At 52.7% G+C, this 57421-nt stretch carries 53 protein-coding genes and 2 pseudogenes (1 of these 55 running past the window's edge); 28 read left to right on the top strand and 27 right to left on the bottom strand.

What is annotated here, in order from left to right; all coding sequences use genetic code 11:
- The first annotated feature begins 283 nt into the window (after window positions 1–283).
- From SC127_RS01650 to SC127_RS01635, 4 genes are all read left to right on the top strand, one after another.
- Window positions 284–2227 carry a PTS mannitol transporter subunit IICBA gene (locus SC127_RS01650; RefSeq protein ID WP_332624933.1) on the top strand — a complete coding sequence of 648 codons (1944 nt, stop codon included), beginning with the start codon at window positions 284–286 and terminating at the stop codon, window positions 2225–2227.
- A gap of 116 nt (window positions 2228–2343) precedes the next feature.
- On the top strand, window positions 2344–3492 hold the full coding sequence (mtlD, locus tag SC127_RS01645) for a mannitol-1-phosphate 5-dehydrogenase (protein ID WP_332624932.1): 1149 nt from the start codon (window positions 2344–2346) through the stop codon (window positions 3490–3492).
- Between the two features lie 64 nt (window positions 3493–3556).
- Window positions 3557–4102: a mannitol operon repressor MtlR gene (gene mtlR / locus SC127_RS01640; RefSeq protein WP_215848364.1), complete on the top strand. Its 546-nt coding sequence runs from the start codon at window positions 3557–3559 to the stop codon at window positions 4100–4102.
- 102 nt (window positions 4103–4204) lie between these two features.
- Window positions 4205–4567 (top strand): YibL family ribosome-associated protein, encoded by a 363-nt coding sequence (locus SC127_RS01635; RefSeq protein WP_243079758.1) that lies wholly within the window; start codon window positions 4205–4207, stop codon window positions 4565–4567.
- Between the two features lie 7 nt (window positions 4568–4574).
- Here SC127_RS01635 and SC127_RS01630 read toward each other — a convergent pair whose 3' ends face one another.
- The 4 genes from SC127_RS01630 to SC127_RS01615 form a co-directional block, all read right to left on the bottom strand.
- The gene (locus tag SC127_RS01630) at window positions 4575–5537 is read right to left on the bottom strand and encodes a VirK/YbjX family protein (protein WP_332624931.1); all 963 of its coding nucleotides are present in this window, start codon (window positions 5535–5537) and stop codon (window positions 4575–4577) included.
- A gap of 236 nt (window positions 5538–5773) precedes the next feature.
- Window positions 5774–7609, bottom strand: coding sequence for a methyl-accepting chemotaxis protein (locus tag SC127_RS01625; protein WP_332624930.1), 1836 nt, complete (start codon window positions 7607–7609; stop codon window positions 5774–5776).
- Window positions 7610–7885: 276 nt separating this feature from the next.
- A complete protein-coding gene (sodA, locus tag SC127_RS01620) occupies window positions 7886–8503 on the bottom strand; it encodes a superoxide dismutase [Mn] (RefSeq protein WP_243079760.1) in 618 nt (205 codons plus the stop codon).
- A 158-nt stretch (window positions 8504–8661) separates the two neighbouring features.
- The gene (locus SC127_RS01615; RefSeq protein ID WP_243079761.1) at window positions 8662–9687 is read right to left on the bottom strand and encodes a LacI family DNA-binding transcriptional regulator; all 1026 of its coding nucleotides are present in this window, start codon (window positions 9685–9687) and stop codon (window positions 8662–8664) included.
- A gap of 295 nt (window positions 9688–9982) precedes the next feature.
- Here SC127_RS01615 and SC127_RS01610 point away from each other — a divergent pair, with 295 nt between their 5' ends.
- The 4 genes from SC127_RS01610 to alsE all read left to right on the top strand — a co-directional run bounded on the left by SC127_RS01610 (window position 9983) and on the right by alsE (window position 12845).
- Complete coding sequence (locus tag SC127_RS01610; protein ID WP_332624929.1) at window positions 9983–10423, top strand: PTS sugar transporter subunit IIA; 441 nt, start codon at window positions 9983–9985, stop codon at window positions 10421–10423.
- 19 nt (window positions 10424–10442) lie between these two features.
- Entirely contained in the window at window positions 10443–10709 is a 267-nt protein-coding gene (locus SC127_RS01605; protein ID WP_243079763.1) for a PTS sugar transporter subunit IIB, read from the top strand.
- A gap of 152 nt (window positions 10710–10861) precedes the next feature.
- The gene (locus tag SC127_RS01600) at window positions 10862–12124 is read left to right on the top strand and encodes a PTS ascorbate transporter subunit IIC (RefSeq protein WP_215848041.1); all 1263 of its coding nucleotides are present in this window, start codon (window positions 10862–10864) and stop codon (window positions 12122–12124) included.
- A 43-nt stretch (window positions 12125–12167) separates the two neighbouring features.
- Window positions 12168–12845 (top strand): D-allulose 6-phosphate 3-epimerase, encoded by a 678-nt coding sequence (gene alsE, locus SC127_RS01595; RefSeq protein ID WP_243079764.1) that lies wholly within the window; start codon window positions 12168–12170, stop codon window positions 12843–12845.
- 43 nt (window positions 12846–12888) lie between these two features.
- Here alsE and SC127_RS01590 read toward each other — a convergent pair whose 3' ends face one another.
- Window positions 12889–14229 (bottom strand): aspartate aminotransferase family protein, encoded by a 1341-nt coding sequence (locus tag SC127_RS01590; protein ID WP_332624928.1) that lies wholly within the window; start codon window positions 14227–14229, stop codon window positions 12889–12891.
- Window positions 14230–14406: 177 nt separating this feature from the next.
- On the opposite strand from SC127_RS01590, the gene SC127_RS01585 reads away from it, so the two are divergent.
- Entirely contained in the window at window positions 14407–15183 is a 777-nt protein-coding gene (locus tag SC127_RS01585) for a DeoR/GlpR family DNA-binding transcription regulator (RefSeq protein ID WP_243079766.1), read from the top strand.
- Here SC127_RS01585 and fdhD read toward each other — a convergent pair.
- On the bottom strand, window positions 15180–15977 hold the full coding sequence (gene fdhD, locus SC127_RS01580) for a formate dehydrogenase accessory sulfurtransferase FdhD (RefSeq protein WP_243079767.1): 798 nt from the start codon (window positions 15975–15977) through the stop codon (window positions 15180–15182). The genes SC127_RS01585 and fdhD overlap by 4 nt on opposite strands.
- A gap of 235 nt (window positions 15978–16212) precedes the next feature.
- On the opposite strand from fdhD, the pseudogene SC127_RS01575 reads away from it, so the two are divergent.
- The 4 genes and pseudogenes from SC127_RS01575 to SC127_RS01560 form a co-directional block, all read left to right on the top strand.
- Window positions 16213–16674 (top strand): annotated as a pseudogene (locus SC127_RS01575) (formate dehydrogenase subunit gamma); the annotation flags it as partial.
- Window positions 16674–17600 (top strand): formate dehydrogenase accessory protein FdhE, encoded by a 927-nt coding sequence (gene fdhE, locus SC127_RS01570; protein ID WP_332624927.1) that lies wholly within the window; start codon window positions 16674–16676, stop codon window positions 17598–17600. The pseudogene SC127_RS01575 and the gene fdhE, both read left to right, overlap by 1 nt.
- A gap of 48 nt (window positions 17601–17648) precedes the next feature.
- Window positions 17649–18260: a glutathione S-transferase gene (locus tag SC127_RS01565; RefSeq protein WP_243079769.1), complete on the top strand. Its 612-nt coding sequence runs from the start codon at window positions 17649–17651 to the stop codon at window positions 18258–18260.
- 134 nt (window positions 18261–18394) lie between these two features.
- Window positions 18395–18593: pseudogene (locus SC127_RS01560) on the top strand (ribbon-helix-helix domain-containing protein).
- 33 nt (window positions 18594–18626) lie between these two features.
- On the opposite strand, the gene glyS reads toward SC127_RS01560, so the two are convergent.
- Together glyS and glyQ are read right to left on the bottom strand one after the other, a co-directional pair.
- The gene (gene glyS / locus SC127_RS01555; RefSeq protein ID WP_243079770.1) at window positions 18627–20696 is read right to left on the bottom strand and encodes a glycine--tRNA ligase subunit beta; all 2070 of its coding nucleotides are present in this window, start codon (window positions 20694–20696) and stop codon (window positions 18627–18629) included.
- Window positions 20697–20705: 9 nt separating this feature from the next.
- Entirely contained in the window at window positions 20706–21617 is a 912-nt protein-coding gene (gene glyQ, locus SC127_RS01550) for a glycine--tRNA ligase subunit alpha (RefSeq protein ID WP_215848047.1), read from the bottom strand.
- A 369-nt stretch (window positions 21618–21986) separates the two neighbouring features.
- On the opposite strand from glyQ, the gene SC127_RS01545 reads away from it, so the two are divergent.
- Window positions 21987–22982 carry an acyltransferase gene (locus tag SC127_RS01545; RefSeq protein ID WP_243079779.1) on the top strand — a complete coding sequence of 332 codons (996 nt, stop codon included), beginning with the start codon at window positions 21987–21989 and terminating at the stop codon, window positions 22980–22982.
- Here the strand turns inward: SC127_RS01545 and SC127_RS01540 are convergent.
- Both SC127_RS01540 and yieH read right to left on the bottom strand, forming a co-directional pair.
- Window positions 22967–23899 carry a GlxA family transcriptional regulator gene (locus tag SC127_RS01540; RefSeq protein WP_332624926.1) on the bottom strand — a complete coding sequence of 311 codons (933 nt, stop codon included), beginning with the start codon at window positions 23897–23899 and terminating at the stop codon, window positions 22967–22969. The two genes, SC127_RS01545 and SC127_RS01540, sit on opposite strands and share 16 nt — an antisense overlap.
- Before the next feature lie 22 nt (window positions 23900–23921).
- Window positions 23922–24581, bottom strand: coding sequence for a 6-phosphogluconate phosphatase (gene yieH, locus SC127_RS01535; protein WP_332624925.1), 660 nt, complete (start codon window positions 24579–24581; stop codon window positions 23922–23924).
- Between the two features lie 130 nt (window positions 24582–24711).
- Between yieH and SC127_RS01530 the strand changes: the two genes are divergently transcribed.
- Window positions 24712–26025 (top strand): NCS2 family permease, encoded by a 1314-nt coding sequence (locus SC127_RS01530; RefSeq protein ID WP_215848057.1) that lies wholly within the window; start codon window positions 24712–24714, stop codon window positions 26023–26025.
- A gap of 50 nt (window positions 26026–26075) precedes the next feature.
- Here the strand turns inward: SC127_RS01530 and SC127_RS01525 are convergent, their stop codons facing one another.
- The 7 genes from SC127_RS01525 to rpmH form a co-directional block, all read right to left on the bottom strand.
- Window positions 26076–26825, bottom strand: coding sequence for a 4'-phosphopantetheinyl transferase family protein (locus tag SC127_RS01525; protein WP_243079782.1), 750 nt, complete (start codon window positions 26823–26825; stop codon window positions 26076–26078).
- Window positions 26826–27114: 289 nt separating this feature from the next.
- A complete protein-coding gene (locus tag SC127_RS01520; protein ID WP_332624924.1) occupies window positions 27115–27705 on the bottom strand; it encodes a malonic semialdehyde reductase in 591 nt (196 codons plus the stop codon).
- Between the two features lie 417 nt (window positions 27706–28122).
- Complete coding sequence (gene mnmE / locus SC127_RS01515) at window positions 28123–29487, bottom strand: tRNA uridine-5-carboxymethylaminomethyl(34) synthesis GTPase MnmE (protein ID WP_215848060.1); 1365 nt, start codon at window positions 29485–29487, stop codon at window positions 28123–28125.
- A gap of 92 nt (window positions 29488–29579) precedes the next feature.
- On the bottom strand, window positions 29580–31226 hold the full coding sequence (gene yidC, locus SC127_RS01510; RefSeq protein ID WP_215848061.1) for a membrane protein insertase YidC: 1647 nt from the start codon (window positions 31224–31226) through the stop codon (window positions 29580–29582).
- 2 nt (window positions 31227–31228) lie between these two features.
- Window positions 31229–31486 (bottom strand): membrane protein insertion efficiency factor YidD, encoded by a 258-nt coding sequence (gene yidD / locus SC127_RS01505; protein WP_215848062.1) that lies wholly within the window; start codon window positions 31484–31486, stop codon window positions 31229–31231.
- Window positions 31450–31809, bottom strand: a complete 360-nt coding sequence (gene rnpA / locus SC127_RS01500; protein ID WP_215848063.1) for a ribonuclease P protein component — start codon at window positions 31807–31809, stop codon at window positions 31450–31452. Before rnpA ends, yidD begins: the two co-directional genes overlap by 37 nt.
- A gap of 14 nt (window positions 31810–31823) precedes the next feature.
- On the bottom strand, window positions 31824–31964 hold the full coding sequence (gene rpmH, locus SC127_RS01495; protein ID WP_003023858.1) for a 50S ribosomal protein L34: 141 nt from the start codon (window positions 31962–31964) through the stop codon (window positions 31824–31826).
- A 598-nt stretch (window positions 31965–32562) separates the two neighbouring features.
- Here rpmH and dnaA point away from each other — a divergent pair.
- From dnaA to SC127_RS01440, 11 genes are all read left to right on the top strand, one after another.
- Window positions 32563–33966, top strand: coding sequence for a chromosomal replication initiator protein DnaA (dnaA, locus tag SC127_RS01490; protein WP_215848064.1), 1404 nt, complete (start codon window positions 32563–32565; stop codon window positions 33964–33966).
- Window positions 33967–33970: 4 nt separating this feature from the next.
- Entirely contained in the window at window positions 33971–35071 is a 1101-nt protein-coding gene (gene dnaN, locus SC127_RS01485; protein WP_243079784.1) for a DNA polymerase III subunit beta, read from the top strand.
- Window positions 35072–35244: 173 nt separating this feature from the next.
- Entirely contained in the window at window positions 35245–36330 is a 1086-nt protein-coding gene (recF, locus tag SC127_RS01480; protein ID WP_243079785.1) for a DNA replication/repair protein RecF, read from the top strand.
- 17 nt (window positions 36331–36347) lie between these two features.
- Window positions 36348–38756: a DNA topoisomerase (ATP-hydrolyzing) subunit B gene (gene gyrB / locus SC127_RS01475; protein WP_215848066.1), complete on the top strand. Its 2409-nt coding sequence runs from the start codon at window positions 36348–36350 to the stop codon at window positions 38754–38756.
- 268 nt (window positions 38757–39024) lie between these two features.
- Window positions 39025–39831, top strand: coding sequence for a sugar-phosphatase (gene yidA / locus SC127_RS01470; protein WP_215848067.1), 807 nt, complete (start codon window positions 39025–39027; stop codon window positions 39829–39831).
- A 152-nt stretch (window positions 39832–39983) separates the two neighbouring features.
- Window positions 39984–40682: a FadR/GntR family transcriptional regulator gene (locus tag SC127_RS01465; RefSeq protein WP_243079787.1), complete on the top strand. Its 699-nt coding sequence runs from the start codon at window positions 39984–39986 to the stop codon at window positions 40680–40682.
- Complete coding sequence (locus SC127_RS01460) at window positions 40679–41554, top strand: 2-dehydro-3-deoxygalactonokinase (protein WP_332624923.1); 876 nt, start codon at window positions 40679–40681, stop codon at window positions 41552–41554. Before SC127_RS01465 ends, SC127_RS01460 begins: the two co-directional genes overlap by 4 nt.
- Complete coding sequence (locus SC127_RS01455) at window positions 41538–42155, top strand: 2-dehydro-3-deoxy-6-phosphogalactonate aldolase (protein ID WP_332624922.1); 618 nt, start codon at window positions 41538–41540, stop codon at window positions 42153–42155. Before SC127_RS01460 ends, SC127_RS01455 begins: the two co-directional genes overlap by 17 nt.
- On the top strand, window positions 42152–43300 hold the full coding sequence (dgoD, locus tag SC127_RS01450; RefSeq protein WP_215848071.1) for a galactonate dehydratase: 1149 nt from the start codon (window positions 42152–42154) through the stop codon (window positions 43298–43300). Before SC127_RS01455 ends, dgoD begins: the two co-directional genes overlap by 4 nt.
- Window positions 43301–43396: 96 nt before the next feature.
- Complete coding sequence (locus tag SC127_RS01445) at window positions 43397–44719, top strand: MFS transporter (protein ID WP_243079790.1); 1323 nt, start codon at window positions 43397–43399, stop codon at window positions 44717–44719.
- A 46-nt stretch (window positions 44720–44765) separates the two neighbouring features.
- Window positions 44766–46016, top strand: a complete 1251-nt coding sequence (locus tag SC127_RS01440) for a DUF3748 domain-containing protein (protein WP_332624921.1) — start codon at window positions 44766–44768, stop codon at window positions 46014–46016.
- Here the strand turns inward: SC127_RS01440 and SC127_RS01435 are convergent.
- Complete coding sequence (locus tag SC127_RS01435; RefSeq protein WP_215848073.1) at window positions 45997–46359, bottom strand: YceK/YidQ family lipoprotein; 363 nt, start codon at window positions 46357–46359, stop codon at window positions 45997–45999. The two genes, SC127_RS01440 and SC127_RS01435, sit on opposite strands and share 20 nt — an antisense overlap.
- A gap of 286 nt (window positions 46360–46645) precedes the next feature.
- On the opposite strand from SC127_RS01435, the gene ibpA reads away from it, so the two are divergent.
- Complete coding sequence (gene ibpA, locus SC127_RS01430; protein ID WP_215848074.1) at window positions 46646–47062, top strand: small heat shock chaperone IbpA; 417 nt, start codon at window positions 46646–46648, stop codon at window positions 47060–47062.
- An 88-nt stretch (window positions 47063–47150) separates the two neighbouring features.
- Here the strand turns inward: ibpA and SC127_RS01425 are convergent, their stop codons facing one another.
- From SC127_RS01425 to SC127_RS01400, 6 genes are read right to left on the bottom strand one after another with little or no spacing between them, the layout of a single operon-like run.
- The gene (locus SC127_RS01425) at window positions 47151–48062 is read right to left on the bottom strand and encodes an EamA family transporter (RefSeq protein WP_332624920.1); all 912 of its coding nucleotides are present in this window, start codon (window positions 48060–48062) and stop codon (window positions 47151–47153) included.
- 21 nt (window positions 48063–48083) lie between these two features.
- Window positions 48084–48584 (bottom strand): YbaK/EbsC family protein, encoded by a 501-nt coding sequence (locus SC127_RS01420; protein WP_243079793.1) that lies wholly within the window; start codon window positions 48582–48584, stop codon window positions 48084–48086.
- A 29-nt stretch (window positions 48585–48613) separates the two neighbouring features.
- Window positions 48614–49414 carry a 2OG-Fe(II)-dependent halogenase WelO5 family protein gene (locus SC127_RS01415; RefSeq protein WP_332624919.1) on the bottom strand — a complete coding sequence of 267 codons (801 nt, stop codon included), beginning with the start codon at window positions 49412–49414 and terminating at the stop codon, window positions 48614–48616.
- A gap of 5 nt (window positions 49415–49419) precedes the next feature.
- A complete protein-coding gene (locus SC127_RS01410; protein WP_215848078.1) occupies window positions 49420–50127 on the bottom strand; it encodes a class II glutamine amidotransferase in 708 nt (235 codons plus the stop codon).
- Entirely contained in the window at window positions 50115–51389 is a 1275-nt protein-coding gene (locus SC127_RS01405) for an ATP-grasp domain-containing protein (protein ID WP_243079795.1), read from the bottom strand. The genes SC127_RS01410 and SC127_RS01405 overlap by 13 nt, the downstream gene beginning before the upstream one ends.
- Window positions 51390–51407: 18 nt before the next feature.
- A complete protein-coding gene (locus SC127_RS01400) occupies window positions 51408–52874 on the bottom strand; it encodes a hypothetical protein (RefSeq protein WP_332624918.1) in 1467 nt (488 codons plus the stop codon).
- Between the two features lie 239 nt (window positions 52875–53113).
- Between SC127_RS01400 and SC127_RS01395 the strand changes: the two genes are divergently transcribed.
- Window positions 53114–54565 carry an aminotransferase-like domain-containing protein gene (locus SC127_RS01395; RefSeq protein WP_243079797.1) on the top strand — a complete coding sequence of 484 codons (1452 nt, stop codon included), beginning with the start codon at window positions 53114–53116 and terminating at the stop codon, window positions 54563–54565.
- On the opposite strand, the gene SC127_RS01390 is transcribed toward SC127_RS01395, so the two are convergent.
- The 3 genes from SC127_RS01390 to SC127_RS01380 form a co-directional block, all read right to left on the bottom strand.
- Window positions 54562–55809, bottom strand: coding sequence for a valine--pyruvate transaminase (locus tag SC127_RS01390; protein WP_243079798.1), 1248 nt, complete (start codon window positions 55807–55809; stop codon window positions 54562–54564). The genes SC127_RS01395 and SC127_RS01390 overlap by 4 nt on opposite strands.
- A gap of 81 nt (window positions 55810–55890) precedes the next feature.
- A complete protein-coding gene (ghrB, locus tag SC127_RS01385; protein WP_243079799.1) occupies window positions 55891–56865 on the bottom strand; it encodes a glyoxylate/hydroxypyruvate reductase GhrB in 975 nt (324 codons plus the stop codon).
- Window positions 56866–56937: 72 nt separating this feature from the next.
- Window positions 56938–57421: the final stretch of an MFS transporter gene (locus SC127_RS01380; protein ID WP_243079800.1), read on the bottom strand. The gene runs 797 nt beyond the window's last position; 484 of the gene's 1281 nt are visible here — the last part of the coding sequence; its start codon lies beyond the right edge, outside the window; it ends in the stop codon at window positions 56938–56940.

The following is a 57421-nucleotide window of genomic DNA, read 5'->3' as shown; positions in this document are numbered from 1 at the left end:
ACCCAAAAGGTGACACAACTCACATAACGACCCTGTTTCCGTTCAAATAATCGCCATCGTACTTTTCTTACAGCACTTTTTTGTGATCGCCATCACTTAAATCACCCCTGACGCCACCGTAATTGCGTGATATGAATCACACTTTTCCCCTGTGCTACGCAGCGTCATATTCGCGTGATAGAGTCCGCGTGCATACAGTAATACCAACGGCTCCCCGCCGTGGTCACTTAACAAAAACAAACGCGCTCTCCTATTGCAGCGCGTCTCAATAAGGGGTGGGTTTATGTCCTCATCGGTGAAGGTCAAAGTACAAAGCTTTGGTCGCTTTCTGAGTAATATGGTGATGCCAAACATCGGGGCGTTTATCGCCTGGGGCATCATCACCGCGCTGTTTATACCAACAGGTTGGATTCCAAACGAAACGTTGGCCAAGCTGGTTGGCCCAATGATCACCTATCTGCTGCCACTGTTGATCGGTTTTACCGGTGGACGCTTGGTTGGCGGCGATCGCGGCGGTGTGGTCGGTGCAATTACCACCATGGGCGTGATTGTTGGTGCGGATATGCCGATGTTCCTCGGCTCAATGATTGCCGGTCCACTGGGCGGCTGGGCGATCAAATCATTCGACCGCGCCATTGACGGTAAGATCAAAAGCGGCTTTGAAATGCTGGTTAACAACTTCTCTGCCGGTATCATCGGTATGTTGTTGGCGCTGCTGGCGTTTATGGCTATTGGTCCGTTGGTTGAAGGTCTGTCGCATATTCTCGCCGCTGGCGTGAATCTGATGGTGCAGAATAACCTGCTACCGCTGACCTCCATCTTTGTTGAACCGGCGAAAATCCTGTTCCTCAATAACGCGATTAACCACGGTATTTTCTCGCCGCTGGGTATCCAACAAGCCAGTGAAGCCGGTAAGTCTATTTTCTTCCTGATTGAAGCGAACCCAGGCCCAGGAATGGGTGTGCTTATGGCTTACATGTTCTTTGGTCGTGGCAGTGCTAAACAGTCTGCGGGCGGTGCGGCAATCATCCACTTCTTCGGTGGTATCCACGAAATTTACTTCCCGTATGTGTTGATGGCGCCGCGCCTGCTGTTAGCGGTCATCCTCGGCGGTATGACTGGCGTGTTCACGCTGACTCTGCTGAATGGCGGTTTGGTTTCTCCCGCCTCACCCGGTTCTATCCTGGCGGTGTTAGCCATGACGCCAAAAGGAGCCTACTTCGCTAACATCGCTGCGATCGTTGCTGCCTTTGCTGTTTCCTTCGTGGTATCGGCCATTCTGCTGAAAACCAGCAAAGTGAAAGAAGACGACGACATTGAAGCGGCAACCCAGCGCATGCAGGACATGAAAGCGCAGTCTAAAGGCCAGGGCGCTGCGGGTGCAGCCGGAGCGGCTGTCGCGAGCGATGCCATGAGCGTTGACCTGAACCATGTACGTAAAATCATTGTCGCTTGTGATGCGGGAATGGGTTCAAGCGCCATGGGCGCAGGTGTACTGCGTAAGAAAGTGCAGGACGCTGGCCTGAGCAGTGTGTCGGTAACGAATACCGCGATCAACGCCCTGCCGGGCGATGTGGATCTGGTGATTACTCACCGCGATCTAACTGAACGTGCCATTCGTCAGGCGCCGCATGCGCAGCATATCTCGCTGAATAACTTCCTCGACAGCGCGCTGTACGCCACGCTGACTGAGCGATTGGTTGCAGCTAATCGCAGCGAAACCCATCGCGGTACTGTGCAAAAAACGTTGGCTGATAGCTACGATGAAGGCAATGCGCATCTGTTCAAACTGGGCGCAGACAACGTGTTCCTTGGCAAAAGCGCGACCAACAAAGAGCAGGCCATTCGCTTTGCGGGTGAACAGCTGGTAAAAGGCGGTTATGTTGAGCCTGAATATGTTGAAGCGATGCTGGAGCGTGAGAAACTGACGCCAACCTATCTGGGTGAATCTATTGCGGTGCCGCACGGTACCGTGGAAGCCAAAGATCGCGTACTGAAAACCGGTGTAGTGTTCTGCCAATATCCGGCGGGTGTGCTGTTTGGTGAAGAGCCAGAAGATATTGCGCGTTTAGTCATCGGTATTGCAGCCCGCAATAACGAGCACATCCAGGTGATTACCAGCCTGACCAATGCGCTGGACGACGAAACGGTGATCGAGAAGCTGGCCAACACGACCAGCGTCCAGGAAGTGTTGGATCTGCTTTCCGGCAGCACGGCAACCGTATAGTTAGCGCACAGTTCAGAACAGCGTTCTGACAGATTATTTTCCCTGGGGTGGGTAAGCCCGCCCCGAATTCCGGGGTGGACATGCTCGCCCCATCGTCTTTTAAATGGGTCAACATTATGAAAGCGTTACATTTTGGAGCAGGAAACATTGGCCGTGGTTTCATTGGCAAACTGTTAGCTGATGCAGGCATCGACTTGGTGTTTGCAGATGTGAATCAGGCGGTGCTGGATGCACTAAACGCGCGTCATGAGTATCCCGTTCATGTTGTAGGCGAGCAGGCTAAAGTCGAAATCGTCAAGGGCGTAAGCGCGGTCAACAGCACCAGTGATGAGATCATTACGCTGATTTCAGAGGTTGATATCGTTACCACGGCGGTTGGCCCACAGATTCTGGAGCGTATCGCCGGCAGCGTAGCGAAAGGCCTGGCCAAGCGCAGCGACAACGGTAATTCCCGTCCATTAAACATTATCGCCTGTGAAAACATGGTGCGCGGCACCAGCCAGCTGAAACAGCATGTGCTCAAGGCGCTGCCAGAGCAATATCATGCATGGCTGGAGCAGCATGTCGGCTTCGTGGATTCTGCGGTAGACCGCATCGTGCCGCCTTCAGAAGCGGGCAGCAACGATCCCCTGGAAGTCACCGTTGAAACCTTCAGCGAGTGGATTGTTGATAAAACCCAGTTCAAAGGCGATCTGCCTACTATTCCCGGTATGGAACTGACCGACAACTTGATGGCATTTGTCGAGCGCAAACTCTTTACCCTGAATACCGGACATGCGATTACCGCCTATCTCGGCCAGTTAGCCGGCCACCAAACTATTCGCGATGCCATTCTGGATGAAAAAATTCGCGCCGTGGTGAAAGGTGCGATGGAAGAGAGCGGTGCGGTGCTGATCAAGCGTTACGGTTTTGAAGCCGACAAACATGCCGCTTATATCCAGAAAATTCTTGGACGTTTCGAAAATCCTTATCTGAAAGATGATGTTGAACGCGTAGGTCGCCAACCGCTGCGTAAACTAAGCGCAGGCGATCGTTTGATCAAGCCCACACTGGGCACGCTGGAATATCAACTGCCGCACACCAATCTGGTTCAGGGCATTGCTGCTGCCATGCACTATCGCAGCGAGCAAGATCCGCAGGCGCAAGAATTAACCGCGCTGTTGCAGGAGAAAGGTCCGCAAACCACGCTGGCAGAGATTTCAGGCCTTGAGGCCGACAGCGAAGTGGTGGCTTCGGTGGTGAGCGCCTATAACGCTATGGCATGATGCACGCGTGTTAGCGAAGCAAGTCGGGCGCAGTTCGCCTGCGCCCAACAGCAGTATTGAACCCATGCAGGCAATAATGGAAGAGAAGCAAGCTTTTGAAAACCGGGTGCTTGAGCGCCTGAACGCCGGTCGCTCGGTGAGAAGCTTTCTGATCGCCGCTGTCGAGCTGTTGGCCGAAGCGGTTAATCTGCTGGTATTACAGGTATTTCGTAAAGACGACTACGCCGTAAAATACGCAGTTGAACCGTTGCTGCTCGGCAATGGTCCGCTGGGTGAGTTGCCGGTGCGGCTCAAGTTGATTTACGGCCTCGGCGTGATCAATCGCCATGAGTATGAAGATTGTGAACTGCTGATCGCCTTACGTGAAGAGCTGAATCACGACATGGGTGATTATCGCTTCACTGACGATGAGATTCTCGGCCCTTTTGGCGAGCTGCATTGCGTAACGGCGTGGCCGCCCGTACCGGCCTTTCATCCCGATGACGCGGAGCTTCGCGCCATGCAGCAGCAGCGCTATTTACAGATGGTGCGTTCCACCATGGTGCTGTCGCTCACCGAGCTGATTTCCCGCATCAGCCTGAAGCAGGCGTTTAAAAAGCCCAACGGCTAAACCTCAACAGGCGCATTGCCGCCTGTTATCACCCTAACCTCACCGAGAATATGCGCCGAATTTGGTGTATCCTTTGCCTGTTTTCCTCAACGAGTTGTGGTCATGAAAGAGCTAGAAAAGAACGAAATCAAACGCCTCAGCGATCAGCTGGACGCCCTGAACCGTAAAGAGCCGCTGCTGCTGGAATCGGGTGATATAGAGAAGCTGGGTGCGCTGTTAAAAGAGAAAGAAACCCTGGTTATTGAGATCGAGCGTCTGCGTAACCAGCGCGTCGAGAAGCTGAGTGTGGAAGCACAGAAGCTGCAAAAGCTGCCGTTCAGCCGCGAAATTACCAAGAAAGAGCAGGCGAACTTAGGCGCGCTGAAGAAAAGCGCGCGCGGCCTGGTTGTGGTGCATCCAATGACCGCGCTGGGACGTGAAATGGACCTGAAAGTCATGACAGGTTTCGCTAAAAACGCGTTCTGAGTTTGGATCAGGCTGCGGCCTGATCGACTTTGCGCTGTCCGGCGGCGGCATAAACCTGCTCCGCCAGACCATCTAACAGTTCGTAGCGACGGCGATATTCGGCACGTTTCTTACTGGCAATATCTTCTAAAGATTTACGCGGCAAGTTTAACGGCAGCGTGAACAAGCCATCTGCGCGCGCCTCGCCATTGAGTGATAACCAAAACTCACTGTAGCTGGCAAAAAAATGGCCACTTTTGCTGTGACGGTAACGCATACTGCTAAAGACATGCGTATTTTCTCCGACAGCGGCTATTTTATTCGCCTCACATTGTTCTGCAAAAATAAACACCGCCTCCATTAATAAACGTTTAGGAAATACGCCGTGTGCCGCTTTAGTCGCCTCACGAATAACCTCATTACTGATATTTTTTCGTGGGCCTTGCAACCCGCCAATTAATAATGTTCGCTGTTGATTTTCATTAATAATTGAAAACGAGAGCGAGGCAATCACCTGCTGTTGATAGCGCAGCACTAGCGTGACTTCACCTTCACGATCGTAATAACCTGGGCTACAAGTCATTAAAAACGTCTCGCCAGTTTTGCCCAAAAACGTCGCGATAACATTATCTCCGGCACTTTGCAGCAGCTGACGCAATGGCATATTTTTCAGCTGTTCAATAAACTGATAATGATCAAGGATAGCCTGCGCACGCGCCGCCACGCTGAATCCCGCCCGCAAATAAGGACGATGCAGCTTAGCGGGCAACAGGCCTTGCAGGTTCATCATCTGATCGATCTGTGGCAAATGTGAAAGCTGATGTAAATAACGTAACGTTGTTATCGGTGAAATTAACGACCTTAAGGCAAATTTAAAACGGAAGCGTTTACTCAGCCACAGTTTATTTGGAATATATTTCCCACTGATTAACGGAAAAAACAGCGAAGCGGACGAACTTTTATTCGCCTCATGCGTGGTAATAATAGACATGGTAGCGTCACACCTTTAAATGGCAATGTCGCTAAGAGTACGGCCAGAATTATCAACGGCGAGTTAATGCCAGGCGAAGTTAATAAGGGAGAAGTAAGATTCTCCCTTTTGTTTACGTTTAGTTTATAAAATTAGAATTGTTCCCAACCTTCATCAGCGGCGACGTGCGTAGGCAAAGCGGGTGCTCGCTTTAATATCGGGGTAGCGATCTTGCGCGGTGCGGATACCGGTTCTGGCTACTCTGTTAGGCGAAAAACAGAAACTGCACGCGCCAATGCCGCAGCCTGATCTTCCAGCGAACTGGCCGCAGCCGCCGATTGCTCGACTAAAGCGGCGTTCTGCTGCGTGGTGTTGTCCATTTCCACTACCGCTTGCGAAACCTGACTGATTCCCCGGCTCTGTTCATCAGAGGCAGACGCGATTTCACCCATGATGTCACGCACGTGACTTACCGACGTCACGATGGTTTGCATGGTGCTACCGGTGCTCTCTACCAGTTTCTCACCGCTATTAACCCGTTCAACCGACTCGGCGATTAACGCTTCAATCTCTTTTGCCGCCTGGGCTGAACGCTGGGCGAGATTACGGACTTCGCTGGCCACCACGGCAAATCCACGACCTTGCTCGCCTGCGCGTGCAGCTTCAACCGCTGCGTTTAACGCTAAAATATTGGTCTGGAAAGCGATGCCATTGATAACGCTGGTGATATCAGCAATGCGTTTCGAACTTTGGGTAATTTGCTGCATGGTTTCGACAACCGCCGCCACCTGACGCCCACCGGTTTGCGCCGTGTCTGACGCTTCTGCCGCTAATTTGCTGGCCTGATGAGCATTATCAGCATTTTGTTTCACCGTTGAGCTCAGCTGTTCCATGCTGGCAGCGGTTTGTTCCACAGCCGCGGCCTGCTCTTCGGTACGCGAAGAGAGATCAATATTGCCCGCGCTGATTTCCGTTGCAGCGTGAGACACCTCCAATACACCCGAGCGAATCTCACCGATCATGGTGCGCAAACTGTCTCCCATCGCACCTACGGCGGCGAGCAGCAATCCTAACTCATCACGTCGATCGGTGGTGAGATGCTGGGTTAAATCGCCTTCGGCAATGCGCTGGGTTGCCTGCAACGTGTCGCGCAGCGGCCGGGTAATTTGACGGGAGATCCAAAAAGCGATGATACAGCCGATCAGCAAAGCAATTAACGCCACCAATACCATCATATTGATGCCTTTTTTAACGCTGCTGGAGGCGATGTCCACTTCACGCTTCACCAGTTGCTCGACTAAATCGTTCATCTTCTTCGCCTGCTGCGACATGTCCGCTGCGGCTTTTTGCTGCTGAGCAGAAGCAGGAACATAGGAGAGAACGCTTTTTTTATAGCGAATGAGCTGACTTTTCAGCGGCTGCAGCGCCTGCTCCTGCTGCGGTGTGACCAGGCTGGCAAACGTGTCCAGCATCACGGCGGCGTTATCGGCTGCAGTGGAAAGCCTCGCAGCGCTGTTTTCATTTGGGTCGGCCGCAACACCGCGCACCGTATAGTGGACATCGAGCAACGCGTGATCGAGCTTGCTCATCTGCAACTGCAACATCAAGTCAGCGCCCAGGCTCAATTCCTGCTTTATGTCCTGAAAAGCGGCTTCGCTTTTCGACAAATTCCAACTCTCTCTGATCGATTGGCGTGCATTAACAGCCGCAACGAACTGCTGCTGTGATTGCTGATACGCCTTGACCAGGCCAGGAAACGTGTCGAGCCAGGCACGCATCTCCGCGTTCCAGTACAAGGTGTTTTCCATTTCATTGAAAGACGCCAGGCCTTGTTGCAGGTACTTCTGGCTTTGCGCGATATTTTCTTCAGCGTAATCAGCCTGATAATGGCGCTGCGCAGCCAATGCCTGGTTAACAGCTGCGCTAATCTCCAGACTGTAATTGATCTTCGCATTCCGGTCCTGAATGTCGCGAAACTGGTCGATGCCAGCCACTGCAATGACTGCGGCTAAAATCAAAACCAATCCAAAGCCAACGCCTAGCTTCTTCCCTACTCGTAAATTCTCGATACGTCGTCTGAATGCCTTAATCATGATGATCTGAAGTCCCGTTGCTCAATTGCATGATGAGGATGGTGTTGGCAGTTCCGCACAAAAATTTACTGAGGCGGATAATAGTTACTGCTGAAATCTTCTATCGGTTGGGACGGGACAAGACTTTAATTGGCGCAGCGGGATTGGATGGGCATTTTGTCGGCGTAAAATGCAATGCACAGAGGTTATGGCAGGCTTTAGCCCGATAAAGAACATAAAAAAACCGATGGAATTTCTTCCACCGGTTCATCATGGCGAATTTAACCTAAGGTTAAATTACTTCGCTGAAGCGAAGCGTGCTGCTGCTTCGTCCCAGTTAACCACGTTCCAGAATGCTTTGATGTAATCAGGACGTTTGTTCTGATACTTCAGGTAGTACGCATGTTCCCACACGTCCAGACCGATGATTGGGAAACCAGACACGCCGGCAACCGCTTCGCCCATCAGTGGGTTATCCTGGTTTGCGGTTGAAACCACAGCCAGTTTATCACCCTTCTTAACCAGCCACGCCCAGCCAGAACCGAAACGGGTCGCTGCCGCTTTCTCGAATTCTTCCTGGAATTTTTCAAAGCTACCGAAATCTTTTTCGATGGCGGCTTTCAGGTCGCCCTGCAGCGTGGTGCCGATTTTCAGGCCTTTCCAGAACAGGCTGTGGTTAGCGTGGCCACCTGCGTTGTTACGCAGTGGACCTTTTTTGTCTGCTGGCAGCTGATCCAGTTTAGTGATCAGCTCATCCACCGGCAGATCGGCAAATTCAGTGCCTTCCAGCGCCGCGTTGGCGTTGTTGACATAAGTCTGGTGATGTTTGGTGTGATGGATTTCCATCGTCTGCTTGTCGAAATGCGGTTCCAGTGCGTCGTATGCGTAAGGCAGGGATGGCAGTGAATAACTCATGTTCTTCCTCTCCATTTAGTGTTTGAGCAGCACTTGATTGTGAGCGTGCCGCGTAAGCAGTCGAATCATTATAGTTAAATTCATGATCCATAAAAGGGTAATCAATGCCCCATTAAGCATAAGGATTTGAATGGGCTGGCAAAAGCAAACCCTTGTTTTTAAGGCTTGCCGGTACTGGCGCGCATTTTTAGCGTCACGGGAAGTTCATTGAAAACGGGCGGTTCGTCGCCGTTGAGTGCAGCTAACAGACGCTTACCCGCCATTCGCCCCATCTCTTCATAGGGCAGCGCTACGCTGGTCAGGGGTGGCGAACAGACCGCAGATAACTGTCCGCCGCCAATACTGGCGATCGCTAGCTGGCTGGGAATGGCGATGCCCGCCGCGTGGCAAGCCATGATCGCGCCGCAAGCCACCTCTTCAGTGGTGCAAATCAGCACATCCAGTTCAGGCCACGTCAAACGAATTTCCGCCAGCAGTGCGTGCCCGGTGGCGAAGGTTGGCGGCTTCGGTGAGGTAACAACACGATGCGGTGCCTGATTCATCGCCAACATTCCGCTGTGCCAGCCATTTAGCAGTTGTCTGAAAACGGTACTGTTGGTTTGGGTGCAGAGTAAACCTAAGTTGCGATAGCCACGATCAACCAGATTTTGCACCAGTTGGCGAATCGCTTTAGCGTAATCAACGCCGACGCTGATCCCGGTGGAATCATGATGTACACCGCCAATATCAATCACAGGCAAACCGGAATTACTCAGCAGCCGATGCGCGTCAGAAGCGTTATCAAAGTTAAAGTGCACCATTGCCGCTGGGTTGTAGGAAAGCAGCATCTCTATCAGCTCGCTCTCTTCGGCCGCCGAATGGTTCGCTTCAGCCAACATCATATTGTATCCCTGCGGACGCAGCACTTCCTGCAAGGCTTCGGATACCGCCGCGCAGCCTGGCGTGGCAAAAGACGGCACCACCATCGTGACTAATCGTGAGGATGCTGAAGCCAAATTACGTGCCTGCACGTTAGGCACATAGCCCAACTCAATTACTGCCGCATCGATTTTTTCACGGATATCAGCAGAGACTTTTTCTGGCATGCGCAACGCACGCGAGGCGGTCATCGTACTCACACCCACTAAACGGGCAACATCGGCTAACGTACTTTTGCCAGTACTGCGCCGTCGCTTCTCTGCCATGCGTTCTCCTGACTGGCTAGCCTTTTTCAACTGGACGCAGCTTAAGATTAATTAGGGCGTCGCGCCATGTTAAAAGCCACACTTTTGGTTATCCCTGAGTGAGTAACAGGAAATCAGAAAAACTCAGCCTGTCAGCGTGCTGCAAACAACGCAATCACGATCACACAAAATGTTAGCGATAACACAGTTTTTAACAATATTCGTGTTAGCGCTAACTTTTGTGACTACCATCACAGAAAGTCGTTCACTAAATCACCCAGAATGCAGGTCATTCAGCCACCAACGGAAACTCAAGATGCTTACTCAATGGCTTAACGCTGATGCGATTCATATCGTTGACGATGTTATCGACTGGCAAGACGCGGTACGTAAATCTGCTGAACCGCTGCTGGCACAAGGCGCGATTACGCCCGCTTACCTCGACGCTATCTTTACGTCACATGCTGAAATCGGCCCCTATTACGTGTTGGCGCCAGGATTAGCCATGCCGCATGCGCGACCAGAACAGGGCGCACATAAAAATGGCCTGTCGCTGCTGCATGTGAAGAACGGCGTTAATTTTGATGCGGATGAAAACGATCCTGTCTACGTGGTGATTATGCTGTGCGCCCTCTCTGGCGAAGAGCATATCCAGATGATTACCGCGTTGGCTGAACTCTTCAGCGATGATTCACGCCTGCAACAGCTGTTGTCGGCAAATACCTTACCCGCCATTCAGGCGGTTATTCACTCGTAAATCACCAGAGATAACGAACATGAAAAAAGTACTGATTGTGTGTGGCAACGGTTTAGGCAGCAGCTTTATTGTTGAAATGAACGTGAAAAAGATTGTGGCGGAATTAGGTAAAGAAGCTGACGTCAGCCATACCGATTTAACCTCGGCCAAATCAGAACAGGCTGATCTGATTATTGCTGCCAAGGATATTGCCGAACAACTCGCAGGCCACAGCGCCCCCCTATTTGGTTTAACCAATTTATTGGATAACGCACGTATTAAAGAGATCCTGGCTGAAAACCTGTAATTACCTTATTTCAAAATCCTGACTCTTTTTCGCTGCAATAATTCGGCAAGCCCATCGCTGCTTATCACACAGACAAACGTGTTAATGCGCTAAATGGGCGAGGCCAATGCACATGCAACGTAAATTATGATGGATATTGCATGGAGCCGCTTATGCTGCAATTTATTATTAAGGATGTTCTTGGAACACCTGCAATACTTGTCGGCCTGTTTTCACTGATCGGTTTATTATTGCAAAAGAAACCGATCAGCGATGTTATTTCAGGCACCCTAAAAACCATCATGGGTTTTGTTATTCTTATTGCCGGGGCCAATTTAATTGCCGCCACGCTCACCATTTTCAGCCAACTGTTTGAACACTCCTTCTCGATTCAGGGCGTGGTGCCAAATACCGATGCAATGGCGGCGCTGGCGCAGAAGAATTACGGCACTGAAACCGCAATGATCATGGTATTCGGTATGCTGGTGAACATTTTGCTGGCGCGCATTACGCCGCTGAAATACATTTTCCTGACCGGCCATCACACCTTATATATGTCAGCGATGCTGGCGGTGATTTTGTCGGTGGGCGGCATCAGTGGTTTCTGGCTGGTGTTTATTGGTGCGCTGATTCTCGGCACCATGATGGTGGTTTCTCCCGCCATTTTGCAGCCGTTTACGCGTAAAATTACCAACTCGGATGATTTGGCACTGGGCCACTTTGGCTCAAGCGGCTATCTGCTGGCTGCGCTGGTCGGCAAAGTGGTGGGTAAAGGCAGCCCTTCCATTGAAGAGCTAAAAGTACCGAAAACCCTGAACTTCCTGCGTGACTCTTCCGTTGCCATCTCGCTGACCATGATGATTCTGTTTATCGCGCTGGTGCTGGTGGCAGGCAAAACGTTCACGGAAACGCAAGTCAGTGACGGGCAGAACTTCATTGTCTTCGCCATCATTCAGTCAATCACTTTTGCCGCAGGCGTCTATATCATCCTTGCTGGTGTACGCATGGTGATTGCCGAAATCGTGCCAGCTTTTAAAGGTATTGCTGACAAACTGGTTAAAGATGCAAAACCCGCACTGGATTGCCCAACGGTATTCCCGTTTGCGCCAAACGCCGTGATTATTGGCTTTCTGTGTAGCTTTGCCGCTGGCCTGATCAGCATGTTTCTCTGCCCGCTATTTGGTTTGAGCGTCATTGTTCCCGGCCTTGTTCCGCACTTTTTCTGCGGAGCCACCGCAGGCGTGTACGGCAATATTACCGGTGGACGCCGTGGTGCGGTAATCGGCTCCTTCGTTCAGGGGTTACTGATCTCTTTCCTGCCCGCCATTTTGCTGCCGCTCATGGGCGATCTCGGTTTCGCTTCCACCACGTTTGGTGATGCAGACTTCGGTATTGTCGGCATTATTCTCGGCCACATTATCTCTTTCTTCCATTGAGGTGATGAGCGGCCCTAAGTCGCTCATATAATGAGGAATCACTATGATCGCCAAATTTTCCCCTTCGCTGATGTGCATGGATTTAACCCGCTTTCGCGAACAGATTGAAGCCATGAATAATTACGCAGCTTTTTACCATGTTGATATTATGGATGGCAGCTACGTTAAAAATATTACGCTGTCGCCCTTCTTTATTGAGCACCTGCGAAAAATCACAGACGTCCCGATTGATGTACATCTAATGGTTAATCATCCAGAAGATATTATTCCCATGTGCATTGAATCCGGTGCAGATATCATTAGCTTTCACCCGGAAACCGCGAACAATAAAATATTTCGCTTATTAACGCAGATCAAAGAGGCGGGTCGGCGCTGCGGCGTGGTATTAAACCCGGCAACACCCGCTGATAGCATTCGAGAATATGCGCATTTATTAGATAAAGTGACGGTAATGTCAGTTGATCCCGGTTTTGCCGGACAAAAATTCATCCCGGAAACGCTGGATAAAATTCGCAAATTGATTGAGATGCGTGAAGAGCATGGCTTTCACTATTTGACTGAGATAGACGGTTCCTGCAACGCCAAAACCTTTAAACAGGTCGCCGCTTCTGGCGTAGAGGTGTTTATCGTGGGGACATCCGGCTTATTCAATCTGGATAATGATGTCGCGGAAGCCTGGCAGAAGATGGAATCGATTTTCGCCCGCGAGACGGCGGCGTAACAGTAAACCGGCGGCAATTACGCCGCCGGTTTACATTTTCCTGTTATTTGCCTAATTCGCGCAGTGATTTGTCTAATGCGCCAACCAGCCAGTCAATATCGCTTTCCTGAAATGCCAACGGCGGGCGCAGCTTCAATACGTTGCCGTAAGGCCCGGCTACTGAAGTCAACACGCGATGCTCACGGAGTTTCTCAATCACGTTCAATGCCAGTGTTTTGTCCGGCGTTTTGCTGCTGCGATCTTCTACCAGCTCAAAGCCGATAAACAATCCGGCACCGCGCACGTCACCGACGCATTCAAATCGCGCCATTAATTTGCTCAACTCAGCGTGTAACTTCGCGCCCACTACGCGGCTGTGCTCTTGCAACCCTTCTTCTTTGATCACTTTCAATACCGCCTGCGCCGCCGCCATCGCCACGGGATTACCACCAAAGGTGTTGAAGTAAGGAATCTCGTCGCTGAACGCCGCCAGCACATCGCTTTTCGCCAGCAGGCCAGAAACAGGAATGCCGTTGCCCATCGGTTTACCGGTGGTAATCACATCTGGCACCACGCCATGACGACCAAAGCCCCAGAACGCATCACCGGTTCGCCCAAAGCCTGGCTGCACTTCATCAGCGATAAAAATACCGCCGTTGGCATGTACCACATCGACCGCTTTTTTCAGGAAGCCACGCGGGTTAGGCAACACGCCGTCTGAGGAGAAAATCGAGTCCGCGAGGAAGCCAGCAAATTTAATGCCGTGTGCTTTCATGTCATCGATTTGCTTTTGAATTTCAGTGGCGAACCATTCGCCTAAATCTGGCGCATCGACACGATACGCATCCGGCGGCATCACTAAACGCGTGGTCGCTGCCAAAGGTTGACCGCTTCCCAACGCGGGCGACGCGCCTGATGTCAGTTCGCTGGTGCCGTGATACGCCTCTTTGGTAACAATGATGCCAGTTCCGCCGCTAAAGGCACGCGCTACGCGAATTGCCAAATCGTTGGCTTCTGAACCCGTGCACATATACATGGCGCGATCGATCTCATCCGGCGTGGTCGCCAGCAATTCTTCGCTGTAGTTGAGAATGTTTTCATGCAGATAACGCGTGTGGGTATTCAGCATTTTCATCTGCTGCGTGACCGCGTCAATCACTGCGGGATGACAATGCCCGATGCTCGCCACGTTGTTGTAAACGTCGAGATATTTATCACCCGCCGCATCCCACAAATATTGCCCTTCGCCGCGCACCAGATGCACCGGTTTGCGGTAGAACAGGCGATACGATTCGCCCAGCACTTTGCTGCGTTTATCGGTTAGCTTTCGCGTATCGACGTCCAGCGCCTCAGCATCTTCTGCCCGAAAACTGTTGGTATCCATGATGGTAGAACGCGTAACCATGATCACTCCCGTTGCGAAGGTAAAAGGGATGCAGCTGATAAAGCCATCTTGCCTGCTTTTATTTTAAATGCAACCAAATACACAAATACAACTAAATACACATGACGCCGTTACTGCGCTCAGGTAAGCTTAGGCAGATGTTCAAGGTATCTCTGAACGCTTCATAAGGAATTTTTCATGTTGCAGGAAACGCGCCTTCACCGTATTCGCGCCTTGTTGAGTACGCTCAATCAAGTCAGTACTGAGCGCATCATCAAAGAGCTGGGCATTTCACGTGAGACGGCGCGGCGCGACATCATTGAGCTGGAAGCCCAAGGGCTGGCGCGCCGGGTACATGGTGGTTTAGTGGCCATTGCTACGCAGCCGGAGCCGCCGCTAACCGTGCGTCGAGCAGCACAAGCGAAAGAGAAACAGGCGATAGCTCAAGCGGCAGCGCAATTATTACAGCCAGGTCAAACGCTGTTTCTGGATGCTGGCAGCACCACCACGTTACTGGCAGAAGCGCTACGCACCATGTCCGGCCTGACCATTTTGACCAACAGCTTGCAAGCCGCGCTGGCGCTTAGCGCGGGTGAAGAGCATGAGATCCTGAATAATCAGATTATTTTATTGGGCGGAAATATGAGCGCAGGCGCACATCAAACGCGCGGTGAGATTACCGTTGGCGAGATCATGCGTTATCGTGCCGATGTCGCCCTGCTTTCACCGGTTGGCATTGACGCAAAAAGCGGAGCAACCAGCTTTCATCTCCATGAAGCCGCCATTGCCCGCGCCATGGTGAACCAGTCAAAACAGTGCTATTTGCTGGCCGATCACAGCAAGTTAGGCGTGGTTAGCCGCACGGTGTACGCGCCACCGCAAGAGATTGATTTGTTGATTACCGATAATGGCGGCGACAAACCTGCGGCGCTTGAGGCGCTACACCAGGTTTTGCCGCAGGTGTTAATGGTTTAAATCAGCCGCTGTGGATGGGTGTAGATGGTCGCGCGACCCGGCTTGCTAAAGCCAACCAGTGTTAAATTGCACCGTTCCGCCACGTCAACGGCAAGGCGTGTTGCCGCAGAAACGGCAAACAAGATTTCAACGCCGCACATCGCTGACTTCTGCACCATCTCATAACTGGCGCGGCTGGAAACCAGCACCGCGCCCTGATTCCAGTGGGTTTGGCTGCGATAGCCCAACAGCTTATCCAGTGCCACGTGACGTCCAACGTCTTCACTCCCGCCCGCCAGTTCGCCGTTGGGTTGAATCCACGCCGCTGCATGCGTACAGCCGGTTCTCTGGCCAACCGGCTGAAAATCTTTCAGCTGCCCTAACGCCCGATCCAAATTAGCCAGTTCAAAAGTCTGAGTGAAAGGCAGCGGCGTGACCGGTTTACCAATCTGATCCAACTGTTCGACACCGCACACGCCGCAGCCCGTGCGGCCAGCTAACGCTCGGCGCTGCTCTTTTAGCGCCATAAAACGGCGGCTGGAAAGCTCAATCTGCACTTCTATGCCGTTGCAGTTCGGCACCACATCCAGACCAAAAATCTCGTTGGGCGCATCAATAATGCCTTCTGAAAGCGAAAAGCCCAGCGCGAATGCCTCAAGATCTTTGGGTGTCGCCATCATCACAACGTGCGAAATACCGTTGTAGACCAGCGCCACCGGCACCTCTTCCGCTAACCAATCGGCTTGTGATTGCGCTAAATCGCTGCGCTGCCAGACCTGGGTTTTTTGCAGCCCCACGATCTCGATCTCGTTCATGTCACTTTCCGCTTCGTTTCGTTTCACTTTGTCTTTGTCCGACTAAAACCACAATGAATAAAAGGCGTTATCGCGTCGCTTTTCAAGCCACCGCTTATTCTGAACCCACACCGCAACGGCGACAAGCTAACAGCACAAAGCGGTAACGATAAAGAAACCCGTCATGAAAAAGCGCGATCGCTTTGTACGCTACACCGCGCATTAATCACTAAATTCTGGCGTTCTGCTTGGTGTTGGTGTCGTGATATTTACTGCATTCATACTGATGTTTATGTATTACTGGAAACATAACCTGGTTAACTGGAAAGATCGGTTCTGGGCAAAAAACATCGATAAAATCGCCCTGAACGAAGAGGACGGTGACACCGGTAGAGATAACTTTGGTCAGAAAGGTCGGTTCTGGGCTGCTATCATCAGCTTAGTCCTGCTGCTTGTCAGCGGCATTGTCATCTGGCGCCCTTGCTTTGCTGGCGCGTTTGCCATTCCGTTGATTCGCCTGGCGTTGGTGGTGCATTCGGTGTCGGCAGCGGCACTGCTTATCGTCATTATGGTGCACATTTATGCCGCGCTTTGGGTCAAAGGCACCCTTACTGCGATGGCGGAAGGCTGGGTCTCGTTAAACTGGGCGAGACAGCAGCATCCTCGCGGGTATCGTAAGCAGCGTAATCGGCCAAAAAAACAGGAAATACGCCCCTGATGAGTATTCGCATAATCCCGCAAGACCAGCCGGAGAAGAGCGATAAAACGACGGCGGAGATGATTCCGCCATTACTTTTCCCCAGGCTGAAAAATTTATACAGTCGACGCGCGGCGCGATTGCGCGATCTGGCGGCAAAAAATCCACTGGGTGACTATCTGCGCTTTGCCGCGGTCATTGCCGAGGCGCAAGAGATTGTCCTTTATGATCATCCGCTCCACATGGATTTGCATGCCCGACTGGTACAAAGCGCCAGCGAAGAGAAACCGCCGCTGGATATTCACACTTTGCCGCGTGACCTGCACTGGCACCGTTTGCTGCACTCGCTGATTGCCGAACTTAAACCAGAGATGAGCGGTCAGGCGCTGGCGGTGCTGGAGAATCTGGAAAAGGCGTCGGCAAGCGAGCTGGAAACGCTTGCCAGCGCGCTGTTTGCAGGTGAATTTGCGCAGGTCAGCAGCGACAAATCCCCGTTTATTTGGGCAGCGCTGTCGATTTACTGGGCGCAAATGGCGTCGCTGATCCCTGGCAAAGCGCGTGCCGAATATGGCGAACAGCGTCAGTTCTGCCCGGTTTGCGCCAGCAAGCCCGTTGCCAGCGTCGTTCACATGGACCCTAACGACAGTTCACGCTATCTGCACTGCAATCTGTGCGAAAGCGAATGGTATGTTACGCACAACAAATGTACTTATTGCGAGCAAACACGCGATCTGCATTACTGGTCGCTGGACAGCGAGCGAGCGGCAGTGAAAGCGGAAAGTTGTGGTGATTGCGGCACTTATCTCAAGCTGTTGTATCAGGAAAAAAATCCTGCGGTTGACCCCGTGGCGGACGATCTCGCCTCGCTGGTGTTAGATGCACGCATGGAACAGGAAGGTTTTGCTCGTAGCAGCCTCAATCCGTTCTTATTTCCGGGTGAACAGTAATTTTCAGGCAAGTCGTGTAGGTAGTTAAACGTCTATTGGAGGCCATTAATGAAACTGATTGGCAGCTATACCAGCCCGTTTGTACGTAAGATTTCCATCATCATGCTGGAAAAAGGCATCATATTTGAGTTCGTAAATGCATCGCCCTACAGCGATGAAAGCCACGTTCCTCAATACAATCCGTTAGGGAAAGTGCCTGCGTTGGTAGCTGACGATCAGCAGATCTGGTTTGATTCCTCAATTATTGCCGAATTCCTCGAACTCCGTGGCGACGCACCCGCGTTATTACCTGATGATCCCCTTGCAGCCTTACACATTCGCCAACTGGAAAAGCTGGCGGACGGCGTCAGCGATGCAGCTTTGGTGATCGTGCGGGAACAACTGCGTCCCGGCGATCTGCAATCTGAAGAGGTACTGCTGCGCAACCGTGAGAAAATTCAGCGTGGCCTCGATATGCTGGAAAAAAATGCCGCCGAGAAAAAACACCTCAACAGTGAGCAGGTTAACCTGGCCGATATCGCTGTGGGCTGCATGATTGGTTATCTCAACTTCCGCCGTGTGGTGCCTAACTGGTGCGTGAATCGCCCGGCGCTGGTCAAGCTGGCCGAAACGCTGTTTAAGCGCGAAAGTTTCGCGCGCACTACGCCACCTTCAGCCTGATCCATGACACATCGCCTGTTCAGCCTTGCCCAAAAATAAGCCAGGATGTAAGAAATACTCTTACATCAGATAACGATAGTGGCGCGTACCAGGCGTTTGATTTAGCTGATGAACTTCGTAAGTTTGTTGAATCACTGAATGAATCAGGCGACTGCCGTACGCAAAGCGAAATGGTGCGGGACGGGACGTGAAAAGCAGGCTAATACGCAACTGGACACCCTAAAAGCGCGATTAAAAGAAGGGGTGGAAAGTGGTGAGCCAGAAGAGTGGGACAGGAAAGCTTTTTTAAAAATGATTAAAGCCAGAATGCACCATAAAAAAGGGAGACGATGATCTTCGTCTCCCTTTTTAGATTATGAATTCAGCTTACTGCAACAGTGAAATGTCCGCGACCTGTAAGAACAGTTCACGCAATTTCGACAGCAGCGTCAAACGGTTAACGCGCACGGCGGGATCTTCTGCATTAACCATGACCTTATCGAAGAAGTTATCTACCGCTTCACGCAGTTGCGCCAGTTCAATTAGCGCATCCTGATAACGGCCTTCCGCGAAGTAAGGTTGCAGTTTACTGCTCAAAGCGGTCACGAAGGTCGCCAACTGGATCTCTTCATTCTCTTTCAGCAGCGAAGCCTGCACGCTGTCGTTCAGGGTTTCCGTCGATTTAGCCAGAATGTTAGACACACGCTTGTTGGCTGCTGCCAACGCTGCGGCAGCTTCCAGCGTACGGAAATGCGATACCGCTTTCATGCGCGCATCAAAGTCAGCCGGACGCGTTGGACGACGCGCCAACACCGCTTGCAGCGTATCAATGCTGTGACCTTCTTCCTGATACCAGCTGCGGAAACGTCCCAGCATAAAGTCGATAACATCATCAACCGCTTTGGCATTGCTCAGCTTGGTACCATATAAACGCACAGCTTCTTCGGTCAGCGTTTGCAGGTCGAGCGGCAGGTTCTTCTCGACGATAATACGCAGCACGCCCAGCGCGGCACGGCGCAGCGCGAACGGATCTTTATCACCTTTCGGATGCTGGCCAATACCGAAAATACCCGCCAGCGTGTCCATTTTGTCAGCAATCGCCAATGCGCAAGCAACAGGGCTGGATGGCAATTCGTCACCCGCGAAACGCGGCTGGTATTGCTCGTTCAGCGCCACCGCGACGTCTTCGGCTTCGCCATCATGGCGCGCGTAGTGCATGCCCATCACGCCTTGGGTGTCGGTGAACTCAAACACCATATTGGTCATCAGGTCACACTTCGACAGCAAACCGGCGCGCGTCGCATGATTAACGTCTGCGCCAATCTGCGCGGCAATCCAGCCTGCTAAAGCCTGAATACGATCGGTTTTATCACGCAGCGTGCCCAGCTCTTTCTGGAACAGCACGGTTTCAAGGCGCGGCAGATTATCTTCCAGACGCTTTTTCCGATCGTTATTGAAGAAGAATTCCGCATCCGCCAGACGTGGGCGAACCACTTTTTCATTACCGGAAATAATCTGCTGTGGATCGCTGGATTCGATGTTGGTGACGAAAATGAAGTTCGGCAACAGGTTGCCGTCATTGTCGTAAACCGGGAAATATTTCTGGTCACCTTTCATGGTGTAAACCAGCGCTTCAGCCGGAACCTTGAGGAATTTCTCTTCAAAGGTTGCGGTCAGCACCACCGGCCACTCCACCAGCGAAGTCACCTCTTCCAGCAGACTATCGCTCAGGTCAGCGACGCCGCCCAATTGACGTGCCGCCGCTTCAGCATCCGCTTTGATCATCGCTTTACGCGTCTGATAATTTGCGATCACCTGGCCGCGTTTTTCCAAAATTTCTGGATACTGATCGGCATTCTCAAGCGTGATCTCTTTCTCGCCCATGAAGCGGTGCCCGCGAATAATGCGTGCAGACTCAATGCCTAAAATGGTGCCTGGAATCAGCTCATCGCCCAACAGCAGCGTTACGGTATGCACCGGACGCACGAACTGTACGTCGCTCGCACCCCAGCGCATCAGCTTTGGTACTGGCAGCTTGCTCAGCGCCGTGGCGATCATCGCCGGCAGCAGCGCTTGCGCCGTTTCACCTTTAACTTGCGCACGGTGAACCAGCCATTCGCCTTTGTCGGTGCTCAAGCGTTCTGCTTGATCAACGGTAATGCCGTTGCCACGCGCCCAGCCTTCAGCCGCTTTAGTGGCATTGCCTTCGGCATCAAAAGCGGCGGCAATCGCCGGGCCGCGTTTTTCAACTTCACGATCTGGCTGTGCAGCACTCAATGTGGCGACTTTCAGCGCCAGGCGGCGTGGCGAAGCAAACCAGCTCACTTCGCCGTGAGCCAGATTCGCTGCATCCAGTTCAGCGGTGACCTGAGCAGCAAAGGCTTCCGCCAGACTGCGCAGGGCTTTCGGTGGCAGCTCTTCGGTGCCAATTTCCACCAGGAAGGTTTTATCTGTCATGGCTGCCTCTTACTTTTTGTCTTTGCACATCGGGAAGCCCAGCGCCTCGCGGGAAGCGTAATACGCTTCAGCCACGGCTTTGGTCAGGGTGCGGATACGCAGAATATAACGCTGACGCTCGGTCACTGAGATCGCCTTGCGCGCATCCAGCAGGTTAAAGCTGTGTGCGGCTTTCAGAATGCGTTCGTAAGCGGGCAGCGGCAGCGGTTTTTCCAGCGCTAACAGCATCTGTGCTTCTTTCTCATACTGCTCGAAGCAGGAGAACAGGAAATCGACGTCAGCGTATTCGAAGTTGTAAGTAGATTGTTCTACTTCGTTCTGATGGAACACGTCGCCGTAAGTGGTTTTACCCAGCGGGCCATCGCTCCACACCAAATCGTAAACACTGTCGACGCTTTGGATATACATCGCCAGGCGCTCAAGGCCGTAGGTGATTTCGCCGGTAACGGGTTTGCATTCGAGGCCACCCACTTGCTGGAAGTAGGTGAACTGCGTCACTTCCATGCCGTTGAGCCAGACTTCCCAGCCCAATCCCCATGCGCCCAGCGTTGGGTTTTCCCAGTTATCTTCAACGAAGCGAATATCGTGCACCGTTGGGTCCAGACCCAGTTCTCTCAGCGACCCAAGATAAAGCTCCTGAATGTTGTCTGGAGAAGGCTTGATCATCACCTGGAACTGGTAATAGTGCTGTAAACGGTTCGGGTTTTCACCGTAGCGACCGTCGGTTGGACGGCGTGACGGCTGCACATAAGCGGTAGCAATCGGCTCTGGGCCGATAGCACGCAGGCAAGTCATTGGATGAGATGTGCCAGCGCCCACTTCCATGTCCAGCGGTTGAACGATGGTGCAGCCCTGACGCGCCCAGTAATCCTGCAAGGTCAGGATCAGGCCCTGAAAGGTCTTGGTATCAAACTTTTGCATGTTGAATTCGCACGCGATTCGGCTAGATGAAAAAAGAGTGCGCCAGTATACCCTTTGACCGCGTGTTGTGCAGCCGGAAATCCTGAGCGGCCTGGAACCTTTCCCCGGTGTCGATAGAGAATGCGCCGGTGATGGATTGCGTCGAGCCGGGCGAAAAATCCGGTGCGCATCACTGACGGCTATGCCTGGCTGCCGAGTGAGCCAGGTTTAGGTGTCGAACCCGATGAAGCTGTGATCGAGAAATTCGTCGTTCGTGACTACATTTAGGTAACAACGTTCCGGATGGCTCTGAATCCTTGAGCCAAAGGTTGTTGGCGCGGCTATGACTGGCTAACCTTCTTCGCACGGAGCGCCGCGCAAGAGGAAACCATGCAGCAAAAGATTTACTGGATCGATAATTTACGCGCCATTGCCTGTTTGATGGTGATCGTGATTCATACCACAACCTGGTACATCACCGGCCCGGTAGCGGTGACGGGCTTTCACTGGGATATGGCTAACATTTTGAACTCTGCATCGCGCGTCTGCGTGCCGCTGTTTTTCATGATTTCGGGTTATCTGTTCTTCGGTGAGCGCAGTGCGCAACCGCGTCATATGCTGCGGCTGGTGCTCTGTTTGCTGTTTTACAGCGCGGTGGCGCTGGCCTATATCACTTGGTTAACGCCGATTAGTGAAGGTCGATCGCTGCTGAAAATGCTGCAAAAGCCGGTGTTCTACCACTTGTGGTTTTTCTTCGCGCTGATTGGTATTTATCTGCTTTCGCCACTGATTCAGGTGAAAGCGGTGCAGGCGCGCTACGTCGCGCTGTTGGTGGTGGTTCTGGCGGTGCTGGCTAATCCCAACACTGCGAGTCAGTCGTTGGGTCGATTTCACTGGCTACCGGTGAATTTATATGTCAGCGGTGACAGTATTTATTATTTACTCTATGCGCTGCTGGGCCGCGCGATTGGCACAATGGAAACCCAAGGGCGCCGCGCAAGCTGGCTGGCTGCGACCGGGTTCATCGCCTGCGTGATTGGCATTGCATTGGGCACTAAGCAAGAACTGAAGATCAACGGCGCGTTCAACGATACCTGGTATCTCTATTGCGGCCCGCTGGTATTTATCGCCGCCATCAGCTTGCTGGTTTTATTTAAAAATATCCTCAATAGCCGCACTGTGCCCGGCATGGCGATGATTGCGCGCTATTCATTGCCGATTTATGGTTTCCATGCGCTGTTTATTCATTATCTCCGCACTCATCACTATGACGATATGTCGCGCCCGTGGCTGGATCTGCCGTGGGTATTTGGCGTGACCTTAGGTGGCAGTCTGTTGCTGGCAATGGTATTAAAACGTGTCGATAAACATCATTTGGTGAGCTGATCGTCCCAGCGCTGGCGCGCACGACGCAACTGGCGCGCCGAGGAAAATCCCGCCGCCAGCGCGGCTTTTTCTGCCGCTTCGCCCTGCTGCTGGCGCTGACGCGCAATGCCGACCCGCAGCTGCTCGTGATATTCCCGCACGCTGATACCCAAATGCTGACGAAACAGCCGCGCCAGATGGCGGCTGCTCACATGGACACGCATCGCGAGTTCCCCCAACGACCAGCTATGTTCCGGGTGAGCCATCATCGCATCCTGCGCCCGATGAATCGCCGGATGCAGATGATTGCGGTAACGCAGCCACGGTGAAAGTTGCGGGTCATCACCAGAACGGCGAAACCACACCACCATTTCACGTGCCACGGCTAGCGCGGTTTGCGCCCCACATAAACGGGTGATCAAGTGCAAAGCGAGATCGATGCCTGCGGTGATACCCGCGCTGGTCCAGATGCTGCCATCTTCAACGAAGACACGGTTCTCTCTGATCACTGCCTGAGGCGCGGTGGCTTTCATGCGTTCCAACACGTCATGATGCGTGGTGCACTGAATGCCATTGAGCAAACCCGCCTGCGCCGCCAATAAAGCCCCCGAGCAGACACAAACCAGCATAAGCGTTTGCGCCTGAATTGCCGCCTGTTGACGTTGCAGCCAGTCACGCGCCTGCTTCGCTTGCGGCGTGTCGTAGCAACTGCGTGAGTCGTAGACGCCGGGTACCACCAGCAAACTTTCAGGCGGCAGCGTGTCGGGCAGCGGCTCGATATTGCCAATCGTCATACCCGTTGAGCAGAGCACGTTTTCCTGCGGACCGATGTAGCGCAGCGTAAAGTTGCCGTCCGCCAGCGTGAAAGCTTCAGCGGGGCCAGCAACATCCAGCGCCATGACACCGGGCAGCGTTAAGAACCAGACGGTTTGCGGCATCCATTGTCTCTGATGTTAAAGGTTAAACCAGGTTCCAACCGCGAGCGCGCCACAGCGCGGGCAGCTCCGCCATATTCTCAAATCGCGTAATCAGCGGGTGGTCAAGTTCAGGATTGTGCGCATCAGCGCAGTAGTAAAATACCGGAATGCCTGCCGCAATGCCCGCGCGTGCGCCAGCTTCAGAATCGTCGACCAAAATGCAGCGTTCAATCGGTACTTGCATCTGTTCAGCGGCGTGGTACATCAGTTCGGGATCGGGCTTCCAGTGCAAAATGTCATAGCCGCTGTAGAGATGCTCCTCAAAATGCGCCAGCATGCCGGTCAGGCCCAGCGAGTGCTGCATCTTCTTCACCGTACCGTTCGATACCACACACATCGGCACTTTCACCTGATCAACCAGCGCTTTCGCACCGGGAATCGGTTTCAGCTCCAGATCGAACAGCCGCGCAACTTCAGCCCGGTAGGCAGTTTCAACCTCTTCCAGGGGCAACGTCACCTGATGCGCGTCTCCCACGTCGCGAATGATGTCGTAAAGCTTGATGCCTTTATACTTCTCAAACATCTCCTGCAGTGAAAGCGTAATACCGTAGCGGGCAAAGGTGTTTACATAGCCTTGCGTACAGAGTAATTCGCTGTCCACCAGCGTGCCATCGCAGTCAAAAAATACACATTCTACAGACATCAGACTCTATCCTTTGATTTGTGGGTACCTTCACACTCTACCATTGGCAATCGGTTGCGAAAAATCATTGTATTGCGCTGTTAAAATCGCCAGGATACGCGCCGAAAGTTTTTCTTCTGGAATGGATGAAATGAACAAACAAGGCCTTTTGCAGCGCATCTTCAAGCTGCAGGAACACGGCACGTCGGTGCGTACCGAAGTGATTGCCGGTATCACCACTTTTCTGACCATGGTCTATATCGTCTTCGTCAATCCGCAGATTTTAGGCGTGGCGGGCATGGATACCCAGGCGGTATTTGTAACGACCTGCCTGATCGCTGCCTTTGGCAGTATTTTGATGGGATTATTTGCAAATCTGCCCGTCGCGCTGGCGCCAGCGATGGGCCTGAACGCCTTCTTCGCCTTTGTGGTGGTAGGTGCGATGGGTTATTCGTGGCAGATTGGCATGGGCGCCATTTTCTGGGGTGCGCTGGGACTGTTGATCCTGACACTGCTGCGTGTGCGTTACTGGATGATCGCCAATATCCCGCTGAGTTTACGCGTAGGTATCACCGCTGGTATCGGCCTGTTTATCGCCATGATGGGGCTGAAAAATGCCGGTATCATCGTGCCGAATCCTGATACGTTAGTGGCGGTGGGAAATCTCTCCTCGCACAGCGTGCTGCTTGGCGCGCTCGGTTTCTTTATTATCGCTATCCTTGCGTCACGTAATATTCATGCTGCGGTATTGATTTCAATGCTGGTAACAACCGCCATTGGCTGGATACTGGGTGACGTGAAATTTGTTGGTCTGTTTTCTGCTCCGCCATCAGTCACCTCGGTGGTCGGCCAGGTGGATATCAAAGGTGCCTTTAACATTGGCATGGCGGGCGTGATCTTCTCTTTCATGTTGGTGAATCTGTTCGACTCTTCCGGCACGCTGATTGGCGTCACGGACAAAGCCGGATTAACCGACGAAAAAGGGACTTTTCCGCGCATGAAGCAGGCGCTGTATGTCGACAGCATCAGCTCAGTAAGCGGCGCATTGATCGGGACATCCTCGGTCACGGCTTATATTGAAAGTACCTCAGGCGTAGCGATCGGCGGACGCACCGGGTTGATGGCGGTGGTTACCGGTATTTTATTCCTGCTGGTGATGTTCCTGTCACCGCTGGCAGCAATGGTGCCCAGTTATGCCGCCGCAGGCGCGTTAATTTACGTTGGCGTATTGATGACATCCAGCCTTTCACGCGTGCGTTGGGATGATTTAACGGAAGCCGTTCCTGCCTTTGTGACCGCAGCAATGATGCCGTTCAGTTTCTCCATCACCGAAGGCATTGCGCTGGGCTTTATTGCGTACTGCGTGATGAAACTGGGCACCGGACGCTGGCGTGAAATCAGCCCTTGTGTGGTTATCGTCGCACTGCTTTTTGTGTTGAAAATAGCTTTTATCGATGCACATTAACCACAAATCGCTGCACGTTTAATGAAAAAAGGCCGCAATAGCGGCCTTTTTTACATTTCAGGGTGCAAGCTTCGTTCGTGCGGCAAACTGGTCAAACGCAACGTATGCGGGCCGATATTGGGTTTGCTCATCTCGACTTCACGAAGCGCGCGCCATTGATGCGAGCTGTCCATCTCCCACAGATGCAAACGCTGTGTGGCTGGCGATAATGCACAGGCCCAAACCAGCGTTGGTTCTGCATCACATACCACCTGAATGTCGGGATAAAGCGTTGAGCGCAAACGACCCGCGCCGGGCAGGAGGCGCAACGAATCCAGCCCGCTTTCACCTGCGCCGGTTAATTTAAGGATGCTCTGACGCAGCGTCCAGATTTGCGTTACCGCTTCCATAAAATCTTGCTGGGCATTGATCCAGGCAACTTCGCCGGAGGTTAACTCCTGCATGAGCTGTTCTTGTGTTTGTCGGCTATGAGCACGCACAATTTCCATGTCCAGACCTGCGCGCCCACCCTCTTCCGCCAACAGTACGCCAATCATATTTCCCGCATAGGCGATGCTGAAATCAGGCAAATCCCGGTCGGCAAAGGCGGGGCGACCGTTGCTGTTGGTGATCAAAGCTGGAAGTTCATTAATGCCATAAACCCGCAGCATTAATTGCGCTAACAGCGCACGGGCAGCAAGAAACCGCCCACGACGCTTGTCGGCAAAATGTTGTGCTGTATCGAATACGTCTTGAGAAATGCGCAACCCTTCGGCTAAAAATCCGGGGTCGCCGGTCCAACGAACAAAATGTCCCGCCATCTGTCGCTCCGTGAAAATGGTCAGATAATCATCAATTACATTGTAAGAATTTTCTGAGCTGATTGCATCCAGCACAAGCCGGAATAGAACAAATTAGGAAAAGGACGAAGGCTACGGCCTGTTTTTGCGCACGGTTGTCATCAAATAACCGTGTCGCTTGATCATGATGACATTAAAGAAACGTGCGCGGCACTATCGAAACAGAGGATCAAAACAGGCGAAGTGAAAAGCAAGGTGTGCGTTAAGCCGCTAATATTGCGTCGCGAAGTCTACCGCGACGCCCTGCGCATTATGCGAATTTACAGGCTTGTTCAAAACTCAGGCGTGGTAAACGCGGATGCAGTTTGCTGTCATTACCATAACCGAGATTAATCAGCAGATTAACCTGCCATTTGCTGCCGGAGAAAAAGGCTTCATTAACTTTTGCTGGATCAAAACCAGACATTGGACCTGCATCCAGCCCCAGCGAACGCGCCGCCAGAATCAGATAACCTGCCTGTAGGCTGCTGTTACGAAATGCCGTTTCTTTTGCTAAATCCGGGCTGCTGGTAAACCAACTGCGCGCATCACCGTGTGGAAACAGCGTGGGCAGTTGCTCATAAAATTCGCTGTCCCAGGCAACGATGACTGTCGCGGGCGCAGCCAGGGTTTTTTCCAGATTGCCGGAAGAGAGTGCAGGTTTGAGCTTCTCTTTACCCTCAACAGAGGTAACAAACACAAAGCGTCCCGGTGAACAGTTGGCCGAAGTCGGGCCCAGCGCAGTCAGCGCATAAAGCTGCTCCAGCAAGGCGCTGTCTATCGGCTTATCCTGCCAGTAACTGTGTGTGCGGGCTTGGTTAAACAGCGTGTCTAATGCAGCAGTATCAAGCGGTGTACTCATTCTACCTTCCTTATTAACAGCAAAATTAAGACCCATGTTTACGACAATAAATGGCTCGCCGAGGTTAGCCGGTGCGCTTTTGCTTTTAATCATGACTTCACGCGCTATGCGTAAGCAGCAATAAGAACAGTGACAGCCGCAGTGAACAAATAACCGCCCAAGGCACTGATCGTTATACTGCAATGCTTCGGCGCAGCCAAATAACATTGTCGCAATAATGCATGCAGAGAAAGGGCTATTAAGCCACAGCGAAGGAGCGCAGGATGGGGCATCTCAAGACACTGACCAAAGCCATTAGGCTTGTCGCTGCGTCATAAGTGCTACGCAAGAATGTAGGAAAAACGTTGAATAGGGGAAGGCTAACGCTCAAGCGAGGGCCTCCGACGGCCGTTTACCGCCGGAGAAGGAATTTGAATGCTACTTACCAATACAGAAACTGGAGAAGATCCGCCCCAGCAAATCGTCAGAGGTAAACTCGCCGGTGATTTCACTCAATGCCTGCTGCGCAAGACGAAGCTCTTCTGCCAACAATTCACCCGCCCAGGCACCCAGCAGCTGATCTTTACCCTGAAGTAAGTGCGTCGCCGCTAATTCCAGCGCTTGCAGATGGCGACGACGAGCAAGGAATCCGCCTTCCACGTTGCCCGCAAATCCCATGGTTTGTTTCAGATGATCACGTAACTCATCAACACCTTCACGGGTGCGCGCTGATAGCCGAATCAATGAGTGACCGTTTACTTCGCTCAATCCCGGCGTTTCGCCTGTAGCATCGGCTTTGTTACGTACCACGGTAATCGGCAATTCAGCGGGTAAACGAGAAACAAAATCGGGCCAGATGGCGGCGGCTTCTGTAGCGTCGGTGGTGGTGCCATCGACCATAAACAGCACGCGGTCGGCCTGTTCAATTTCCTGCCAGGCACGTTCGATACCGATACGTTCCACTTCATCGCTGGCTTCACGTAATCCTGCGGTATCAATGATATGCAGCGGCATACCGTCAATATGTATATGTTCACGCAAGACATCGCGCGTGGTTCCCGCAATATCAGTCACGATGGCGGCTTCACGTCCTGCCAGCGCATTCAGCAGGCTGGATTTTCCGGCATTAGGACGTCCGGCAATCACCACTTTCATTCCTTCCCGCAGCAGGCTGCCCTGACGCGCTTCAGCGCGGACGCTGTCGAGATCGCCAATCACTGTATTAAGCTGCGCTTCGATTTTGCCGTCAGAGAGAAAATCGATCTCCTCATCCGGGAAATCAATGGCCGCTTCGACATAGATTCGCAGGTGCGTAAGTGCTTCCACAAGATGGTTGATACGGGTAGAAAACGCACCCTGCAATGAGTTAACCGCAGAACGCGCCGCCTGTTCTGAACTGGCATCAATCAGGTCAGCAATCGCTTCAGCCTGCGCTAAATCGAGTTTGTCATTCAGGAAAGCGCGTTCAGAAAATTCACCCGGCTGCGCAATACGCAGTCCCGGTAACGCCACAATACGCTTCAGTAATAAATCGAGAATTACCGGCCCGCCGTGACCTTGCAGCTCCAGCACATCTTCACCCGTGAACGAGTTAGGGCCCGGAAACCACAGCGCGATGCCTTGATCCAGCACGCTGCCGTCGGCATCGTTAAAGGATAGATAGTCGGCATAGCGCGGCTTAGGCAGTTTGCCCAACACCTGCTGCGCAACCTCAGCTGCACGCGCGCCGGAAATACGCAGAATACCCACGCCGCCGCGTCCGGGAGGCGTGGCCTGGGCAACGATAGTATCGCTGTGGCTCATAAATTCTCTCTCACTACAAAAAACAAAAGGCGGTCGCTTTGACCGCCTCAGGATAGACCGTTTTAACGCGGGATGTCTCCCGCCTTAATGTCTTACGCTTTCTTCTTGTCGCGGCTGTGAAGACCACGTTTTTCCAGGCCACGATAAATCAGCTGCTGCTGGATAATCGTTACCAGGTTACTGACGATGTAGTACAGCACCAGACCTGAAGGGAACCACAGGAAGAACACGGTAAAGATAACCGGCATGAATGTCATGATCTTCTGCTGCATCGGATCGGTCACGGTGGTCGGTGACATCTTCTGAATGAAGAACATGGTGATACCCATGAGAATCGGCAGAATGTAGTACGGATCCTGCGCAGACAAGTCATGAATCCACAGCGCGAACGGTGCATGACGCAGTTCAACCGAGCCCATCAACATATAGTAGAGAGCAAGGAAGATTGGCATCTGAATCACCAGCGGCAGACAACCACCCAGCGGGTTCACTTTTTCTGCTTTATACAGCGCCATCATTTCCTGGCTCTGCTTCTGCTTATCGTCACCCAGGCGCTCACGCATTGCCTGGATTTTCGGCTGCAGCATGCGCATTTTCGCCATCGAGGTGTACTGCGCTTTGGTCAGCGGGTACATGATGCCGCGCACGATGAAGGTAATCACGATAATGGAGAAGCCCCAGTTACCGATGAAGCTGTGCAGGAATTTCAGCAATTTAAACAGCGGCTGAGAGATGAACCACAACCAACCATAATCGACTGTCAGGTCCAGATGCGGCGCAACGGCTGCCATCTTGTCCTGAATTTCCGGGCCAACCCACAGCGTCGCGCCAAGGTTCTGTTGCGAACCGGCGGCGATAGTCACTGGCGCAGACTTATAGCCTACTGCAGCAACACCGTTACCCAGGTTACTGGTGTAAAGCGCGTTACTGCCTGCGGTACGCGGTACCCATGCAGTAGCAAAATACTGCTGCAGCATCGCCACCCAACCATTGTTGGTGGTGATGTTCAGGTTCTCGTTATCCGCGATGGTATCGAATTTATACTTTTCGTATTTCTCATCGCTGGTCGAGTAAGCCGCACCACGGAAAGTATGCAGAGCAAAGTTATTGCTGCCGGTATCACGATGCTTTGGCAGATCAATGGTTTGCTTCAGCTGACCAAACAGTGATACTTCCAGCGGTTGCTGGGTGGTGTTGTTGACGTTGTAATCAACGTTCACCGCGTATTCGCCACGTTTGAACACAAAAGTCTTGGTGTATACCACGCCATTTTCGGCGGTAAAGGTCATCGGCACACGCAGTTCGGTCTGACCATCAGCCAGTTCGAAATGATCTTGCGATGAGGTAAATAAAGGACGCGCACCGTTGTTCGGATTATCTGGACCATTACGGCCGGTTAAGCCGCTTTGCGCCTGGTAAATAAAACCTGGCGTGGTTTCGAGCAGCTGGAACGGCTGATCAGAACCCAGTTTGTCTGGGAAAGTCAGCAGTTGTGCTTGCTCAACATCGCCACCGCGGGTGTTGATATTTAATGACAGGACATCGGTCTTAACGGTGATCGTTTTGCCCTGACCGCTGGCCGGTACACCTTGACTGGCGGCATCACCCGCTGTGCTGTTAGTGTTTTGCGTGGTCTGAGTCTGCTGTGGCTGCGGAGCGTGGTCCGTCTGCCAGGCTTGCCAGATCATGAAAGACACGAACAGAAAAGCGATGAGAAAGAGATTGCGTTGCGAATCCATCGTTAATGTTCTCTGGTATCTAAGGTTTTTGGCGGCACAGGATCGTCACCACCCGGGTTCAAAGGGTGGCATTTTAATACGCGTTTTAATGTCAACCAACTGCCTTTTAACACGCCAAACCTGCGTAATGCCTCAATTCCGTATTGAGAGCAGGTCGGATGAAACCGACAGTGTGGTCCCAGTAATGGGCTGATAACGCGTTGGTAGACGCGTATCAGGACGATCAGGAGCCGCGCGCCAGGCGACAGTGACGACGCCATAATTTCTCCAACGCTTCCACCAACGTACGGTTGTCGAGATCGGCAACCCCTTTTTTCGCTACCACGACAAAGTCCATCGAGGGTAATTCATGCTGACGCAGGCGAAAGCTTTCGCGGGTCAATCGCTTGATCCGGTTGCGTTCGTGAGCGCGTTTCACATGTTTTTTAGCGACGGTAAGACCGATGCGGGGATGCCCCAGCGCGTTAAGGCGGCCGAGAATAGTAATTTGCGGCGTGCCAGCCCGTTGTGGCTGCTGGAAGACGAAAGTGAAATGAGTGGGAGTTAACAAGCGTAACTCCCTGGGAAATGCGAGCTTACCCATCAGGGTTAGCTTTATTACTTAGAAACGGTCAGACGAGAACGGCCTTTAGCACGACGACGTGCCAGAACCTGACGACCATTTTTATTTGCCATACGAGCACGGAAGCCGTGTGAACGGTTGCGCTTCAGTACGGACGGTTGAAAAGTGCGTTTCATGGCGATTTCTACCTAAACTTGAAAATTTTCACTGGATGACGCGTTTTTGGGCCAGTAATTCGACCTACGCCTCAATGTGTCTTTAATAAAGAGGCGGGATTGTAATAATTGTACAGTCCAGAGTCAATTTACTTCGCTATTCGCGGTACCTGGAAACCCGGATACAGCCCGCTGAGTCCGGGCATTGGGCATAGCACAACAACGCCGGGGGGAGAATTATACGGGCTCCGTACCAAAGCGCAAGGATCGCACAGGATCTTATTGTGATCAGATTGCAGGATCTTGCGAGCAAAACGAGAAGCTGCTAGAAAAATCACATCATTTATACTGAACCCTGCTGGTTTTTCCCCCAGCTAGCGTAAACTTCACTCCGCGCCTTGAACCTGTGGATAAAAAGGATCAAAACTGTGTAGAAAGGGAAGATCTCTGACGCGCTTTGCGCTATGATCCGCCCTTCCGCTGACGATCCTCCAGTGATTGCAGGATGGAAAACCGCTGATAGCGGTCGCAGGCGCTTTCTTTCGTCTGTGTCAAAAATGAACGTTTCTGAGTTTAGCACCTACTATTCTTATTCGAATTTGTACGAGTGGAGTCCGCCGTGTCACTTACGCTTTGGCAACAGTGTCTTGCCCGTTTGCAGGATGAGCTTCCTGCCACCGAATTCAGCATGTGGATTCGTCCGCTACAGGCTGAGTTAAACGACAATACGCTTGCCTTGTATGCTCCAAATCGCTTCGTACTCGACTGGGTTCGAGATAAATACCTCAACAGTATTAATGCACTATTGAATGAATTTTGTGGACCACATGTGCCCTTGCTGCGTTTTGAAGTCGGCACGCGTCCGGTACAGCAGACGGCAGCCGTCAGCCAGCCCGTTATGGCTAGCGTAAGCACGCCAACGCCCGTTTATACGCGTCCAGCACCCACACAAATTCTGCGTCCAAGCTGGGACAACGTTCCCGCGCCTGCTGACGTGACTTATCGCTCAAATGTGAATAACCGCCATAACTTCGACAACTTTGTCGAGGGTAAATCGAACCAACTGGCGCGCGCGGCGGCACGTCAGGTGGCAGATAATCCCGGCGGCGCCTATAACCCGCTCTTCCTTTATGGCGGAACCGGTTTAGGTAAAACCCACCTGTTACACGCGGTCGGCAATGGCATCATTGCGCGCAAACCGAATGCTAAAGTGGTTTATATGCATTCTGAACGTTTTGTGCAGGACATGGTAAAAGCGTTGCAAAACAACGCCATTGAAGAGTTTAAGCGCTACTACCGCTCGGTTGACGCACTGCTTATCGATGACATCCAATTTTTTGCCAATAAAGAACGTTCTCAGGAAGAGTTTTTCCATACCTTTAATGCCTTGTTAGAAGGCAATCAGCAGATCATCCTGACATCGGATCGTTATCCTAAAGAGATCAACGGCGTCGAAGATCGTCTTAAATCGCGCTTCGGCTGGGGTTTAACGGTGGCGATCGAGCCGCCAGAGCTGGAAACACGCGTTGCGATCCTGATGAAAAAAGCGGATGAAAATGACATTCGCCTGCCCGGTGAAGTCGCCTTCTTTATTGCTAAGCGATTGCGCTCCAACGTACGTGAGCTGGAAGGCGCACTGAACCGTGTGATTGCCAATGCTAACTTTACCGGTCGCGCCATAACGATCGACTTCGTGCGCGAAGCGTTACGCGATTTGCTGGCATTGCAGGAAAAATTAGTCACCATCGACAATATTCAAAAGACGGTCGCTGAGTACTATAAAATTAAGGTCGCGGATTTGCTGTCTAAGCGCCGTTCACGTTCAGTCGCACGTCCGCGCCAGATGGCGATGGCGATGGCGAAAGAGCTGACAAACCACAGCTTGCCAGAAATTGGCGATGCTTTTGGTGGCCGCGACCATACCACGGTGCTTCACGCCTGCCGCAAAATTGAGCAGCTGCGCGAAGAGAGCCACGATATTAAAGAAGATTTCTCTAATCTCATCAGAACATTATCTTCCTGACGCTATGAAATTTATTGTTGAACGTGAGCATTTGCTGAAGCCGCTGCAACAAGTCAGCGGTCCGCTAGGTGGGCGCCCGACGCTACCGATTCTTGGTAATCTGCTGATGCAGGTTAATGAAGGATCGTTGTTGCTGACCGGTACCGATTTAGAAATGGAGATGGTGGCGCGTGTGGCTTTAACGCAAGCGCATGAACCCGGAGCCACCACCGTCCCGGCGCGTAAATTCCTCGATATCTGTCGTGGATTGCCGGAAGGTGCAGAAATTACCGTCACGCTGGAAGGCGATCGCATGCTGGTTCGTTCGGGACGCAGCCGTTTTTCGCTGTCGACCTTGCCCGCGAGCGATTTCCCTAATCTGGATGACTGGCAAAGCGAAGTCGAATTTACGCTGCCGCAAGCCACGCTGAAACGTCTGATCGAAGCAACGCAGTTCTCAATGGCGCATCAGGATGTGCGTTATTACCTGAACGGTATGATGTTTGAAACCGAAGGTGAAGAGCTGCGCACTGTCGCTACCGATGGTCACCGTTTAGCGGTTTGTTCAATGCCGATTGGCCAGACCTTACCGAGCCATTCCGTGATTGTGCCGCGTAAAGGTGTCATTGAGCTGCTGCGCTTGCTGGATGGCGGCGAAACGCCGCTGCAGGTAAAAATTGGCAGCAGCAATATTCGCGCCTATGTCGGAGAGTTTATCTTTACGTCGAAGCTGGTTGATGGTCGTTTCCCCGACTATCGTCGCGTATTGCCGAAGAACCCCGACAAAGCACTGGAAGCCGGTTGTGACGTGCTGAAACAAGCTTTCGCCCGTGCCGCGATTCTCTCTAACGAGAAATTCCGCGGTGTTCGCCTCTATATCACTGAAAATCAGCTGAAAATTACGGCGAACAACCCTGAGCAGGAAGAAGCGGAAGAGATGTTGGATGTCTCATACAACGGCAGCGAATTGGAAATTGGCTTCAACGTCAGTTACGTGTTGGATGTACTCAATGCGCTGAAGTGCGAGAACGTCCGTTTACTGCTGACTGACTCCATTTCCAGCGTGCAAATTGAAGATGTCGCCAGTCCGGCCGCCGCCTACGTTGTCATGCCAATGCGTCTTTGATTCTTATCGGCCTGGCTTACTTGTCATTCTGGTTGCGGAGAGTGCCTATCCCTGGAAGCCTACTTCAGTATGTTCCCAGGGTCTGCGTGCTGGCCGTAATCAGACTTATTGCGCTGCCGTCGGCCTGGAATGATGATTTAGCCTCTTCTTGCCCTTCTCTGCTGGATTGATTCATGGCTTTAACCCGCCTACTTATCAAAGATTTTCGTAATATCGAACAGGCCGACTTAGCGCTAGCGCCGGGGTTTAACTTCCTCGTCGGCGCAAACGGCAGCGGTAAGACCAGCGTGTTAGAAGCCATTTATACGCTGGGACATGGACGCGCCTTTCGCAGTTTGCAGGCAGGACGGATTATTCGTCATGACCAAGCCGCGTTTGTGCTGCACGGTCGCCTGGAAGGCAAAGAGCGTGAAATTTCGGTGGGATTGACCAAGAATCGCGCCGGAGACAGCAAGGTTCGCATTGACGGCAGCGATGGTCATAAAGTCGCGGAGCTGGCGCAAATGCTGCCGATGCAGCTGATCACGCCTGAGGGCTTTACGCTGCTTAATGGCGGCCCCAAATACCGTAGAGCCTATGTTGACTGGGGCTGTTTTCATAATACGCCCGGCTTCTTTAATGCCTGGAGCAATATGCGCCGCCTGCTGAAACAGCGCAACGCTGCGCTGCGTCAGGTTTCGCGTTACAGCCAAATCCGGCCGTGGGATCAAGAATTGGTGCCGCTGGCCGAACAAATCAGCCAGTGGCGTGCTGAATACAGCGCGGCTATATCTGCTGAAATCATTGCAACTTGCGGCCAGTTTTTGCCGGAGTTTGAATTAGCCTTCTCATTCCAGCGCGGCTGGGATAAAGAAAGCGATTACGGCGAATTGCTGGAACGCAATTTCGAGCGCGATCGTGCCTTAACTTACACCGCCAGCGGCCCGCACAAAGCGGATTTCCGTATTCGTGCTGAAGGGACGCCGGTGGAAGATTTACTCTCACGCGGTCAGTTAAAACTGCTGATGTGTGCATTACGTTTGGCGCAGGGCGAGTTCCTGACGCGCCAGAGCGGACGCCGCTGTCTTTACCTGATTGACGACTTTGCTTCTGAGCTGGATGACAGCCGCCGCCGCCTGTTAGCGGAGCGGTTAAAAGCCACGCAAGCACAAGTCTTTGTCAGCGCCATTTCTGCCGATCATGTAATCGACATGAGCGACGAAAAGGGCAAGATGTTCCGCGTGGAACAGGGTAAAATAGCGGTTCAACCTGAAGATTAAATGAGCGAGAAACGTTGATGTCGAATTCTTATGACTCCTCAAGTATCAAAGTCCTGAAAGGACTTGATGCGGTACGCAAACGCCCGGGTATGTATATCGGCGATACGGATGACGGCACCGGTCTGCATCACATGGTATTCGAGGTCGTGGATAACGCAATCGACGAAGCGCTCGCCGGTCACTGTAGTGACATTATGGTCACCATTCATGCGGATAATTCAGTTTCCGTTCAAGATGATGGGCGCGGTATCCCAACCGGCATTCACGAAGAAGAAGGCGTCTCTGCCGCTGAAGTGATCATGACCGTGCTGCACGCCGGCGGTAAGTTCGACGACAACTCCTATAAAGTTTCTGGTGGCCTGCATGGCGTAGGCGTTTCTGTGGTTAACGCCTTGTCAGAAAAACTCGAGTTGGTTATTCGCCGCGAAGGCAAAGTACATCATCAGATCTATCAGCATGGCGTGCCGCAGTCACCGCTGGCTGTGACTGGTGAAACTGAAGCGACCGGTACGCGCGTGCGCTTCTGGCCGAGCCACCAAACCTTTACCAATGTCACTACGTTCGAGTACGACATCCTGGCAAAACGCCTGCGTGAACTCTCGTTCCTGAACTCAGGTGTCTCTATTCGTCTGGAAGACAAACGCGATGACAAAAGCGATCACTTTCATTACGAAGGCGGCATCAAGGCGTTTGTTGAATACCTGAATAAAAACAAAACCCCAATCCACCCAACAGTGTTCTATTTTTCAACTGAAAAAGATGGGATCGGTGTGGAAGTGGCGCTGCAGTGGAACGATGGTTTCCAGGAAAACATCTACTGCTTCACCAACAACATTCCACAACGCGATGGTGGCACACACCTTGCGGGCTTCCGCGCGGCAATGACGCGTACCCTGAATGCCTATATGGACAAAGAGGGTTACAGCAAAAAAGCCAAAGTCAGCGCGACCGGCGATGATGCGCGTGAAGGATTGATTGCAGTGGTGTCGGTAAAAGTGCCGGATCCAAAATTCTCCTCGCAGACCAAAGATAAACTGGTCTCTTCTGAGGTGAAATCTGCGGTCGAGCAGCAGATGAACGAACTGCTGGCAGAATATCTGCTGGAAAACCCAGGCGATGCAAAAATCGTGGTGGGTAAAATTATTGATGCTGCACGTGCCCGTGAAGCGGCGCGTCGTGCACGTGAAATGACGCGTCGTAAAGGCGCGTTGGATCTGGCGGGCTTGCCAGGCAAACTGGCGGATTGTCAGGAACGCGATCCGGCGCTGTCAGAAATCTACCTGGTGGAGGGTGACTCCGCAGGCGGCTCGGCGAAACAGGGCCGTAACCGTAAAAACCAGGCGATTCTGCCGCTCAAGGGTAAAATCCTCAACGTTGAGAAAGCGCGTTTCGATAAAATGCTCGCTTCACAAGAAGTGGCAACGCTGATCACTGCGCTGGGTTGCGGCATTGGCCGCGACGAATATAACCCGGATAAATTGCGTTATCACAGCATCATTATCATGACCGATGCTGATGTCGATGGCTCGCACATCCGTACGCTGCTGTTGACCTTCTTCTATCGCCAGATGCCAGAAATTGTAGAACGCGGTCATGTCTACATTGCTCAGCCACCTCTTTACAAAGTGAAGAAAGGCAAGCAAGAGCAGTACATCAAAGATGATGAAGCGATGGATCAGTATCAAATCGCCATCGCGCTTGATGGCGCTACGCTGCACACCAACGCCAGCGCACCGGCACTCGGCGGCGAGCAGCTAGAAACCTTAGTGGCTGATTTCAACAGCACGCAGAAGATGATCAAACGTATGGAGCGCCGCTATCCGGTCGCGCTGTTACGTGCGCTGATTTACCATGCAACGCTCAGCGAGTTGGGTAATGAAGCGGAAGTAACAGACTGGTTAAACGGCCTGGTTTCCTATCTGACTGAACGTGAAGCGCACGGCAGCACCTATTTTGCGCAGATCCGTGAAAACCGTGAAGAGCATCTGTTCGAACCGGTTTTACGTGTGCGTACTCACGGTGTTGACACCGATTATGTGCTGGATGCGGAGTTCATTCAGGGGCCAGAATACCGCAAGATCTGTGCTCTGGGCAGCAAACTGCGCGGCTTGCTGGAGGAAGATGCTTTCATCGAACGTGGTGAGCGTCGACAGCCTGTTGCCAGCTTTGAACAAGCAATTGAGTGGCTGGTAAAAGAGTCACGTCGTGGTTTGTCGGTGCAGCGATACAAAGGTCTGGGCGAAATGAACCCAGAGCAGCTGTGGGAAACTACCATGGATCCAGGCAGTCGCCGCATGCTGCGCGTCACCATTAAAGACGCGATTGCTGCCGACCAGCTGTTTACTACGTTGATGGGTGATGCGGTTGAACCGCGCCGCGCCTTCATCGAAGAGAATGCGCTGAGAGCAGCAAACATTGATATCTAATCGTTGATATTCACTGACGCGACGAAAAACCCTTCCTTATTCGGAAGGGTTTTTTTATGCCTGTCGCGCACTTGAAAAGCGAAAACAGGCGCAATGAGCCGTTGATTCCTCGCAACATTCTCTCTGGTTAATGCGCCATCACATCTGTGATGGCTTTTTTTTTGCTTTACGCCCCATTCCGAAGCTGTTGCCAAACGTGCCGATAAACTGGTCAATGTGAGCTGAATCGCGCTAGCATTGAATAAAACCCTGACTCAACGAGGACGTTATGGCAATTAAACTGATTGCGATTGATATGGATGGCACGCTGCTCAACCCACAACATCTGATCACGCCGGGAGTAAAAGCAGCACTTGATCACGCACGCCAAAAAGGTGTGTCCATTGTGCTGGCAACCGGCCGCCCGTTTGTTGGCGTGCAACGTTATTTAATGGAGCTGGATCTCCAGGCTGGCCAGTATTGCATCAGCAATAACGGTGCGCTGGTACATCGTGCGGAAGATGGCGAATGCGTCGCAGAAGTCACGCTAACGTTCGACGATTATCTTTACGTTGAGCAGCTGGCACGTGAACTGGGCGTACATTTTCAGGCGTTTGATAAATCTCATCTTTATACCCCAAACAAAGATATCAGCGAATATACCATTCATGAAGCTAGCCTGACCGGCATTCCGGTGCGTTATCGCGCCGTAGAGGAGATGGATCGCAACATGCGTTTTCCTAAGCTGATGATGATCGATAAACCGGGGCTGCTGGATTCCGCTATTGAGCGTTTGCCCGCCCACGCGAAAGAGACTTACACCCTGCTGAAAAGCGCGCCTTACTATCTCGAAATTCTTGACCGTCGCGTCAATAAAGGTCAGGGCGTGAAAATGCTGGCAGAAAAACTCGGCCTGAAGCAGGAAGAAGTGATGGCGATTGGCGATCAGGAAAACGATTTAGCGATGATCGAATATGCAGGCACCGGCGTTGCAATGGGTAATGCCATTGAATCTGTTAAGAAAATCGCGCAGTTTGTCACGAAAACTAATATGGAAGATGGCGTTGCTTACGCGATTGAAGAGTTAGTGCTTTAATTTCTCGGCGGCCAGGCGCCGCCCACTTCCCTTCATTCTACGCTCCTCACCACCTGACGATGTGTCTGTTTTGTGATCAACATTGTAGTACAACCCAACAAGGTGGTACTACAATCTTTCCTGCGCATCATTCAGGAAAAGGCAGATAAATCGTGGATCAGCAGGACGTCAGTAAAACCGATCGTATTCTTCTCACGCTAGGTGAAGAAATTGTCTCTGGACAGTTCGCCCCCGGACAGGCGCTGCCTGCAGAAGCGGAGCTGTGTGAACGCTTTACCACGTCGCGCAACATAATCCGTGAAGTTTATCGCTCGCTAACAGCAAAACGGCTTATCGAAATTAAACGTTATCGCGGCGCCTTTGTCACAACCCATCAGCAGTGGAATTTCCTCGACAGCGACGTGCTGCAATGGTCGCTGAAGCACAACCACGATCCGCAGTTGATTGCAGCGATGAATGACGTGCGTGTGTTAGTGGAGCCGCAGCTGGCGCGTTGGTCAGCGGAACGCGCCACATCACAGGATTTAGCCCAGATCGAGCACGCGCTTAATGACATGATTGCGCATCATCACGATCGCCAGGCATTTAATGATGCTGACATGCGTTATCACGAAGCGCTGCTAACCTCCGTCCACAACCCTATTTTGCAGCAACTCAGCATCGCGATTGTTCAGCTACAAAAAGCGGTATTTGAACGCACTTACCAACCCGATCGCGACAATATGCCGCAAACATTGCGTGAGCATCAGATGCTGTTTGAGGCCATTCGTCATCAGGATGCCGATGCAGCAGAAGCGGCGGCTCGCACCATGATTGCCAGCTCAACCCAGCGCTTAAAGGCAATCTCATGAGCCGCTATATCGCTATCGATTGGGGTTCAACCAATTTACGCGCCTGGTTTTACCTGGATGGCGAATGCCAAGAGACGCGACGCTCAGAAGCAGGCGTAACGCGATTAAATGGTCGCAGCCACCAACAGGTATTTGACGAAATCGTGCACGGCTGGCCAGTCAGTGAATTACCCGTGGTGATGGCAGGCATGGTCGGCAGCAATGTTGGCTGGCTACCTGCGCCTTATCTTCCTTGTCCGCTACCACTCGAATCCATTGCCGCACAATTAACTCACGCCGGCGAAAACCGTTGGATTGTGCCGGGATTGAGCATTAACCACGCCGATAACCATAACGTGATGCGCGGTGAAGAGACGCAACTGCTGGGTGCCCAGGCATTAGCACCTGCCGCCGTTACGGTCATGCCAGGAACACACAGTAAATGGGTGATTGCCGAAGGCGACTGCATCGTTGATTTCCGCACCGTCATGACCGGTGAACTGCACCATTTACTGCTTAAACAATCGCTTATCGGCAACGGTTTACCCGAACAGCACGATGATACGCAGGCTTTTCACCGTGGGCTGGAAATCGGTGTTAACGATGCCTCAATTTTGTCGCGATTGTTCGAGGTCCGGGCACAACATCTGTTGGGTACGCTACCACGCGAATCGGTTAGCGATTTCCTTTCTGGTCTACTGATTGGTCATGAGGTTGCCAGCCAGCAGCGCCAGCTCGCGCTAGCCGCGCCAGTAACGCTGGTGACTAATATGCAGCTGGCGCAGCGTTATCAGCATGCTTTCACCCTGATCGATATCCCGACGCAATGGCTGGAAGGCGATCGTGCCTTCCAGCAAGGAATACGGAGAATTGTTGATGAACTTACCGATTAAATTACCGCTGATTGCCATTTTGCGTGGCATTAAGCCGGAAGAAGCGGAAGCACACATTCGCGCACTGATTGATGCGGGTTTTGATGCGATAGAAGTCCCACTTAACTCACCAAACTGGCAGCAAACCCTTCCACAAATGGTGCATCAGTTCGGCGATCGTGCAGTGATTGGGGCAGGAACCGTGTTAAAAACCGCACAGGTTGATGAGCTGGCATCAATCGGCTGTCGCCTGATCGTTACGCCGAATACCGATGCGGCAGTCATTCAGCAGGCGGTCAAACACAAGATGTGGGTTGCCGCCGGGTGCGCCACGGCGACAGAAGCATTCAACGCCGTAAATGCAGGGGCGCAGGCGCTGAAAATTTTCCCCGCTTCAGTCTTTGGCGCGGCCTATATCAAAGCGATCAAAGCGGTGCTGCCGCCTGAAATCCCGGTATTTGCAGTTGGCGGCGTTACGCCACAGAACCTGGCGGAATATTTGGCAGTCGGCTGCATAGGTGCCGGTTTAGGCAGCGATCTCTATCGTGCCGGTCAATCGGTGACGCAGACTATCGAGAAGGCGCAAGCCTTTGTACAGGCTTATAAGGAGGCGACGCGATGAAAATTACCAGGCTCACGACCTACCGCTTACCGCCGCGCTGGATGTTTTTGAAAATTGAAACTGATGAAGGCGTATCGGGCTGGGGCGAACCCGTGATCGAAGGACGAGCCCGTAGCGTAGAGGCCGCAGTCCATGAACTGGGTGAAGCGTTGATCGGTCAAGACCCAGCGCGTATCAACGACGTGTGGCAAGTCATGTATCGCAGCGGTTTCTATCGCGGCGGGCCAATTTTGATGAGCGCCATAGCAGGTATCGATCAAGCATTGTGGGATATCAAAGGTAAAACCTTGGGTGTGCCTGTTTGGCAACTGCTTGGCGGGTTGGTGCGCGACAAAATCAAAGCCTACAGCTGGGTTGGCGGCGATCGCCCCGCTGACGTGATTGCCGGTATCGAAAAATTGCGCACTATCGGTATTGATACGTTCAAGCTCAACGGCTGTGAAGAGATGAGTCTGATCGACAGCAGCCGCAAGGTAGATGCTGCGGTCAATACCGTCGCGCAGATCCGTGAAGCCTTTGGCAATCAAATTGAATTCGGCCTGGATTTTCATGGTCGCGTAAGTGCGCCTATGGCGAAGTTGCTGATTCACGAACTGGAACCTTATCGCCCACTGTTCATTGAAGAGCCGGTGCTGGCAGAGCAGGCAGAATATTATCCTCGCCTGGCCGCGCAAACCCACATCCCGATCGCGGCGGGTGAACGCATGTATTCGCGTTTCGAATTCAAACGCGTCCTTGAAGCGGGTGGATTAGCGATTCTGCAACCTGATCTGTCGCACGCGGGCGGCATCACCGAATGTGTGAAAATTGCCGCCATGGCCGAAGCCTATGATGTTGGCCTCGCGCCGCATTGCCCGCTGGGCCCGCTGGCGCTCGCCGCCTGTTTGCAGGTTGATTTCGTTTCACATAACGCCGTGTTCCAGGAACAGAGCATGGGCATTCACTACAATCAGGGCGCAGAATTGCTGGATTACGTGGTGAACAAAGCGGATTTTGCCATGAATGACGGCATGTTTTCTCCCTTGTTAAAACCTGGCTTAGGCGTCGAAATCGATGAAGCCTTGGTGATCGAACGCAGCCGCAACGCGCCAGACTGGCGCAACCCTTTATGGCGCCACGTCGACGGCTCTGTCGCCGAATGGTAAAGCGTTAATTCAACCCTCTGCATAACTAAAAAAATCTCTGTGGTTCCGCGCTAGCGTGGAATCCAGGCCAGCTGCACCCTACGTGAGGACATTCCGATGACACAACATCTGCACCTCAGCACCGTCAAAAAAATGAATTTACGCATCATGCCGTTCATCATGTTGCTCTATCTGATCGCCTACATTGACCGCGCCAACATCTCAGTCGCTGCGCTACAGATGAACGCCGACCTGGCGATGACAGCCGAAATGTACGGCATTGCCGCCGGGATTTTTTACGTCACTTACATCATCTTTGAAGTGCCAAGCAACGTGTTGCTAACGCGCGTTGGCGCCCGCCGCTGGATTGCGCGCATCATGGTGAGCTGGGGCATTATTGCCGCGGGTATGAGCCTGGTGCAGACGCCAACCCAGCTCTATGTGATGCGCTTTCTGCTCGGTGCGGCGGAAGCGGGTTTTACGCCCGGCATCATTTATTACCTCTCCTGCTGGTATCCGCGCAGCGACCGCGCTCGCGCCATGTCGATGTTTTACATTGGCGCCGCGCTGGCCTCGGTGATTGGTCTGCCGCTTTCCGGTAGTTTGCTGAATATGCACGGAATGCTGGGCGTCGAGGGTTGGCGCTGGTTGTTCCTGTTGGAAGGGATCCCCGCCTTCTTCCTCGGCATTGTGACCTGGTTTTATCTCGACGATTCTCCGGCAAAAGCGCGCTGGCTCACTGCTGAACAGCGAAACTGGCTGGCACAAACTATCGCCCGCGACGAACAGCACTCCGCTATTCATCATCACAACTGGCGCGTGGCATTAAAAAGCGGTCGTGTCTGGGCGCTGAGTTTGCTGTGGCTGCTGCAGGCATTTGGCACCATCGGCGTCACGCTGTTCCTGCCGCTGATTGTTAAAGGCGTAGCGGAAGATCGCAGCAATCTGATGGTGAGTTTACTGTCGGCGGTGCCGTTTCTGTTTGCCTGTATTTTTATGTATTTCAATGGCCGACATTCTGATCGTACCGGCGAACGCGCACGCCATTTAGGGCTGCCGCTGATGGCTTCCGGCTTGCTGCTGTTGGCCGCGATGGCGGTTTCGCAACAATGGATAGCTTACCTGTTGCTGGTGTTGATGGTAGGACTGAACTGGGCAATCACGCCGGTATTTTGGGCGGTCACTACCGAAACCATTTCTGGCGTAGCCGGTGCCGCCTCTATCGCCTTAATCAATGCAGTCGCGAACATTGCTGGCTTGGGCTTTCCCCCGATTATGGGACGCATAAAAGACGCAACCAACAGCTACAACGATGGCTTGTTAATTGTGGCAGCCGCGCTGATTTTAGGCGGCATATTGGGTTTGGTGATGGGCAGAAAAAAGGCCATTGAAGGACACGAAGCCCCTGCCAAAGCGGTAAATTCGAAGCTGCATCTTTAACGCATTTGGCGTAGCGTGTGGGCAACTCTCTGATCAGGTTGCCCTCATGCGCGAAAAACAACTTACCTTTGCTTCACGTCATCACCAACTCACTAATATCAACGTCTGGACCGCAGACAGCCAATGGCTGGCCTTTGATGTACGTCCTTCAGGCGCGTCATTTACCGGTGAAACCCTTGAGCGTGTCAATGTAGAAAGTGGCGATGTCGAGGTGGTGTATCAGGCAAAAGAGGGGGCGCATGTTGGCGTTGTCACCGTCAGTCCAGATTTGCCGCCCCGCTACGTCTGCATTCACGGCCCGGAACATCCTGACGAAAGCTGGCATTACGATTTTCACCATCGCCGCGGCGTCATTGTGCAAAACGGTGAAGCGCAGAATCTTGATGCCTGCGATATTACGCCGCCGTTTACGGCCGGCGCGCTGCGTGGCGGCTCTCACGTTCACGTTTTCAGCCCAGATGGCTCGCGCCTTAGCTTTACCTATAACGACCATGTGATGCATGAATGGGATACGCGCCAGGATCTGCGCAATGTCGGCATTGCTGTGCCATTGCATGCGGTCACGCCACCTAAACAACATCCACGTGAATATGATGGCAGCCATTTCTGTGTGTTGGTGAGCGCCACCACGGCGCAGCCCAAACCGGGCAGCGATGACATTAATCGTGCCTACGAAGAGTGCTGGATTGGCAATCAAGGCTATATAAAGCCGGATGGCCGCCAACAACGGTGGGCGATCGCCTTTATTGGCGACACGCTCTCGCCGCAAGGGGATAAACAGCCGGACATTTTTGTGGTTGATCTACCCGATGCGCTTGAGGATTACGCCCGCGCTGGCGATACACCGCTGGAAGGCCGCAATGATTGTTTGCCTGCACCGCCCGCTGGCGTCACGCAGCGCCGCGTCACCTTTAGCGGTTTGGCGCAGCAGCCACGCCATTGGTTGCGTGCGTCATCCGATGGCAGCGCCATCGCGTTTTTAAAAGCAGATCGACAAGGCGTAATCCAGTTATGGAGCGTTTCGCCTAACGGTGGCGAGCCACGGCAGATCACCCAACTGGCGAGCAGCATTCAGTCAGCGTTCAGCTGGCACCCCGAGGGCAAGGCGATTGCATTTGTATGTGATAACAGTGTGATGCGCTGCGACGTGTCGAGCGGTGATTGCCAGCGGTTAACCGTTCAAAGCGATGAAGCGCCGTCCGGCGACGCCGTTGTGTGGTCACCTGACGGAAAACAGATCGCTTATATGCGTGAAGTGAATGGTTGGCGTCAGCTGTTTAAGGTTGCGGCTGAATAGTTGGCATCGGCTGTGCCTGAGCCAGATTCTCTTGCGTATGTGCCAGCTTTTCGCTCCGCAAAACGCGAGCACGTGGGGAATCGAGGGATTGATCGTGGTCGCTGCGATAATAATCCCACGGCAGCAGTAGCGTATCCATTACTGCTGAGAACGGCAGGTCAACCAATGCCAGCGGCTTCAATGCCCAGCTGGTGTTGTCATCCACTAACATATCAGCGCTGGCGCGCGTGCCGGGATAATAACCCTGGCTTGCGCCAGTGTGTGACATCACGCTGGAACAGCCTGTTGTCGCCATAGCGCAGCAGACAATGCCTGCCAGCGGTAAGGTTTTCATTATTTTCATTTCCATCATCCCTTCAGTCGTGATATTCGCCTGACTGAGTTGGCTCGCCTGACTACGTCATCACTCTACGGTGAAGTCCGCCTTGGTCAGACAAAGGTATCCCTGAGTGTATGTCATTTCACCAGATTGGCGAAAAAAATTGCTTTTGGGGCCTTGAAAGTCGCTGGCTGGCACCCATTTTTATATCACGGTCATGCAGGGTGTCGCCGAAAGGGACGCCGAAGACCGAACAACCTGTCCAATAGTGGAAGGTTGCCAAAACTTGCTGAATTTCAGGAGTCTTATTATGCGGAATTTTGATCTCTCTCCACTTTATCGCACCTCTATCGGTTTTGATCGCCTGTTTAACTTGCTCGAATCAAACCAAAACCAGAGCAACGGCGGTTATCCTCCGTACAACGTTGAACTGGTGGATGAAAATCACTATCGCATCACTATTGCGGTCGCGGGCTTTGCACAAAGCGAACTGGATATTACTTCACAAGACAATATGCTGATTGTGCGCGGTGCGCATCCTGAAGAGCAGGTCGAGCGTAAATATCTCTATCAAGGCATCGCCGAGCGTAATTTTGAACGTAAATTTCAACTGGCTGATCACATCGTCGTGCGCGATGCACGGCTTGAAAATGGCCTGTTAAGCATTGATTTGGAGCGCATCGTTCCAGAAGAGGCGAAACCACGCCGCATTGAAATTCTGAAATAATAATCCCTGCCGCACGTTTACGCGACGTTACGCAGGTACAGAAAGTCGATGAGATAAACGCCGCAGCGATGCGGCGTTTTTTTATTGCTTAAGGCTGTGTACGCATCAGAAATCGTTGCGTCACCATACCGCCAAACACATTCACCAACAGCCCAATGATGATCACCGAAGCGCCCAGCATTTGCTGTGCAGAGAGGGTTTCATTGAGAAACAGCGCCGCGCTCAATATACCCACCACCGGCACCAACAGCGAAAGGGGTGCGACACGCCAGGTTTCATAACGGCTGAGCAAATTGCCCCAAATCGCATAACCGACAATGGTGGCGACGAAAGCCAGATAAATCAGCGCCAGCACAGTTTGCAAGGTGATATGCAGCAGACTGAAAACAATTGCCTCTTTACCTTCAAACAGAAACGCGCAGGCAAAAAACGGTCCGATCGGCACCAGCGCGCTCCAGATCACCAGCGACATGATCGGCACCTTGCGGTTACGCATAATGATTTTGTTGGTAATGTTCCCCAAACCCCACGACAGCGCGGCGGCCAGCGTCAGCATCATGGTGGTTAACGTAATGCCTGCGGTGGCTTGCCCCTTCATACCTGCAGTCGCCAACATAAACATGCCCAGCGTAGCGATGATAATCCCGGCGATGTGATTCCAGCGCAGTTTCTCGGCTAACAGCAATGCGCCGAGCAGAATGGTGAAGAAGGCTTGCGCCTGCAAGACCAGCGACGCCAGGCCAGCCGGCATGCCCAACTTGATCGCCAAAAACAAAAACGCAAATTGACCAAAACTGATGGTGATGCCATACACCACCAGCCAGCGCAGCGGGATCGCCGGACGACGCACAAAGAAAATCGCTGGAAATGCGACCAAGGCAAAACGTAACCCTGCCAGTAAGAAAGGCGGCATTCCCTGCAGCCCCAGTTTAATCACCACAAAGTTCACGCCCCACGCCACCACCACGCAAAGTGCTAACAGCATATCTTTTACGGACATCACGTCCTCCTTCTGCTGCCGTCAGGCGGTGATCGCCATCGGCGTGGCAATCTCTGCACAGCAGTGTTCACCCACAATATGAAAATAGTCTGCTACCGCCAACGCGATCGATTTTTCCAATGCACCGGCGTTAAACCACAACGTGCCCACCTCCTGTAGCCGCGCGTCCACGCGCAGCGCCAATCGGTCATCAAAACTAAACGGCGGCACCGCCCCCATTACGCACTGGGTCAGCGCCTGCGCCATCTCTGGCGTAGCGAAGCTCGACTTCTTGCCGCCAATCGCCCGCGCCGCGCTTTTAAAGTTGATCTTGCAGTCGCCCGGCACAATCGCTAACAGGTAGCGCGAATCCGCGCCTTCCGGCATGGTGACTTCCAATACCATCGCTTTTGCTGCCTGGTTCAACGCGTTACCACGAATCTCGCTGATGACATCGGTCTGACCGATCGCGTCATGCTCTACCACACGGTAATCCGCCTGATGCTCATCCAGTAATGCTGTGATTTTTTCAAATACTGTCATTCCGTTTTCCTCATTGACGGGCCCCTGAATTAACTCCAGGCAATGGCATGCTTCATTTTTTTGTCAGTCAGACCAAAGAAGAAACCCATGGTGATGCGGGTATCGCCTTCGACGCGATCGATTTCATGGTAAAACGCCGGATTAAACAGGTAGATATCTCCACTGCGCGGCGAAAATTCACAGGTTTCGCTGCTGTCCGTCACGCCACTTTGATAGCCCAGCTCTCCAGCGGTTTTGAAACGCTCATCTTCCGGTGACCACTTCTTGTTGTAGATACGCAGCGTCCCGCCGGCATTTGATTCCTGAAGGCACACCACACAACTCAGCTGATGCAGAATCTGAGTTACCACCAGATCAGTCTCTGCGGCATCGCGTACGATGTTGTCGTTATGCAGCGGATTCGCGACACCATTGGCATGAAAGCGCACGATGGAACCCGCGTAATCACCCTTTCCTGGTTCATGCGCAATCCGCAAACTGTCGAGCTTGAGCGTATGTTGCACCCAGTTGTAAATCTGCGTGCGCAAGCAACTCAGTGACGGCGGCAGCGACGGCTGAATATCGCGCAGCTCGGTAAAGTAGTTATCCGGCGCAGCAGTATGTTTTGCCAGATACGGTCCCAGCGTCGTGAGTGCCCCGTTGGGATAGTGGGAGACGCGGATCTTTTCGCGACACGATTGCAAATCATCGACCACCGCTTCGCGCACTTCTGGCGTGATGAAATTACGCAGCACCAGCAAAGGCACACGCGCAGTAACGATGTCATCCAGCCAGGTCGTTTCAACGAACATGTTGGGATTGATGACGCGGATCTGATTAAAAATGGCCATGTTGTTTACTCCCACAAAGGAATCTCATGAAGTTCATGATTGCTCATGCGCCGCCAGGTGTCGGCACTGCCCAGTGTTGAAACAGGTTCTGAAGAGATAAATGTGCAGCCGTCCTGTTGACGGTAATGCATCGTAAAATAGTCAGGATAGGGTGTGTCTTCTGGATACCATTGCCACGCCCAGGCTTTTTCCCGGGTGACGACAAAGGCATTGCCTGCGCTGCCGCCCGGCGCGACTTGTGCCATTTTGCTGCGCAGGTAATCGCGGTTGAAATCGGCTGGTGTGACCTTATCAACCAAATATTGCAAATATTCTGCCGAGTCAAAACGCGACTCCGTTAAGCCAAGATGGCGGTAAACCGTGGGCAAAAACCCGTTGTGCATCATGTACCAATGGTTGCCAGCACTGTTGCGCCACAGCGGATGTGAAAATTCCAGTCCGTGATTTTTGGTCAACGTTGCATGGCGTACATGTACCGCTAAAAAACGCCCGCGTAGTCGATCAATATCAATACCCGGCAGCGCTTCGGCAAAGGTATCGGTGCCGTGCAAAGTACGAATCTGCCCCTCTTCCAGCCACAAACAGCCCCACCCGTTGGGATGTGCTTTTATCGGCCCGTCGTGTTCGGCGCTTTCGCCACAACTCATAGCACGCGCAGCTTCCAGTACAGTAGCGGGGTCAAACTGGCCGTGCGCCAGAATCATCCTGCACATAATAAATTTCTCCCTATGCTGGCTGTTTGCGAGGTAATGATCTGATTAAATATCGCCAAAATGTCGTCACGCCCGCCGGTTGTCAGGCGGAAGGTGGCGAGAATACCGGCGTGGCGGGTTAAATCAGCATACAGCGACGATCGCTGCGAGACCTGCAACGCGGGCAGATTAAGTGGCGGCATCAATACGCCCTGTTGATGCTGCGCGATCCAGGTTTCTGCTGTCTGCAGCTGTTTACTTTGCCGCAAGCGCAGCTGACCTACGGCATGAGGTGGCGCAAATTCCAGCGCAGGCATCGGCTTACCGGCTTCAATTTGAAAAGCGATCTCGGCCCAGTTAATGCCGGTGACTTCCTGCACCAAATTCACCACACCCATGCCGGAAAGGCGAAAGCCCATTTCCAAAAAATGTGGCACGCCATCCACTACGATGAAATCGATATGAAATGCGCCTTGCCGGTAATCAAAGGTTTCACAGCAGAATTTCATCAGGCTGGAAAACGAAGGCGGTAAGTGTTCGGCGGATGCGGCAACATGGCCCGACTCGTAGAAACTGACGCAACCTTCAGCATCACGATGCTGCTCAATCACCTTTTGGCAGCAGGTCAGCGCTTGCGGATGACCTTCATGCACCACACCTTGCAGTGAATATTCATCGCCCGGCAGCCAGCTTTCGACAATAAAACCGGTAAAGCCGCGACCGCCGTAATTCATGGTTTCCACCAGTTTGTTTACCACCGCCGCGAGTTGGCTTTCCTCTTCGATTAACCAAATGCCTAAACCCCCGCCACCATCTACAGGCTTGATCACACAGGGGTAAAGCAGCGCATCCTGCGCATCAAGAATGCTGAGTGGCGAAGCGAAGAAACGAAATTCCGGCTGTGGAAAGCGTGACCAGGCTTTTTTTAACGCCATGCGCTGCGCATATTTATCCAACGGAATAAAGGCTGCGGGCGCATCGGGGCCAGCCAGCATTTCGCGCACCCGACCGGCGCTGGTGTTGTAGGCTTCAAACCCGGCCAGCACCACGTGCGGGTGTTCCAACATCCCGGCGCGCATATAAGCCTGCATCACATCCCACGGGTTTTCGGGCCGATCGAGACGTAAAATCAGATCGAACGGCAGTGACAAGCTAAGCGACTGGTAATCAACAAAATCGCCCATCTCTGCCAGCACGGTAAAATAACCTTCGCGCTTCGCGACGTCGCAATAAGGATTTTGTCCGTCGCGGGTGGCACCAATCTGCAGGAAAATCTTTCTCATCGCTCTGCCTTACCGGGATTAGCGCCCGGAGATCACTTCGGTCACGGTGTCCTGAAGCACGCCGTTATTGACCTGTATCACCGCTTTATGCGGATCAAAACGCAGCACGCGCGACAGCGGATCGGCACTTTTGCCGTCCAGCAACGAACTGACCTGTTTGCTCTGCCAACAATGACGCATTTGTGCCATCGTCATACCGGAAAGCTGGGATAACGAGTGAGCCAGCGTCATATCGTCACTGCGCTGGCTAAGAAAATCGCGAATCGCCGTTTCATCCAGCGCAATATTTTGCTGTGTCAGCCAGCTGTTGAGCTGTTTTCCTTCCTCAATGAACGGGGAATAAATCATGCAAACCAGCTGTGTTTCATCTAAATCGAACGCCTGTTCAGCGAACTGGGCTGCACGCTGGCGCTGGCGCTCAATGGCTGCATCATCCTGATAACGCGCCGCCATCTCATCGATAAGCTGCGGTGGAAAATCTTTTTGCACCATCAAGCCAAGCGCAAAGCGCACATATTCCCGAATGCCTTCGGCATAGTTTCTTTGCAACAGCGTTTCGGCTCGCAGGCCGCGAATATGCGCCATTAAGGTTGGATTGCCGCAGTCCGATTCAGAGAAGCTGAACATCAGGTCGTCAAAACGAAAGCGCATAAAGTCATTAAGCAGTGCCCAATGCGCACCCGCTTCATAAGCGGTATCTTCATAGATGTTGAAAAACAGCGGATCGCGCGCCAACTGATGCGTAATACGGTGGGCGGGCGTGACCTGATCGGCACCATAAATATCAGAAAAATAGCGGTCGGCTACACCATCCAGCGTTTGTAGAAAGCCACTAAAGCCACGGCTTTTATCCGCAACGGGCGCATCAAACAGGCGAGAAAGGTGGCGCGCCCAGGCAACGTAGGATGTTTGTTCCTGTGGCGAATCGCCGGTGATGATCACATCAACGCCGCCGTTGTAATCGGCTGCCAGCCCAAAGGAGTTGACCATGCTGAGGTTGCAGGCATTGCAAAAAGTGGAACGCGCATCTGCGCGAAAGCGGTGGCCGTTCATCAGCACATCGTTGCGATTTTGCTGGCGGACGCTGTCCGGCATCGGCAAATGCCGCTCGAACGGACGAATCTGTAAGCCATCGACCACCAGACATTCGGTGAATTCATCATCCGGAATAGCCAGTGATTGATAAACGCGATCGATATTTTCCATCACGCTGTCGCTCATCGCCGCATGGCGGTTGGTGCTAATGCGTAGGCGAAAGGTGTTGCCCTGCTGCTGCCAGATAAGACCTTGAATGTATCGAACGTAGGCGACCATATAGCTACTGTCTTTGCCGCCGCCGTAGGCGAGCAGCACGCGGTTATTATCAAGCTGTTGTGTGTCCGGCAAAGCCGCAAGTAAACGTGTTGAGCAACGATTAGCAGAGTCGATGATTGCGGGCGAAAGAAAGGCTTCAATTTCCCTCATCATGGTGGACAAATTATTCATTTTTCACTTTTTCCTTTGGCTAATAAAATCGCATGAACGACGTGGAAAGAATTGATTCCACTAGAAAACGCCACGGCGTGGTTAGCTAATAAATGTCTCGGTCATTGAGAGCGTTAGACGCAAGCCAGCCTCGGAGAAATACCCGTCTTGCATCATGAATAATTAAGAGATGCAGCCTAAAGTACTTTGAATGTACTCTGTTGAATATGCACAGATCAGCACGATATGGGGTGGAACAGATGGCGGATGTTATCGGGGAGCAGGAGAGTCAAAGCAGTCGTTACCGCCAGATAGCAGAACAGATCAAGCAGGCTATTCATGCGGGCACGCTGCTGCCAGACAGCCGCTTACCGTCGGTACGCACGCTGGCCACGCAATATAATGTCAGCCTGACGACGGCGTTGAAAACATTACGCACGCTGGAGGATGAGCATTACGCGGTAGCACGCCCGAAGTCGGGCTTTTTTGTTGCACCCCGTCTGCTGGAGAAACATTCACGGGTAACGCTGGGTGAGCAGCCGCGTGAAGTCGCCCCGCTGGATGAGCAAACTGAGCTGCATCTGGCGATGGTCGGCTCAGATTGCCGCGTACGCCTTGATTTGGCGAACGGTGACAGCGCGCTCTATCCCGTGAAGAAAATCGGCTTGCTGATGCGCCAGATGGGTTACAGCAAACCGGCGCTGTTGGGTAACACGGTAAAAGGCACCGGCTACGCGCCGCTGAAAACCGAGATCGCCCGTCGGGCGGTCGATTACGGCTGCAACATCAACACGGATGATATTCTGATCACCAACGGCTGCATCGAAGCGATTTCACTGTCGCTGCGTGCAACCGTCAAACCCGGCGATATCGTGGCGGTGGAATCGCCCTGCTATTTCGTCTTATTGCAGATGCTGCGTAATCTTGATCTGCGAGTGATTGAAGTCGAAGCCGGGCCAGAAGGCTACGTTAACGTAGAAAAGTTAACGGGACTGTTTCGCCGTAAAGCAGTAAAAGCGTTTCTTACGCTCTGCAACATCAACAACCCATTGGGAAAAAGCATTCCCAACGAACAGAAAGCGTATATTGCGCGCCAGGCCGACGAAAATGATGTGGTGATCATTGAGGATGATATTTTTGGTGATACCGCGTTTGGTGAACGCCGGCCCTTTCCCATGCGGGCCTTTAGCCCGAATGTCATTTTGTGCAGCGGCTTCTCGAAAACCGTGGCGCCAGGGATCCGCATCGGCTGGGTTCACAGCGTGAATTTCATGCGCAAAATTGCCTCGCTGAAATATACCTCCACCATGGGCACGTCAGTGCTGTCGCAGGCGGCGGTTGCAGAACTGCTGCGCAGCGGCGGCTACGATGCGCACCTGCGCAAGCTGCGACGTGAGCTTTCATCACAAATCAGCAAAATGCGTCAGTCGGTGCTACGCGAGTTTCCGGTTGGCACGCGCGTTTCTGAGCCAGAAGGCGGTTATGTCTTGTGGGTAGAGATGCCGGTTAACGCCTTAAATGTGCGAGCACTGTTTTTAAAAGCGCGCAATGCGGGCATTGGCATTGCGCCGGGGCATATTTTCGCCACCGATGACCGCTACGATCACTGCTTTCGGCTGAATGCCGGCTTCGGCTGGAACGCCGAAGTCGAGCAAGCCATTCGTCAGCTGGCACAATGGTGCCAACAATCGTTGATCGAAAAGCAGGTTTAGTCGCGCCAGGCGTCCTCTACTTCTTCCGCCAGAATCTGTATCGCACGCTCGATATTGCTGGCATCCGGGACATAGTTCATACGCATACACTGGTGCGTGTGCGGCCATTCATGTTCAAGCCCGGGGAAGAAGAAGTGGCCTGGCACCATCAGTACGCCACGCGCTTTGAGTCGTTGATAAAGCGTTTCCGTGCTGATCGGCAAATCGCGGAACCAAAGCCAGAGGAAAATCGCGCCTTCGGGTTTATGGATCAGGCAGCGATCTTCCGATAAATAGCGACGAATAATGGTGATCGTCTGTGAAACCTTATCCTGATAAAACGGCTTGATCACCTCTTCTGACACGCGCAGCAGATCGCCACGACGAATCATTTCACAGGCAATGGCCGGGCCGATGCCGCCCGGTGCCAGGCTAATAATGCCGTTCATGTTGCCAATCGCGCTGATGGTTTTTTCGTCGGCAATGATAATGCCGCAGCGCGCCCCCGGCAGACCCAGCTTGGATAAACTCATGCAGAGAATGATGTTGGGATTCCACAGCGGACGTGCATCGCTGAAGATAATGCCGGGAAAAGGCACGCCATAAGCGTTGTCGATCAGCAGCGGAATATCATGTTGCTGCGCCAGTACATCCAGCTTTAATAACTCTTCGTCGGTAATAACATTGCCGGTTGGGTTGGTGGGACGCGAGACGCAAATCAGTCCCACATCCTCATTCATCGGGAGATGTTCGAAATCGACGTGATACTTAAACTGGCCTGCTGGCAACAGTTCGATATTCGGTTTCGCCGAGACAAATAATCCTTCATCCAGCCCGGCATCAGCATAGCCGAGATATTCCGGTGCCAGCGGGAACAGCACGCGCTTTTTGCTGCCATCGGCGCGACGTCCAGCGAACAGATTAAACAGATAGAAAAAAGCGCTTTGGCTGCCGTTGGTCAGCGCAATATTTTCTGCGCTGATGGGCCAGCCCAGCTTTTCGCGCAGCAGTTCTGCCAGCGCTTCCAGCAAAACAGCCTTACCACGTGGGCCATCGTAATTGCAGAGCGCTTCGCTCAGCTTGCCTTCATCGTGCATCTGTTGCAGCAGTTGCTGAAAATAGTCGTTCATTGCCGGGATCTGCGCGGGATTACCGCCGCCAAGCATGATGGTGCCAGGCGTGCGCAAGCCTGCGCCCATGTCTTCCATCAAACGTGAGATACCGGAATTTTGTGTAAATTTGTCGCCGAATTGAGAAAAAGCCATAGCGGTTAAAAATTTGTAATAACGAATGGGGGATCCACCATAACGCCCGCCAGTGGCGGGCGCAATGGGAAGGCGCTCGGATTACTTCAGCGCCTGCGGGTTTACGCAGTTTTTCTCAACGTTGCCGCTCAGTGCAGCGATCAAATTTTCCACCGCATCCTGCATCATGCCGTAGCGGGTTTCGTGGGTGGCTGAACCAATGTGCGGCAGCGTCACGACGTTAGGCAGTTTCAACAGCGGCGAATCTGGCGAGACCGGTTCTTGCTCAAATACGTCCAGACCAGCAGCGTGGATCGTCCCGTTCTGTAACGCAGCAATCAGCGCATTCTCATCCACCACCGGGCCACGTCCGGCATTAATCAGCACCGCGCTCGATTTCATTAATTTAAGCTGTTCAGCGCCAATCATATGGTGCGTCTGCTCGGTCAACGGCAGGCTGATACAGACAAAATCACTCTCTTTCAGCAGCGTTTCCAGATCGCAGCGCTGGGCATCAAAGCGTGTTTGCGCTTCTTCATGTTCGCGGCGAGCGTTATAGAGCACCTTCATACCAAAACCAAAATGCGCACGCTGCGCCAGCGCCATGCCGATGCGGCCCATGCCGAGAATTCCCAGTGTTTTGTGGTGTACATCAATGCCAAACAGATCCGGGCCAATGCTTTGCTGCCATTTACCTGCCTTCACCCACGCATCCAGCTCGGTGACGCGGCGGGCGCTGCTTAATACCAGCGCCATCATGGTATCGGCAACGGTTTCGGTCAGTACGGTCGGCGTGTGCATCAGCACCACGTGACGCTGATTCAACGCATCGACATCAAAGTTGTCATATCCCACCGAAACGCTGGAGCAGACACGCAGTTTTGGCATCTTCGCCAGTAAGTCACCATTCACTTTGCCGCCAGATCCCAGTAAACCTTCTGCCTGTTGCAAGGCGTCTGCATATTGCTGTTGGCTTTCTGGCGACAGATCGTTGATTTCAGTCACCGCGCAGTGTTCGTCGAGGCGGGCGCGCAAATCGTCGGGCAGGCTTTTGTACAGAATCACAGATGGTTTCATCAATTGCTCCCTGTAAATGAGTGACGGGCGACACACAGGTCGCCCGGAAAAATACGCTTAGCGCTTACGCTTTCAGGCGTGTTTCGCACCATGTAGCGGCGGCGTTTTGTTTTGTGCTGGTTTGACGATTAACGTCAACCAGACTGAAACCAACAAGGCACCGCCCATAAAAATGTAGGAGGCTGACGGGCTACCGGTCGCTCCATTAAGATAGCCGACAACCCAGGATCCCAGGAAGGAACCGAGTGCACCCATGCTGTTGATCAGCGCCATCGCGCCACCCGATACGTTGCGAGGCAGCATTTCAGGGATAATGGCGAAGAACGGACCATAAGGGGCATACATCGCAGCACCCGCAATCACTAACAGCGCATAAGAGAGCCAGAAATTATCTGAACCCACCAGATATGAACCGAGGAAAGCCAGCGCACCAATCAACAACAGCGGCCAAACAAACAGCTTACGGTTTTGTGTCTTATCCGAAGCCCAGGAGACCACCACCATCGCAATGGTCGCTGCCAGATACGGTACCGCCGACAACCAACCTGCTTCAACC

This window comes from Pantoea sp. T14 (genome assembly GCF_036663535.1).
Taxonomy (GTDB): Bacteria; Pseudomonadota; Gammaproteobacteria; order Enterobacterales; family Enterobacteriaceae; genus Pantoea; species Pantoea phytostimulans.
This window is presented reverse-complemented; position numbering and strand designations above follow the sequence as displayed.

What these genes read in the sequence shown, in the direction of transcription:
- dgoD (WP_215848071.1), top strand. Translation starts at nt 42,152, where the DNA reads ATGAAAATTACCAGGCTCACGACCTACCGCTTACCGCCGCGCTGGATG.
- SC127_RS01410 (WP_215848078.1), bottom strand. Translation starts at nt 50,127, where the DNA reads ATGTGCAGGATGATTCTGGCGCACGGCCAGTTTGACCCCGCTACTGTA.
- fdhD (WP_243079767.1), bottom strand. Translation starts at nt 15,977, where the DNA reads ATGAACGAGATCGAGATCGTGGGGCTGCAAAAAACCCAGGTCTGGCAG.
- dnaN (WP_243079784.1), top strand. Translation starts at nt 33,971, where the DNA reads ATGAAATTTATTGTTGAACGTGAGCATTTGCTGAAGCCGCTGCAACAA.
- SC127_RS01540 (WP_332624926.1), bottom strand. Translation starts at nt 23,899, where the DNA reads ATGCCGCAAACCGTCTGGTTCTTAACGCTGCCCGGTGTCATGGCGCTG.
- SC127_RS01610 (WP_332624929.1), top strand. Translation starts at nt 9,983, where the DNA reads ATGCTTACTCAATGGCTTAACGCTGATGCGATTCATATCGTTGACGAT.
- SC127_RS01455 (WP_332624922.1), top strand. Translation starts at nt 41,538, where the DNA reads ATGAACTTACCGATTAAATTACCGCTGATTGCCATTTTGCGTGGCATT.
- SC127_RS01615 (WP_243079761.1), bottom strand. Translation starts at nt 9,687, where the DNA reads ATGGCAGAGAAGCGACGGCGCAGTACTGGCAAAAGTACGTTAGCCGAT.
- SC127_RS01545 (WP_243079779.1), top strand. Translation starts at nt 21,987, where the DNA reads ATGCAGCAAAAGATTTACTGGATCGATAATTTACGCGCCATTGCCTGT.
- SC127_RS01395 (WP_243079797.1), top strand. Translation starts at nt 53,114, where the DNA reads ATGGCGGATGTTATCGGGGAGCAGGAGAGTCAAAGCAGTCGTTACCGC.
- gyrB (WP_215848066.1), top strand. Translation starts at nt 36,348, where the DNA reads ATGTCGAATTCTTATGACTCCTCAAGTATCAAAGTCCTGAAAGGACTT.
- SC127_RS01565 (WP_243079769.1), top strand. Translation starts at nt 17,649, where the DNA reads ATGAAACTGATTGGCAGCTATACCAGCCCGTTTGTACGTAAGATTTCC.
- SC127_RS01460 (WP_332624923.1), top strand. Translation starts at nt 40,679, where the DNA reads ATGAGCCGCTATATCGCTATCGATTGGGGTTCAACCAATTTACGCGCC.
- SC127_RS01525 (WP_243079782.1), bottom strand. Translation starts at nt 26,825, where the DNA reads ATGGCGGGACATTTTGTTCGTTGGACCGGCGACCCCGGATTTTTAGCC.
- SC127_RS01425 (WP_332624920.1), bottom strand. Translation starts at nt 48,062, where the DNA reads ATGTCCGTAAAAGATATGCTGTTAGCACTTTGCGTGGTGGTGGCGTGG.
- SC127_RS01420 (WP_243079793.1), bottom strand. Translation starts at nt 48,584, where the DNA reads ATGACAGTATTTGAAAAAATCACAGCATTACTGGATGAGCATCAGGCG.
- mtlD (WP_332624932.1), top strand. Translation starts at nt 2,344, where the DNA reads ATGAAAGCGTTACATTTTGGAGCAGGAAACATTGGCCGTGGTTTCATT.
- SC127_RS01400 (WP_332624918.1), bottom strand. Translation starts at nt 52,874, where the DNA reads ATGAATAATTTGTCCACCATGATGAGGGAAATTGAAGCCTTTCTTTCG.
- SC127_RS01405 (WP_243079795.1), bottom strand. Translation starts at nt 51,389, where the DNA reads ATGAGAAAGATTTTCCTGCAGATTGGTGCCACCCGCGACGGACAAAAT.
- yidC (WP_215848061.1), bottom strand. Translation starts at nt 31,226, where the DNA reads ATGGATTCGCAACGCAATCTCTTTCTCATCGCTTTTCTGTTCGTGTCT.
- rpmH (WP_003023858.1), bottom strand. Translation starts at nt 31,964, where the DNA reads ATGAAACGCACTTTTCAACCGTCCGTACTGAAGCGCAACCGTTCACAC.
- SC127_RS01600 (WP_215848041.1), top strand. Translation starts at nt 10,862, where the DNA reads ATGCTGCAATTTATTATTAAGGATGTTCTTGGAACACCTGCAATACTT.
- rnpA (WP_215848063.1), bottom strand. Translation starts at nt 31,809, where the DNA reads ATGGGTAAGCTCGCATTTCCCAGGGAGTTACGCTTGTTAACTCCCACT.
- SC127_RS01625 (WP_332624930.1), bottom strand. Translation starts at nt 7,609, where the DNA reads ATGATTAAGGCATTCAGACGACGTATCGAGAATTTACGAGTAGGGAAG.
- SC127_RS01390 (WP_243079798.1), bottom strand. Translation starts at nt 55,809, where the DNA reads ATGGCTTTTTCTCAATTCGGCGACAAATTTACACAAAATTCCGGTATC.
- SC127_RS01635 (WP_243079758.1), top strand. Translation starts at nt 4,205, where the DNA reads ATGAAAGAGCTAGAAAAGAACGAAATCAAACGCCTCAGCGATCAGCTG.
- fdhE (WP_332624927.1), top strand. Translation starts at nt 16,674, where the DNA reads ATGAGTATTCGCATAATCCCGCAAGACCAGCCGGAGAAGAGCGATAAA.
- ghrB (WP_243079799.1), bottom strand. Translation starts at nt 56,865, where the DNA reads ATGAAACCATCTGTGATTCTGTACAAAAGCCTGCCCGACGATTTGCGC.
- mtlR (WP_215848364.1), top strand. Translation starts at nt 3,557, where the DNA reads ATGCAGGCAATAATGGAAGAGAAGCAAGCTTTTGAAAACCGGGTGCTT.
- ibpA (WP_215848074.1), top strand. Translation starts at nt 46,646, where the DNA reads ATGCGGAATTTTGATCTCTCTCCACTTTATCGCACCTCTATCGGTTTT.
- SC127_RS01590 (WP_332624928.1), bottom strand. Translation starts at nt 14,229, where the DNA reads ATGGTTACGCGTTCTACCATCATGGATACCAACAGTTTTCGGGCAGAA.
- SC127_RS01605 (WP_243079763.1), top strand. Translation starts at nt 10,443, where the DNA reads ATGAAAAAAGTACTGATTGTGTGTGGCAACGGTTTAGGCAGCAGCTTT.
- SC127_RS01520 (WP_332624924.1), bottom strand. Translation starts at nt 27,705, where the DNA reads ATGAGTACACCGCTTGATACTGCTGCATTAGACACGCTGTTTAACCAA.
- glyQ (WP_215848047.1), bottom strand. Translation starts at nt 21,617, where the DNA reads ATGCAAAAGTTTGATACCAAGACCTTTCAGGGCCTGATCCTGACCTTG.
- sodA (WP_243079760.1), bottom strand. Translation starts at nt 8,503, where the DNA reads ATGAGTTATTCACTGCCATCCCTGCCTTACGCATACGACGCACTGGAA.
- mnmE (WP_215848060.1), bottom strand. Translation starts at nt 29,487, where the DNA reads ATGAGCCACAGCGATACTATCGTTGCCCAGGCCACGCCTCCCGGACGC.
- SC127_RS01445 (WP_243079790.1), top strand. Translation starts at nt 43,397, where the DNA reads ATGACACAACATCTGCACCTCAGCACCGTCAAAAAAATGAATTTACGC.
- SC127_RS01630 (WP_332624931.1), bottom strand. Translation starts at nt 5,537, where the DNA reads ATGTCTATTATTACCACGCATGAGGCGAATAAAAGTTCGTCCGCTTCG.
- recF (WP_243079785.1), top strand. Translation starts at nt 35,245, where the DNA reads ATGGCTTTAACCCGCCTACTTATCAAAGATTTTCGTAATATCGAACAG.
- SC127_RS01530 (WP_215848057.1), top strand. Translation starts at nt 24,712, where the DNA reads ATGAACAAACAAGGCCTTTTGCAGCGCATCTTCAAGCTGCAGGAACAC.
- yidD (WP_215848062.1), bottom strand. Translation starts at nt 31,486, where the DNA reads ATGGCGTCGTCACTGTCGCCTGGCGCGCGGCTCCTGATCGTCCTGATA.
- SC127_RS01435 (WP_215848073.1), bottom strand. Translation starts at nt 46,359, where the DNA reads ATGAAAATAATGAAAACCTTACCGCTGGCAGGCATTGTCTGCTGCGCT.
- SC127_RS01650 (WP_332624933.1), top strand. Translation starts at nt 284, where the DNA reads ATGTCCTCATCGGTGAAGGTCAAAGTACAAAGCTTTGGTCGCTTTCTG.
- yieH (WP_332624925.1), bottom strand. Translation starts at nt 24,581, where the DNA reads ATGTCTGTAGAATGTGTATTTTTTGACTGCGATGGCACGCTGGTGGAC.
- SC127_RS01585 (WP_243079766.1), top strand. Translation starts at nt 14,407, where the DNA reads ATGTTGCAGGAAACGCGCCTTCACCGTATTCGCGCCTTGTTGAGTACG.
- SC127_RS01440 (WP_332624921.1), top strand. Translation starts at nt 44,766, where the DNA reads ATGCGCGAAAAACAACTTACCTTTGCTTCACGTCATCACCAACTCACT.
- glyS (WP_243079770.1), bottom strand. Translation starts at nt 20,696, where the DNA reads ATGACAGATAAAACCTTCCTGGTGGAAATTGGCACCGAAGAGCTGCCA.
- SC127_RS01415 (WP_332624919.1), bottom strand. Translation starts at nt 49,414, where the DNA reads ATGGCCATTTTTAATCAGATCCGCGTCATCAATCCCAACATGTTCGTT.
- yidA (WP_215848067.1), top strand. Translation starts at nt 39,025, where the DNA reads ATGGCAATTAAACTGATTGCGATTGATATGGATGGCACGCTGCTCAAC.
- alsE (WP_243079764.1), top strand. Translation starts at nt 12,168, where the DNA reads ATGATCGCCAAATTTTCCCCTTCGCTGATGTGCATGGATTTAACCCGC.